Here is a 41,854-nt window from a genome sequence, read left to right as displayed (position 1 = left end):
CCGCCGGTCACGCCGACCCCGACCACTCCTCCGGTCACGCCCACGCCGACCGCAACGCCGACGGCCCCGCCCGCCGGCTCGCCGGTCGTCTCGCGCATCTCGGGCACCGACCGTCAGGGCACCGCGGTCGAGGTGTCCAAGCGCACCTTCCCGGCGAACGTCCCCGTCGTCTACGTCGCCACCGGGCAGAACTTCCCGGACGCGCTCAGCGCCGGACCCGCCGCGGCCAAGGCGGGCGGGCCGCTGCTCCTGGTCGACCGCGACTCGATGAGCCAGGTCGTCCGCACCGAGCTGACGCGTCTCAAGCCCGCGAAGATCGTCGTCGTGGGCTCCGAGCTCAGCGTCGGCAGCCAGGTCTACAGCGACCTGGCCGCGTATGCGCCGAAGGGAAAGACCACACGCATCGGCGGAGTCGACCGCTACGACACCTCGAAGCTGATCCTCCAGGACGCCTTCAGGGGCGGCTCCTCGATGGCCTGGCTGGCCACGGGCGAGAAGTTCCCCGACGCCCTGAGCGCCAGCGCTGCGGCCGGCGCGAATCGCGCTCCGGTGGTGCTGACCAACGGAACCGGCTCCACGGTGGACCCCCTCACCCAGCAGATCATCAGCGGCCTCAAGGTCAGTAGCTTGACGATCGCGGGCTCCTCGCTCTCGGTCAGCGCCGGCATCGAGCGCTCGATCACGGGCCCGATGATCACCCGCATCGGCGGGACCGACCGGTACGACACCTCGGAGAAGCTGAACAAGGCGGCCTTCACCTCGGCGAAGACCGTCTACCTCGCGACCGGTGAGAAGTTCCCCGACGCCCTGGCCGGAGCCACGGCGGCGGGCTACACCGGGAGCCCGCTCTTCGCGGTCCAGCCCACCTGCGTGCCCCGGGCGGTCCTCGACGACATCACCGCGTCCAAGGCGACGCAGGTGATCCTGCTCGGCAGCACGGACACGCTGTCCGAGGCGGTGGAGCGCCTGACGCCCTGCAGCTGATCCGCACCGTCGTCCGCTGACGCGATCCGCCCTCCCCACCGGCCCGGCCGGAGCGGAGGGCGGTCCGCGTTCAGGCGCTCCCTCCGACGCGGACCGGCGAGTTCCCGTTATCCTCGACTGGTGCGGACGGTCCCGCGGCCTGCGCTCCGCGTCGGCCGGGGCCCGGCGTCCCGCCCCGGTCCGAGCCTCCGTCAGCGCCTCCGCGCGGAGCAGGGGACCGGCGGGCGACCCGACTCCGCGCAGACCGACGGACTTGAGGACTGGGCATGGCTGAATACATCTACTCGATGGTGCGCGCGCGGAAGGCGGTCGGCGACAAGCTGATCCTGGACGACGTCACCATGTCGTTCCTGCCGGGAGCGAAGATCGGCGTGGTCGGGCCCAACGGCGCCGGCAAGTCGACGATCCTGAAGATCATGGCGGGGCTCGACACGCCGAGCAACGGCGAGGCGCGGCTCAGCCCGGGCTACACCGTCGGCATCCTGATGCAGGAGCCCGAGCTCGACGAGACCAAGACGGTGCTCGAGAACGTCCAGGAGGGCGTGGGCGAGATCAAGGGCAAGATCGACCGCTTCAACGAGATCTCCCTCGCGATGGCCGACCCGGACGCCGACTTCGACAGTCTCCTCGCCGAGATGGGGACCCTGCAGGAGGCGATCGACGCCGCCGACGCCTGGGACCTGGACTCGCAGCTGGAGCAGGCGATGGACGCGCTGCGCACCCCGCCGGGCGACTCCCTCGTCACCAACCTCTCGGGTGGCGAGAAGCGCCGCGTGGCGCTCACCAAGCTCCTCCTGCAGAAGCCCGACCTGCTGCTGCTCGACGAGCCCACCAACCACCTCGACGCCGAGAGCGTGCTCTGGCTCGAGCAGTTCCTCTCGAAGTACCCCGGCGCCGTGCTCGCCGTCACCCACGACCGGTACTTCCTCGACAACGTCGCGGAGTGGATCGCCGAGGTCGATCGCGGACACCTCTACCCCTACGAGGGCAACTACTCGACGTACCTCGAGAAGAAGAGCGCCCGCCTGGAGGTCCAGGGCAAGAAGGACGCCAAGCTCGCCAAGCGGCTCACCACCGAGCTCGACTGGGTGCGCAGCAACGCCAAGGGCCGTCAGGCCAAGTCGAAGGCGCGCCTGGCGCGCTACGAGGAGATGGCGGCCGAGGCCGAGAAGACGCGCGTGCTCGACTTCGAGGAGATCGTCATCCCGGTGGGCCCCCGTCTGGGCTCCCAGGTCATCGACGCGAAGAAGCTGCACAAGCAGTTCGGCGAGCGCGTCCTCATCGACGACCTCAGCTTCACGCTGCCCCGCAACGGCATCGTCGGCGTCATCGGCCCGAACGGCGTCGGCAAGACCACGCTCTTCAAGACGATCGTCGGCTTCGAGCCGCTCGACTCGGGCGACCTGAAGATCGGCGAGACGGTCGACATCTCCTACGTCGACCAGAGCCGCGGCGGCATCGACCCGCAGAAGAATCTGTGGGAGGTCGTCTCCGACGGGCACGACTACATCACCGTCGGGAAGACCGAGATCCCCTCCCGCGCCTACGTCTCGCAGTTCGGCTTCAAGGGCCCGGACCAGCAGAAGAAGGCCGGCGTCCTCTCCGGTGGCGAGCGGAACCGCCTCAACCTCGCGCTGACGCTCAAGCAGGGCGGCAACCTGCTCCTGCTCGACGAGCCCACCAACGACCTGGACGTCGAGACCCTGGGCAGCCTCGAGAACGCGCTCCTCGAGTTCCCGGGCTGTGCCGTGGTGATCACGCACGACCGGTGGTTCCTCGACCGCATCGCGACCCACATCCTCGCCTACGAGGGCACCGAGGAGGATCCGGCCAACTGGTACTGGTTCGAGGGCAACTTCGAGGCGTACGAGGAGAACAAGATCGAGCGCCTCGGCCCGGACGCGGCGAAGCCGCACCGCTCCGCGTACCGCAAGCTCACCCGCGACTGATGCGCCTGCACGTCGCCATCCCGCTGCGCTGGTCGGACTTCGACGCCTACGCGCACGTGAACAACGCCGAGATGCTGCGCCTGCTCGAGGAGGCGCGCATCCAGGCGTTCTGGAAGCCGGACTCGCCGCAGCCCGGCGGGATGGCGACGGCGGTGCTCGACGCACGGCCGGGCGCCGAGTCGATCAGCCTCATCGCCCGGCAGGAGATCGAGTACCTCGCGCCGATCCCGTACATGCGCGCGCCGATCGACGTGGAGCTGTGGATCGGGCGGATCGGCGGGGCGAGCCTCGAGGTCTGCTACGAGCTCTACTCGCCCGCCGGCGTCGTCCCGCGGGTGCTCTTCACGAAGGCGGCCACCACTCTGGTGCTGGTCACCGCCGCGACGGGCAGGCCCCAGCGCATTCCGGAGGAGCTCCGCGAGGCGTGGGGCCCCTACGTCGAGGAGCCCATCACCTTCTCGAAGCGGGGCTGAGCTCAGCCCAGGGGGACGCGGACCATGCCCTCCTGGGCGACGCTCGCCACGAGCACGCCCTCCTGCGTGTAGATGCGCCCGAGCGAGAGGCCGCGTCCGCCGGACGCGCTCGGCGCCTCCTGCACGTAGAGGAGCCACTGGTCCACGCGCGCGGGGCGGTGCCACCACATCGCGTGGTCGAGGCTCGCGATCCGCAGGCCGGGCGTCGTCCAGGCCGCACCGTGCCGGCGGAGCGTGGATTCGAGGATCGTGTAGTCGCTCGCGTAGGCGAGGGCGGCGCGGTGCAGCATCGGATCGTCCGGCAGCGGTCCGAGCGAGCGCATCCACACGCTCTGGTGCGCGACCCGCTCGGGGTCGGCCCGGAGGTACACCGGCTGCTCGACGTGCCGCACGTCGAAGGGGCGCTGCGTGGCCCAGAAGCTGCCGACCGGGTGGTCGACCCCCGCGAGGATCTCGGCGGTGCTCGGCAGCGACTCCGGGTCGGGGATCCCCTCCGGCATCGGCGCCTGGTGGTCGAGGCCCTCGTCCTCGGTCTGGAACGAGGCGATCATCGAGAGGATGGGGCGTCCGTTCTGGTAGGCCTGCGTCCGCCGCGTGCAGAAGGAGCGGCCGTCGTGGATCCGGTCGACCGAGAACGTGATCGGCAGGGAGACGTCCCCGGGGCGGAGGAAGTACCCGTGCATCGAGTGCACGGAGCGCCCCTCGACGGTGCGACCGGCCGCGATGAGCGACTGCGCGAGGACCTGGCCGCCGAAGACCCGCCCCTCGGGCATCCACTGCGAGGGACCCGTCGAGATGTCCTCGCTGGTGCGGGCGCCGGTGTCCGTCAGGTCGAGCGCGGTGAGGAACGAGGACAGGGGATCGGGCACGGTACCTCCGGGGTGTCGGGCGGTGGGGCGAGCGGCCTCGGGTAAGTTTATCGACGCGATGATTTCGTCCTTCTCCCTGGCGGATCCGCCCAGCCTGTCGGATCTGCGCGTCTTCCTCGGCCGTTCGGCCCGGGTCGAGGACGGTGCGGTCCGGCTCCTCGCCGACGACCACGTGCTGGCCGCCTACACGCCGATCCTCCAGCCCCGCGGTCTGCTCGACCGCTCCGCGACCGTGCTGGGCCTGCGCGTCTTCGCGCTCGACGAGCCCGCCGGCTTCGACCGGGTCGTGCCGATCCGTGCGCTGTCGGACCGCCTCGCCCGCCTGCAGTGGGAGCCGGGCGGAGCGGACGGCAAGCCGGTCGTCCTGCCCGACGGCGACGACGCGACGGCGGGGCCCTGGGCGGGCGTCTCCCCGCCCCGCGGCGGCTGGACCCGGCGCGAGCCCGTGGACCCGGGCTTCCTGGAGCGCGTCGCGCGCGAGGGGATCGACGAGATCGCGGCGGCCGTCGGCTCCGAGACGGGCGAGCAGATCGTCGGCCGCGTGCGGTCGAGCGTCTGGGGCCGCCCGCTCGACGGCCTCGAGGACGTCCCGGCGGGAGCGGCGTTCGCCCTCTTCGCGCTCGGGTTCCTCGGCGCCGACGACCCGGTCGCCCTGCTCGAGAGCGGCGCCTGGCGCCGCCTCACCTCACGGCGCGGACACGTGCTGGTCCGCACCCCGGGCTGAGCGGCTACTCCTCGAAGGTGTTCACCATCGCGTGGGCGGCGCGCTCCAGGTAGTCCCAGAGCAGGGCGTCGTCGGCCGGAGCGAGCCCGAGATCGTCGACGGCCGTCCGCATGTGCTGGAGCCAGTGGTCGCGGGCCTCGGGGTTGATCCGGAACGGCTGGTGCCGCATCCGCAGGCGCGGGTGGCCGCGCTCCTCGCTGTAGGTGCCCGGGCCGCCCCAGTACTGCTCGAGGAAGCCGGTCAGCCGCTGGATCGCGCCCTCGAGGTCGTGCTCGGGGTACATCGGCCAGAGGACCTCGTCCTCGCGGACGCCCTCGTAGAAGCGGCGGACCAGGCGCTCGAACGTCGGCCGGCCGCCGATGTGCTCCCAGAAGCTGCGCAGCGGAGGCGTGCCGCCGATCTGCAGGCCGCTCACGAGCGCGCTCCCGTCGGGCCGGAGGTGCCGCCGCCGTCCTGGGGCGGCGTCCCGCTCCCGCGCCGCAGCGCGCGGGGGAGCCGCACGGGCTTGCCGTGCTCGGTGCTGATCGTGGGGGAGGGCGTGGTCCGCTGCGGTTTGGCGCCTCCGACGCTCGTCGCCCCCTCGAAGCCCTCGAGGACGACGGTGGCCAGCGAGGGGAGCTTCACGTCGAGCGCGTCGAGCGACTTCTTCAGGCGCAGGCGCAGCTCGCGGGCGACGTCGTCCTTGGCGGTGGTGCGGGTCTTGACCACGACCCGGATGACCAGGGCGTCGTCGGCGATGGACTCCAGGCCCCAGAGCTCGGGCTTGTCGATGATCCGGGCCCGCCAGCGGCTGCTCGCCGCCAGCTCGTTCGCGGTCGCGAGGACCGTGGACTGCACCTGCTCGAGGTCCGTCTCATAGGGCACGGCCAGGTCGACGATGACGCGCGACCAGCCCTGCGACATGTTCCCGACCCGGACGATCTCGCCGTTGCGGACGAACCAGAGGGTGCCGTTGACGTCGCGGATCTGCGTCACGCGGACGCCGACCGACTCGACCACGCCCGTCGCCTGCCCGGTGTCGACGACATCGCCGACCCCGAGCTGGTCCTCCGCGACCATGAACAGCCCGTTCAGGACGTCCTTGACGATGTTCTGCGCGCCGAAGCCGAGGCCCGCGCCGAGGGCGGCCGTCAGCAGGGCGAAGGAGCCGATGAGGTCCTTGTCGATCGTCGTCACGATCATGACCAGGGCGATGACGACGATCAGGATCGAGCTCAGGTTGTTGAGAATCGACCCGAGCGTGCGCGTGCGCTGCACCACCCGCACGGCCGCGAGCGGCGACGCGGCGATCGACTGGGTGTCCTCGACGCGCTGGCGGCGCTTCACTCCCGACACGATCTGGTCGACGACGCGGCCGATCACGAAGTGGGCGATGACGCGCACCAGCAGCGCGCCCAGCACGATCCCGAGGATCGCGACCACCTTCCAGAAGGGCTCGGACTCGAAGAAGGAGACGGTGGCGGCGACAGGGTCCGGGGTGGAGGTCTGAAGAAGCAGCATGACCGCTCCAGGCTACGGGACGCCTCCCTCCGAGACGGGTGCACGAGCCCCGAGCGCGTATAGATTCGAGGCGGGTCCGCTCGGACCCGGACACCGCCCTGGGAAGGACGCCCGATGCTCCACTCCACCCGGACTCCCGCCGAGAAGCGCCGCCTCTTCCGCGAGCGCCTCGCCTCGGGCGAGCTGCTGCAGCTGCCCGGCGCGTTCACTCCGCTCTCCGCGCGCCTCATCGAGGCGAAGGGCTTCGACGGGATCTACGTCTCGGGCGCCGTGCTCTCGGCCGAGCTGGGGCTGCCGGACATCGGGCTCACCACGCTCAGCGAGGTGGCCGGCCGCTCGCAGCAGATCGCGCGCCTGACCGACCTGCCCGTCCTCGTCGACGCGGACACCGGCTTCGGCGAGCCGCTGAACGTCGCTCGCACGGTGCAGATGCTCGAGGACGCCGGAGTCGCGGGGCTGCACATCGAGGACCAGGTGAACCCCAAGCGCTGCGGGCACCTCGACGGCAAGGCGGTCGTCGACGAGGCGACCTCGGTGCGGAGGATCGCGGCGGCAGTCGACGCGCGCCGCGACTCCGATCTGGTGATCATGGCCCGCACCGACATCCGCGCCCTCGACGGCCTGCCGGCCGCGATCGACCGCGCCAAGCGCCTCGTCGACGCCGGAGCAGACGCGGTGTTCCCCGAGGCGATGCGCGACCTGTCCGAGTTCGAGGCCGTGCGCGCCGCGATCGACGTGCCGATCCTCGCCAACATGACCGAGTTCGGCAAGAGCGAGCTGTTCACCGCGCAGCAGCTCGCCGACGTCGGCGTGAACGTCGTGATCCACCCGGTCTCGCTGCTCCGGATCGCGATGGGCGCCGCGATGCGGGCACTCGACGCCCTCAAGGCGGAGGGCTCGCTCCGCTCGGAGGTCCCGGCCATGCAGACGCGCGCCGAGCTCTACGAGCTCCTCGACTACGCCTCGTACAGCCGCTTCGACGAGGGCGTTTTCGACTTCTCGCTCGCCGACCACTACGGCGCCTGAGCGCGCCGACCCGCACGAACCGGCGGCGCTCCCCGGCGCCGCCGCCCGCCTCTCGCGAAGGAGCGAAGGATGAGCACGACCGATCAGGACATCCGCAAGGGACTCGTGGGGGTCGTCGTCGACACGACGGCCGTCTCGAAGGTCGACCCGGCGTCGAACTCGCTGCTCTACCGCGGCTACCCCGTGCAGGAGCTCGCGGCGGGGACCTCGTTCGAGGACGTGGCCTGGCTGCTCTGGCACGGCGAGCTCCCCACTCCGGAGGAGGCGGCCGGGCTGGCCGCAGTGGAGCGGGCCCACCGCGCCCTGGCCCCCGAGGTGCGCACCGTGATCGACCTGCTGCCGCTGTCGGCGCACCCGATGGACGTGGTGCGGACGGCGGTGAGCGTCCTGGGCGCGCTCGAGGAGGATCCGGACGCCGACGCTCCCGAGGCCGTGCTGGAGCGCTCCGTGCGGCTCTGGGCGGCACTGCCGGCGATCGTCGCCTACGCTCAGCGCCGCCTGCGCGGCCTCGAGCCGATCGATCCGCGCGACGACCTCGACTACTCCGAGAACTTCCTCTGGACGACCTTCGGCGAGGTGCCGGAGCCGGTCGTCGTCGACGCGTTCCGCGTCTCGCTGGTGCTCTACGCCGAGCACTCCTTCAACGCCTCGACCTTCACGGCCCGCGTCGTGACGTCGACGCTGTCGGACGTCCACTCCGCCGTGACCGCCGCCGTGGGAGCGCTCAAGGGACCGCTCCACGGCGGGGCGAACGAGGCCGTACTGCACGTGCTCGACGAGGTCGGCACCGGACCGGAGGCGGACCGGCGGTCCCGCGAGTGGCTCGCCGAGGCTCTCGGACAGCGCCGGAAGGTCATGGGGTTCGGCCACCGGGTCTACAAGTCGGGCGACTCGCGGGTGCCGACCATGGACGCCGCTCTCCGGCGGCTCGCCGAGCACGAGGGGGCCGGCGAGATGATGGAGCTGTACGACGCTCTGGCCGCGGCGATGGCCGAGCGGACGGGCATCCTGCCGAACCTCGACTACCCGTCCGGCCCCGCCTACCGGCTGATGGGCTTCGACACCGGGATCTTCACTCCGCTGTTCGTCGCCGCGCGGGTGGTGGGCTGGACGGCCCACGTGATCGAGCAGCGGGGCTCGAACGCGCTCATCCGGCCGCTGTCCGCCTATGACGGGCCGGAGCGCCGCTCGGTCCCGCAGCGCTAGGCGCCGGGAGCGGGGAGAGCCACCCGGTCCCGCAGCGCCGAGCGCCGGGGGACCGGGCGGCTCACTGTCAGCCCCGGGTGTCGCGCTCCTGGGCGCGGAGCGCACGCTCCACGCCGGCCAGGTTCTCGATCACGAGTCGGCGCAGCGCCGGGACCTCCGGGTTCGCGTCGAGCCAGGCGCGGGTGGCGTCGACGATCTCCTGCGAGGGCGTGGCGGCCGGGTAGAAGCCGACGACCAGGTACTCGGCGATCTTGTAGCTCTTCGACTCCCAGAGGGTGCGGAGGGCGTCGAAGTAGACCGAGACCATCGCGTCGAGCAGGCGCGGGTCGGCGGCGCGCTGGAAGCCCAGGCCCGTCGAGCGGACGATCGTGTTCGGTGCCGAGTCGTCGGCCGTGACGGAGTCCCACGCCGCGCGCTTCGCCTCCGCGGTCGGCAGTGCGGCACGGGCGTGCGCGGCCGACTGCTGGCCGGTCGCCGTGTTGTCCGAGGCGAGCGCCGCGTCGATGTCGTCCGCACCGGCCCGCCCGCCGGCCACGAGAGCGATCAGCAGCTCCCAGCCGAGGTCGGTGTCGATGTCGAGGCCGCCGAGGGCGGTGGAGCCGTCGAGCAGCGCCTGCACGGCCTCGAGGTGCGCCGGGGTGGACGCGATCGCGGCGAAGAACTTCACGAACTGGAACTGCGCGTCGCTGCCCGGCTCGGCGCTCTGCGCGAGCGTCCACAGCTGATCGCCCGCCTCCTCGACGACCTCGGCCCGGTACTCCGGAGCGACGTACTGGGTGGCGGTGGCGACGAGCTGGTTGAGCACCGTCCGCAGGGTCGTGGACTCGGTCTCGGTCGCGACGTTGCCCAGGACGAGGCGGACGAAGTCGCGCGGCGCCGACTCGGCGTCGCGGGTCGAGTCCCAGACCGAGCCCCAGACCAGCGAGCGGGCCAGGGGGCTGTCGATGCTCGCGAGGTGCTCGACGGCCACGGCGAGCGAGGCGTCGTCGAGGCGGACCTTCGCGTAGGCGAGGTCGTCGTCGTTGAGCAGCACGAGCGCCGGACGGGTGCGGCCGATCAGCTCGGGCACCTCGGTGCGCTCCCCGTCGACGTCCAGCTCGAGGCGGTCGACGCGGACGAGGCGCTCGCCCTCGAAGTCGTACAGGCCGATCGCCAGGCGGTGCGGGCGGATCGTCGGGTACTCCTCGACCGCGGTCTGCAGGATCGCGAAGGACGCGATCGCTCCGCTCTCGTCGACCGCGATCTCGGGGCGGAGCGTGTTCACGCCGGCCGTCTCGAGCCACTGCGCCGACCACTCGGTGAGGTCGCGCCCGCTGGTGGCCTCCAGCTCGACCAGCAGGTCGCGCAGCTCCGTGTTCGAGAAGGCGTGCTTGACGAAGTACTCGTGGACGCCGGCGAGGAACTCCTTCTCGCCGACCCACGCGACGAGCTGCTTGAGCACCGAGGCGCCCTTGGCGTAGGTGATGCCGTCGAAGTTGACCTGGACGTCCTCGAGGTCGTTGATGGTCGCGACGATCGGGTGGGTCGAGGGCAGCTGGTCCTGGCGGTAGGCCCAGCTCTTCTCCATCGCGGCGAAGGTGGTCCACGCCTCGGTCCACTCCGTCGCCTCCGCGGTGGCGAGGGTGGAGGCGTACTCGGCGAACGACTCGTTGAGCCAGAGATCGTTCCACCACTTCATCGTGACCAGGTCGCCGAACCACATGTGGGCGAGCTCGTGGAGGATCGTGACGACCCGGCGCTCCTTGATCGCGTCCGTCACCTTGGAGCGGAACACGTAGGTCTCGGTGAAGGTCACCGCTCCCGCGTTCTCCATCGCGCCGGCGTTGAACTCGGGGACGAACAGCTGGTCGTACTTCGCGAACGGGTACGGGACGCCGAACTTCTCCTCGTAGAAGGCGAAGCCCTGCTTCGTCTTCTCGAACACGTAGTCGGCGTCGAGGAACGGCGCGAGCGAGGCTCGCGCGAAGACCCCCAGCGGGATGGTGCGGCCGTCGGAGGAGACGAGCGAGTCGGTCTCGACCACGTAGGGTCCGGCGACGAGGGCCGTGATGTAGGAGGAGATGCGCGGGGTGGGCTCGAAGCTCCAGGTCGCGATCCCCTCGCCCGCCGGGACCGGCTCGGGAGCGGGCTGGTTCGACACGACCTGCCACTGCGCGGGCGCGGTGACTGTGAAGCGGAACTCGGCCTTGAGGTCCGGCTGCTCGAACACCGCGAAGACGCGGCGGGAGTCGGGCACCTCGAACTGCGAGTACAGGTACACCTCGCCGTCGACGGGGTCGACGAAGCGGTGCAGGCCCTCGCCCGTGTTGGTGTAGAGCATGTCGGCGACGACGGTGAGCTCGTTGTCCGCGGCCAGGGAGTCGAGGCGGATCCGGACGCCGTCGGCGACGTCGGCGGGGTCGAGCTCCACGCCGTTGAGGGTGACGGAGTGGACCGTGCCCGTGACGGCGTCGATGAAGCTCGAGGCGCCCTCGGTGGCGGAGAAGCGCACCGTGGTCGTGCTGAGGAAGGTCTCGGCTCCCCGGGTCAGGTCGAGGGCGATGTCGTAGTCGTGGATCCGGATCAGCGAGGCGCGCTCCTGCGCCTCGCTCCGGGTGAGGTTGTCTCCTGGCACGGGGGTGCTCCATCCGTTCGTCTCGGGCGCTGCCGCGGGCGCCGGGGTGCGGGCGCCGCCGATCCACCCTAGAGCTGCCGGGACCGGCCGTGGAGCCCCGCGGCGCCGATCCTGCGGAGCCGCCGGGGACCGCGGACGCGGCCCCGGCGAGCGGCGTAGCGTGTCCCCATGACCTCTGTGGACTTCTGGTTCGACCCCTCCTGCCCGTGGGCCTGGATGACCTCGCGATTCGTGGACGAGGTGACCCCCGCGCGCGACCTCGACGTGCAGTGGCACATCATGAGCCTCGCCGTCCTCAACGAGGACAAGGACGTGGACGACTCGTACCGCGCCTTCCTCCCGCGCGCGCTGCGCTACACGCGCCTGGTCGCCGCCGTCGCCGAGCGCGAGGGCCGCGAGCACGTGAAGCCGCTCTACGACGCGCTCGGCACCCGGATCCACCCGGGCGGACGCACCGACGTCGACGCGGTGATCGCCGAGTCGCTCGCCGAGCTCGGCCTGCCCGCGGAGCTCGCCGCCCACGCCGACTCGGACGAGTACGACGAGCCGATGCGCGCCTCCCACTTCGACGGGATCGAGCGGGTCGGCCAGGACGTCGGCACCCCGGTCATCGCGATCGGCGACGTCGCTTTCTTCGGCCCCGTCATCTCGCCGATCCCGAGGGGCGAGCAGGCGCTGACCCTCTGGGACGGCATCGTCGCCGCCGCCTCCTTCGACGGCTTCTTCGAGCTCAAGCGCTCGCGGACCCGCGACCCGCAGTTCGACTGAGCCGACCCGCGGTACTCTGGCTCCCGGCCCGGGCACCGCGGGCCCCAGACGGCTCTTCCGGAGGACTTCTCTTGCGCATCCACATCGCCACGGACCACGCAGGGCTGGACTTCAGCCGTCACCTGATCGAGCACCTCGGCGCCGCCGGTCACGACGTGATCGATCACGGCCCCACGTCCTACGACCCGCTGGACGACTACCCGTCCTTCTGCATCAATGCCGCCGCCGCGGTCGTCCGCGATCAGGAGGCGGGGGTCGAGGCCCTCGGCGTCGTCTTCGGCGGCTCGGGCAACGGCGAGCAGATCGCGGCGAACAAGGTCGCGGGCGTGCGCGCGGCGCTCGTGTGGAACCTGAGCACCGCCGTTCTGGCCCGCCAGCACAACGACGCGAACGTCATCTCGATCGGGGCCCGCCAGCACTCCGTCGAGGAGGCCACCGGCTTCATCGACGCGTTCGTCGCCGAGCCCTTCACCTTCGAGGAGCGGCACGTGCGCCGCATCGCGCAGCTCGCCGAGTACGAGGCCACCGGCGACATCGCCGGCCGGGTCGTCGACTCTGCCGCGAAGGAGCGCTGAGTGCCCGAGGGGCACTCCGTCCACCGGATCGCCCTGCAGTTCGAGCGCGACGTCGTCGGGCACCGCGTCGCGACCAGCAGCCCCCAGGGCCGCTTCACCGAGGGAGCCGCGCTCCTCGACGGGCGCGAGGTCCTCGAGTCCACGGCCGTCGGCAAGCACCTGCTGCTGCGCTTCGAGGGCGACCTGACGCTGCACGTCCACCTCGGCCTCTACGGCGCGTGGGACTTCCTCGGGCACGTCTCGCCGCTGTTCCCGGACGGGAAGGCCGGCAGCAGCATCGGCGCTCCCCGGCGCCGCCGCGCCGTGCGCCTCTCCGAGACGGAGCACGAGACCGACTCCGATCTCGACGAGTTCCCGCCGCCGCCCGTGGGCGCGGTGCGCGTGCGCATCATGACGGACGAGACCGTCGCCGACCTGCGCGGCCCCACCGCCTGCGAGGTGATGGACCCCGCCCAGGTGGAGGCCCTCCTCGCCCGCCTCGGTCCGGATCCGGCCGACGACGACTCCGACGAGGCGCGCGACCGCTTCGTGAACCGGCTCCGCAGGACGGCGACGCCGGTCGGGCTGGTGCTGATGGACCAGTCCGTGGTCAGCGGCATCGGCAACATCTACCGCGCGGAGCTGCTCTACCGCGCCGGCCTCGACCCGCACACTCCCGGCAAGCAGGTGCCGCTGGAGCTCGCACAGGAGCTGTGGCGGGACTGGGCGGACCTGCTCGAGGACGGCATCCGGACCGGGATGATGATCACGCGCCGCGGCCTGACGAAGACCGAGCGCTCGAAAGCCGTCCGCAGCCGCGCCGAGCGCAACTACGTCTACAAGCGCGAGGGTCTGCCCTGCCGCGTCTGCGGCACGAACGTGCTGCTCGAGGAGATCGGCGCGCGCAAGCTCTACTGGTGCCCGGTGTGCCAGTCGTGAGCGCCGGTGGAGAGACGCCGGCCCGGTCCCGCGCCCGCCGAGCCGTCCGCCCCGCGCTCCGCGAGGCCGCCCGATGACCGGCGGTCTCCTGCTCCGGGGCGCCCGCCTCCTCGGCTCGTCCCGACCCGGTGCCGTGCTCCTGCGCGACGGCCGCGTGGAAGCGGTCGGACCGGACGCCGCCGCCGCCCCGGGCGACGAGGTGCGCGACCTCGACGGGCGCTGGGTGCTCCCCGGCCTCTGGGACGAGCACGTCCACTTCTCCCAGTGGGCGATGACGGCCCCGCGCCTGGATGTCTCGTCGGCGGACTCGGCCCGCGGAACGGCGGACGCGGTCCGACGTCGCCTGGCGGAGGAGCCCGGTACCGGCACGCTGATCGGCTTCGGCTTCCGCGACGGCCTCTGGCCGGAGCCGCCCACGACCGCGCTCCTGGACGAGGTCTCTCCGGAACGGCCCGTCGTGCTGATCAGCGGCGACCTGCACTGCGCCTGGCTGAACTCCGCCGCGTACCGGCGCTACGCCGTCGCTCCCGAGCCCGAGCTGCTGCGCGAGGACGCCTGCTTCGAGCTCGTCACCGCACTCGGCGCCCTCGGCGACGACGAGCTCGACGCGCTCGCCGACGCGGCGGCCCGGCGGGCTGCGGCCCGCGGGGTGGTCGGCGTCGTCGACCTCGAGATGCGCTGGAACGCGGGGGACTGGCCCCGTCGCGTCGACGGCGGAACCCGCTCCCTCCGCGTCGACACCGGCGTCTACCGCGACCACCTCGAACGCGCCCTCGCGGAGGGACTGCGCACGGGCGACGAGCTCGACGGCGGTGACGGCCTGCTGCGGATGGGCCCGCTGAAGGTCCTGATCGACGGCTCCCTCAACACGAGGACCGCCTACTGCGCCCACCCGTACGCCGACCACGACGGCTACGGCGTCCTCACCGTGGAGCCCGCCGAGCTGGACGAGCTGCTCGCCCGCGCGGCCGCCGGGGGCATCCGCTCCACCGTGCACGCGATCGGAGACGCCGCGGCGACGCTGGCTCTGGACGCGCTCGGCCGGGTCGGCGGGGGCCGGATCGAGCACGCTCAGCTACTCGCGGAGACCGACCTTCCGCGGTTCGCCGCGCTCGGCGTGGAGGCCGGAGTGCAGCCCGCGCACGCGCTCGACGACCGCGAGGTGGCGGAGCGGTACTGGCCGGGACGCACCGGCCGGGCGTTCCCGCTGCGCTCGCTGCTCGACTCCGGGGCCCGCGTGGTGCTCGGCTCGGACGCTCCGGTCGCTCCGCTCGACCCGTGGGTCGCGATCTCGGCCGCGGTCGCGCGGGCGCTGCCCGGCGACGAGCCCTGGCATCCGGAGCAGCGGGTGAGCGTCGAGGAGGCGATCGTCGCCTCGACCCGGGTGCGCCGGCTCACGCCCGCGGCCGGCGATCCCGCCGATCTGGTGGTGGTCGACCGCGATCCGCTCGCCGCCGACGCGGGAGCCCTCCGATCCATGCCGGTCGCCGCGACCCTCCTGGCGGGCCGCTTCACGCACGGCGGCTGACCCGCGCCCGTCGCGACTCCGGCTGCTCCGGATCGCGCGGACGGGCCGGGGAACGACGACGGCCCGCGGGATCCGAGGATCCGCGGGCCGGTCGAGGCGTGGTGCTCAGCTCTCGCTGACGTGGGCGAAGAGGAACCAGCGGTCCTTCTCGAGGCCGCGGCCGATCTCGATCGCGACGTCCTGGCTGCTCGCGTCGATCTCGGCGAGCTCGGCGATCGCCGTGTTGACGGTCGCGATGGCGACGTCCATCTGGCGGATGATCTCGACGATCGCGTTCTCGGAGCGCTGGAAGCCGGGGGTGAGGGGTTCGGACCGCGTCGCCGAGGCGACGGTCTGGATGCGGGCGTCGACCGGGAGGCCGAGGGCGACGACGCGCTCCGCGGCGAGGTCGGCCCACTCGATGGCGCGGCCGACGATCGCGTCGAGCAGCTCGTGGACGCCGATGAAGTTGGCGCCGCGGACGTGCCAGTGCGCCTGCTTGCCGTTGACGGCGAGCGCGGTCATCTCGACGACGACGGGGCTGAGGAACTGGGCGACTCCGGATGCGACATCCGGGTTCGACGAGGTGAGCGACGTGACGGACGTGGTGGACATCGTCTGGTCCTTTCAAGAGGGGGTGACTGATCGTCAACAGTACGCAGATCCCTCGGCGCCGCAAGGAAGCGCAGGCTCGGCTCAGTCCGGTGAAGGACAGGCTCACCTCGGTCGCGGAGGGGCGTCACGGGGGCTTCCCCCCGGGTGCCCGGAGCCGTGCCGCCGGTACGCTCGACCGGGTCGCGGCGGCGGCGGGAGCGGACAGGAGGCGCGGATGAGCGGAGCATCGACGGCCCTCGGCGAGGCCTCGCGCGCCTACCTCCGGCTCTGGCGCGGACTGCCCCGGGAGGTGCTCGCGCTGGTGGCCGCGATCCCGGTCGCGCTCCTCGGCGCCTTCTGCGCCGGCGTCGCGCTGGCCGTCGCGCTCGGGCTCGTCGGAGTCCTGATCGGCCTGGTGTTCCTGCCTGCCGCCCTCTACACGGCGCGCTTCTTCTCGCGGGCCGCCGTCGGCCTCGACGTGCTGGCCGGACGGCCCGCCGTCCCCCGGCCGCAGTGGCGGCGACCGCCCTCCTCCGTCACTCCGTCGACCTTCGCCCTCTACGGTCCGGTGATCGACGGGCACTACTGGCTCGCTCTCCTGCACACGCTCGTCGTGGCTCCGGTGCTCGCGCTGCTGTCAGGACTGCTCCTGGCGCTGTGGACCTGGGCGGGCCCGGGCACGGTGGCCGCCGCGCTCACGGGGGCCCCCGGTCCGGCCCGCCTGCTGGCCGAGAGCGGAGCAGCTCTGCTGGGCGCCCCGCAGCCTCCGGCGGGACTGGTCGCCGCGGCGACGGTCGCCACGACCGTCCTCTTCGTCTCGACCCTGCCGTTCGCCACCCGCGGTCTCTCCCTCCTGCACTGGCTGGTCGACCGTCTCCTGCTCGGCCCGTGGGAGTCGGAGGCGCTCCAGCGCGAGGTCGCCGAGCTGAGCGCCTCCCGCGGCGCAGCCGTCGCCGCCGAGGACCGCGCGCTGCGCCGGCTCGAGCGCGACATCCACGACGGCCCGCAGCAGCGCCTGATCCGGGTCCAGATGGACCTGGCCTCGGCACGCAATCGACTCGCCGCCGACCCGGAGTCCGCCGCCCGCCTGGTCGACGAGGCTCGCGAGCACGTGCGCGCCGCGCTCGACGAGCTGCGCGCCCTCTCCCGCGGCGTGGCGCCGCCGATCCTGCAGGACCGGGGCTTCGAGGCGGCGGTGCACTCGCTCGCCGAGCTCAGCCCGGTGCCGGTCGAGGTCCTCACCGAGCACCCCGTGGCGGACGTGCCGCCCGAGGTCGAGCGCAGCGTCTACTTCGTCGTCGCCGAGCTGCTCGCCAACGTCTCCAAGCACTCCGGTGCCCGATCGGTGCGGGTGCATCTCGACACCCGCGACTCCGGCACTCCGGGGGAGCGCTGGCTCGACGCCTGGGTGGTCGACGACGGAGTCGGCGGGGCGTCGCCGGTCGCCGGTCACGGTCTCGAGGGGGTCGGCGGGCGCGTCCGGGGCCTGCGCGGGATCCTGAGCGTGGAGTCGCCGGTCGGCGGGCCGACCACGGTCGGGGTGCACGTCCCCTACCGCCCGGCCGCCCTATCCTGAGGGCGTGCCCGTGATCCGCGTCGCCATCGCCGAGGACTCGGTCCTCCTGCGCGAGGGCCTGGTCCGCCTCTTCGAGGACGCGGGGTTCGCCTCCGTCGGCGCCTTCGGGGACGCGGACGCCCTGCTCGCCGATCTGGCGCGGGACCCGGCCGGCGTCGACGTCGCCGTGCTCGACGTCCGGATGCCGCCGACCTTCCGCGACGAGGGCGTCCGCGGGGCGCTGGAGATCCGCCGGCGCTACCCGCAGGTGTCGGTCCTGCTGCTCAGCCAGTACGTCGAGGTCACCTACGCGCAGGAGCTGCTCGGCTCCGGCGACGGCGGACTCGGCTACCTCCTGAAGGACCGGGTCGCCTCCGTGGAGGAGCTGCGCGACGCCGTCGAGCGCGTCGCGGCGGGCGGAACCGTCCTCGACCCGCAGGTCGTCGCCTCGCTCCTGCAGCGCAACCGCGACCCGCTCGCCTCGCTGACCCCGCGGGAGCGGGAGGTGCTGGAGCAGATGGCCCAGGGGCGCACGAACGCGGGCATCGCCTCCGCTCTCTTCGTCGGCGTGGGCGCCGTGGAGAAGAACGTGACCGCGATCTTCCAGAAGCTCGGGCTCGAGGACTCGGGCTCCGACCACCGGCGGGTGCTGGCGGTCCTCGCCTTCCTGCGCGCCGGGCGATGACCACCGGAGAAGAGGAGAACCCGATGCCGTCGAGTCCTGCGGAGGGCGCCCGCGTCCTCGCCCTGACCGGGGGACGCGCCCCGGAGATCGCCGACACCGCGTGGGTCGCTCCGGGCGCCACCGTGATCGGCTCCGTGCGCCTGGGGGAGCGGGCGAGCGTCTGGTACGGCGCCGTCCTGCGCGCCGAGCACGCGCGGATCGAGCTCGGCGCCGGCAGCAACCTCCAGGACGGCGTCGTCGTCCACGTCGACGCCGACTACGACGCGGTCATCGGCGCCGGAGTCTCGGTCGGGCACAACGCGGTGCTGCACGGCTGCACCCTCGAGGACGACGTGCTGGTCGGCATGAGCGCGACCGTCCTGAACGGGGCCGTCGTCGGCACCGGCTCGCTGATCGCCGCAGGCGCCGTCGTCCTCGAGGGGACGGTCGTCCCGCCGGGCTCGCTGGTGGCGGGCGTCCCCGGGAGGGTCCGGCGGGAGCTGACGGAGGAGGAGCGCGAGGGCATCCGCCGGAACGCCGCCTCGTACCTCGCCCTGACGGAGGACCACCGCGGCGCGGTCGGCTGAGCACGCCCGGAACGCCTCGGAACGACGAAGAGCCCCGGACGTCCGGGGCTCTTCGAGAGGAGAGGGGCTGACGAGAATCGAACTCGCATCATCTGTTTGGAAGACAGAGGCTTTACCACTAAGCTACAGCCCCGAATCGCTGGTCTGACGACCGCGAACCGGTGCGACCGGGTCTCTCGACCGGGCACCAGGACAGCGTAGTACATCGCGCGAGCACCGTGGACACCCCGGTCGTCCTCCGCCGCGCGGTTCCGGTCGCCGCTGCCGGGGTGCAGTACACTTGCGAAGGCCATTTCGGCGTGTCGCGCAAGCGCACGTGCGGGGACGGCTCGACGAGAGTCTCACGCACGGTGCCCAGGCCCGCGCATCCGGGGCGTAGCTCAGCTTGGCTAGAGCGCCCGCTTTGGGAGCGGGAGGTCGCAGGTTCGAATCCTGTCGCCCCGACCACGAGTACTCATCGTGACGACATCGACCCGTGACGACCGTCATCCGGCGCCGACACCAACCAGCACAGGAGATCCCCTCACGTGAAGACCACGGTAGAACAGCTGAGCCCGACCCGCGTGAAGCTCGCGATTTCGGTCACCCCGGACGAGCTCGGCCCCAGCATCACGCACGCCTACGGCCACATCGCCGAGCAGATCAACGTCCCCGGCTTCCGCAAGGGCAAGGTCCCGCCCGCCATCGTCGACCAGCGCGTCGGCAAGGCCGCGGTGCTCGAGCACGCGGTCAACGAGGGCCTCGACGGCTTCTACCGCGAGGCCGTCCGCGAGACCGAGGTCCGCCCCCTGGGCCGCCCGCAGGCCGACATCGTCGCCTGGCCGAGCGACAAGGACTTCACCGGCGACCTCGAGCTCGCCATCGAGGTCGACGTGCGCCCCGAGATCACCGTCCCGGACTACGACGGCATCGAGCTCACCGTCGAGGCGGCCGAGGTCACCGACGCCGACGTCGACGCCGAGCTGGACAAGCTCCGCAGCCGCTTCGGCACCCTGGTCACCGTGGACCGCCCGGCGAAGACCGGCGACTTCGCGCAGATCGACCTGGTCGCCTCCATCGACGGCGTCGAGGTCGACACCGCCAACGCCATCTCGTACGAGCTCGGCTCGGGCGAGCTGATCGAGGGCATCGACGAGGCGCTCGACTCGCTCACCGCGGGCGAGAGCACCACGTTCACCGCTCCGCTGCTCGGCGGCGACCACGCCGGCGAGCAGGCCGAGATCGCCGTCGCGCTCACCGCCGTCAAGGAGCGCGAGCTCCCCGAGGCCGACGACGACTTCGCGCAGATCGCCAGCGAGTTCGACACCATCGCTGAGCTGCGCGAGTCGCTCAAGGAGCAGGCCGCTCAGCAGAAGACCTTCGGCCAGGGCGGCGAGGCCCGCGAGAAGCTCGTCGAGGCGCTGCTCGCCCTCGTCGAGGTGCCCGTGCCCGCCGGTCTCGTCGAGGACGAGGTGCACCGCCACCTCGAGGGCGAGAACCGCCTCGAGGACGACGAGCACCGCGCCGAGGTCAAGGAGGCCAGCGAGAAGACCTTCAAGACGCAGATCCTCCTCGACCACGTCGTCGAGCAGGAGAAGGTCCAGGTCAGCCAGGACGAGCTCACGCAGTACCTCATCCAGGGTGCGGCGCAGTACGGCATGGAGCCGAACGAGTTCATCAAGATCCTGTCCGAGAACAACCAGATCGGCCAGATGGTCGGCGAGGTCGCCCGCAACAAGGCGCTCGCGATCGTCCTCGGCAAGGCGAAGGTCACCGACACCGAGGGCAACGCCGTCGACCTGACCGCGTTCACCGCGGTCCCCGGTGACGACGAGGCCGTCGAGGCCTCCGACGAGGCCGTCGCCTCGGACGAGACCGAGGTCGTGGAGGAGGCTCAGGCCGCCGCCGACGCCGAGGTCCCCGCGGAGCCCGTCGCCGAGGAGCCCGCCGCCGAGGAGGAGCCCGCCCCGGCCCCCAAGAAGAAGCGCGCGCCGGCCAAGAAGAAGGCCGCCGCTCCCGCCGAGGAGACCCCGGCCGCGGAGTAGTCCCCGCGAGCACGTCAGGAGCCGCCCCCCGATCCGTCGGAGGGCGGCTCCTCTCGTTGCGGGGCTCCGGTCCGCCCCGGGCGAACACGGGCGACTCCCGCTCCGCCCCGGGCGAACACGGCCGGATCGGCCTGGCGGCGTCCGATAGATTCGCCTCCGAAGCGACAACTGAAACGGAGCAATACATGGCCGACATGGTTATGCCCAACAGTGTTTTCGACCGCCTGCTCAAGGACCGGATCATCTGGCTCGGTTCCGAGGTGCGCGACGAGAACGCGAACGAGATCGCCGCGAAGCTCCTGCTCCTGGCAGCCGAGGACTCCGAGCGGGACATCTACCTCTACATCAACTCGCCCGGCGGCTCCATCACCGCGGGCATGGCGATCTACGACACGATGCAGTTCGTCCCGAACGACATCGTGACCGTGGGCATCGGGATGGCGGCCTCCATGGGCCAGCTGCTCCTCACCGCCGGAACCCAGGGCAAGCGCTACATCACCCCGAACGCGCGAGTGCTCCTCCACCAGCCGCACGGCGGCTTCGGCGGCACGGCCTCCGACATCCAGACCCAGGCGCAGCTCATCCTCGACATGAAGAAGCGCCTCGCCGAGATCACCGCCAAGGCGACCGGCAAGACCGTCGAGCAGGTCAACGAGGACGGCGACCGCGACCGCTGGTTCAGCGCCGAGGAGGCCCTCGCCTACGGCTTCGTCGACCACATCCGCTCGTCGGCGACCGACGTGGCCGGCGGTGGCGGAACCGCCATCGACGAGTAGTCCAGCGAACGCGCCGAGAGATCAGGAACAGACAATGACCACACCCACCTTCGGCGGAACGGCGTTCGGCTCCGGAGCCGCACCGTCCTCGCGCTACATCCTCCCCACGTTCGAGGAGCGCACGGCCTACGGCTACAAGCGCCAGGACCCGTACGCCAAGCTCTTCGAGGACCGCATCATCTTCCTCGGCGTCCAGGTCGACGACGCCTCCGCGGACGACATCATGGCCCAGCTCCTCGTGCTCGAGAGCCAGGACCCGGACCGCGACATCGTCATGTACATCAACTCGCCCGGTGGATCCTTCACCGCGATGACGGCGATCTACGACACGATGCAGTACATCCGCCCGCACATCCAGACGGTCGTGCTCGGCCAGGCCGCCTCGGCCGCCGCCGTGCTCACCGCCGCGGGAACGCCGGGCAAGCGCCTCGCGCTGCCGAACGCGCGCATCCTCATCCACCAGCCCGCCGTGCAGCAGGGCGGGGGCCAGGCCTCGGACATCGAGATCCAGGCCGCCGAGATCATGCGCATGCGCGAGTGGCTCGAGGAGACGCTGTCGCACCACTCGAACCGCTCGATCGAGCAGGTCAAGAAGGACATCGACCGCGACAAGATCCTCGGCGCGAGCGACGCGCTCGAGTACGGGCTGATCGACCAGGTGCTCACCAGCCGCAAGAGCCTCCCGGCTCTCACGGCGTAGGGCGTCCAGGAGGGGCCGGGTGGCGGAGCGATCCGCCGCCCGGCCCCTCTCTGCGTCCTCCGTCGCCGTAGCAAAGCGCCACACGAGGCGCAAGGCACGGCGAATCCGGCCCGCCTGCCGAGCCCTCGCGGCTCAGCGGCTAGGCTCGGAGCAGTGTCAGGGGGCTCGTCCCGCTCGCACCGGCCGGAGCTCCGGGCTCCGTTGCACGACCGACCGACGCACGACAGACGCACGACAAGGAAGTGGGGCATCCCCGTGGCACGTATTGGCGAAAGCGCCGACCTGCTGAAGTGCTCCTTCTGCGGCAAGAGCCAGAAGCAGGTCCAGCAGCTCATCGCGGGACCGGGCGTCTACATCTGCGACGAGTGCGTCGAGCTCTGCAACGAGATCATCGAGGAGCGCCTCTCCGAGTCGAGCGAGGAGACGAGCCACGAGTTCGACCTCCCGAAGCCGAAGGAGATCTTCGGCTTCCTCGAGGAGTACGTGATCGGGCAGGAGCAGGCCAAGAAGGCCCTCGCCGTCGCCGTGTACAACCACTACAAGCGCGTGCGCGCCCGCAACACCATCACCGCCGCCGACGCGATCCACGACGAGGTCGAGATCGCCAAGAGCAACATCCTGCTCATCGGCCCCACGGGCTGCGGGAAGACCTACCTCGCCCAGACCCTCGCGAAGCGCCTCAACGTGCCTTTCGCCGTCGCGGACGCCACGGCCCTCACCGAGGCGGGCTACGTCGGCGAGGACGTCGAGAACATCCTCCTCAAGCTCATCCAGGCCGCCGATTACGACGTCAAGCGTGCCGAGACCGGCATCATCTACATCGACGAGGTCGACAAGATCGCGCGGAAGGCCGAGAACCCCTCGATCACGCGCGACGTCTCGGGCGAGGGAGTGCAGCAGGCGCTGCTCAAGATCCTCGAGGGCACCGTCGCCTCCGTGCCCCCGCAGGGCGGGCGGAAGCACCCGCACCAGGAGTTCATCCAGATCGACACGACGAACGTCCTCTTCATCGTCGCCGGCGCCTTCGCCGGACTCGAGGACATCATCTCGTCGCGGGCGGGTAAGCGCGGCATCGGCTTCGGCGCCCCGCTGCACAACAAGGAAGACGAGATCAACATCTTCAGCGAGGTCCTCCCGGAGGACCTGCACAAGTTCGGGCTGATCCCCGAGTTCATCGGGCGCCTCCCCGTCGTCACGACGGTCACGCAGCTGGACCAGGTCGCGCTCATGCAGATCCTCACCGAGCCGCGCAACGCGCTCGTGAAGCAGTACCAGCGGATGTTCGAGATCGACGGCGTCGAGCTCGAGTTCGACCGGGGCGCTCTCGAGGCCATCGCTGACCTGGCGGTCCTCCGCCAGACCGGCGCCCGCGGACTGCGCGCGATCCTCGAGGAGGTGCTCGGCCCGATCATGTTCGAGGTGCCCTCCTCGGACGAGGTGGCTCGGGTCGTCGTCACCCGCGCCGCGGTGCTCGACAACGCGGCCCCGACGATCGTCCCCCACGCTCCCCGCCGTCAGGAGAAGAGCGCCTAGTCGCTCCCCGCCCCGCTCTGCCAGTTCACCGCGATTGGCCCGGCGGATCGTCGGGCGAGGCGCTGCCGCTTCCCTAACCTGGCGGAGCGTGCCGACGGCGCGTCCGGTCGCCTCGGTGCCGGTCGATCCCCCGGGAGGCTCCGCCATCGTCCAGCCGCTGCTCGCCGGGATCGTCGCCGCCCTGACCGGCTTCTCGAGCTCATTCGCGATCGTGCTCGCCGGGGTGGTCGCGGTGGGCGCGACCGACGCACAGGCAGCCTCGGGCCTCCTCGCCGTCTGCGTGCTGCAGGGAGTCCTCTGCATCGCGCTGAGCATCCGCTACCGCGTGCCGATGACCTTCGCCTGGAGCACGCCGGGCGCCGCCCTGCTGGCCGCGACCGCGACGCTCCCCGGTGGCTTCGACCGCGCGGTCGGAGCGTTCCTGGTCGCCTCCGCTCTGCTGGTGGTCACCGGGCTGTGGCCGGCGCTCGGGAGGCTCGTCGCGCGCATCCCGCGGCCGCTCGCGAACGCCATGCTCGCGGGCATCCTGTTCCCGCTCGTCCTGGCGCCGGTGCGCGCGGCGGTCGAGATCCCCTTACTCGCCCTGCCGGTGATCCTGCTCTGGCTGCTGCTCCTGCGGCTCCTGCCCCGCTGGGCGGTGCCGGCCGCGATCACTCTGGCGATCGTGCTGCTGGTCGTGACGGACGGCGCGGCACTCGCCGGTGCACCGCTGCTCCCCGTGCCGCAGTTCGTCGCGCCGGTGTTCGAGATCGGAGCGATGGTCGGGATCGGCCTGCCGCTCTACGTGGTCACCATGGCGGGGCAGAACATCCCGGGCATCGCGGTGCTGTCGAGCTTCGGCTTCGCGGCCCACTCGCGTCCCGGGATCGTCTCGACGGGCGCTCTCTCCGGGGTCTCGGCGGTCTTCGGCGGAGTGCCGATCAACTACGCCGCGCTCAGCGCCGCGCTGACCGCGGGTCCCGAGGCCTCGCCCCGGCCGGAGCAGCGCTGGGTCGCCTCGGTCTCGGCGGGCGCCTCCTACCTCGTGCTGGGCGTGTTCGCCGGAGCGGCCGCCGCGCTGGTGTCCTCCGCGAGCCCGCTGCTGATCGAGGCGGTCGCCGGTCTGGCGCTGCTGGGCGTGTTCGTGTCGGCGGTGCAGGCCGCCGTGGAGGACGCGCGGCTGCGGCTGCCGGCGGCGGCGACGCTCCTGGTCACCGCCTCCGGCACGACCATCGCGGGGATCGGCTCGGCCTTCTGGGGCCTGGTCGTGGGACTCGTCCTCCTCGCCTGGCTCGTCCCCCGGCGCCGCTAGAGGAGGCCGCGGCGCGCGAGCAGCGGCTCGGTCCGCGCATCCCGCCCGCGGAAAGCGCGGTACGCGTCGAGCGGATCGCGGGAGCCGCCGAGCTCGAGCACCCCGCGGCGGAAGCGCTCGCCCGCCGAGCGGTCGAGGCCGCCGTTCTCCTCGAACCACTCGACCGTGTCCGCGTCGAGGATCTCGCTCCAGATGTAGGAGTAGTAGCCCGCGGAGTAGCCGCCGGAGAAGACGTGCGCGAAGTACGTGCTGCGGTAGCGGGGCGGCACGGCGGGAAGGAGGAGGCCCGCGCCGTCGAGCACGTCGCGCTCGAAGGCGGCCGCGTCGCGCGGCTCGACCGGGGCCGGCAGGGAGTGCCAGGCGAGGTCGAGCAGGGCGGACGCCAGGTACTCGCTCGTCGCGAAGCCCTCGCCCCACAGCGCGGACGCCTCGAGGCGCTCGACGGTCCCCGCGGGCAGGGCCTCGCCGGTCTCGACGTGGCGGGCGTACTCGGCGAGGAGCCCGGGGCGGCGCACCCACGTCTCGTTCACCTGGCTCGGGAACTCGACGAAGTCCCGGAACACCGCGGTACCGGCGAAGCGCGGGTACCGCGTGCTCGCGAACAGGCCGTGCAGGGCGTGCCCGAACTCGTGGAAGAGCGTCTCCACCTCGTCGAGGCTGAGAAGGGCGGGCTCACCCGGGCCCGGAGCCGACAGGTTCAGGTTGTTCACGACGACGGCGGAGTCGCCGAGCAGCGAGGTGCGGCTGGAGAGGGAGTTCATCCACGCCCCGCCGCGCTTCGAGTCGCGGGTGAAGGGATCGAGCAGGAACAGGCCCAGCGGCGTCCCGTCCTCCTCGTGCACCTCGAACACGCGGACGTGCTCGCTGTAGCCGGCCAGGTCGCTCCGCTCCGAGAAGCGGACGCCGTAGAGACCGGTGGCGGCGGCGAACACGCCGTGCCGGAGCACCCGCTCCAGCTCGAAGAAGGGACGCAGTGCGCTGGAGTCGACGGAGTAGCTCTCCGACCGCACGCGCTCCTCGTAGTAGGCGCGGTCCCACGCCTCGATCGTGAAGCGCGGCGCTTCGGCGGCGTCGTGCTCGGCGTCGGCGGAGGCCTGCATCCGCTCGAGCTCGATCCTCGCGTTCCGGGCGGCGGGAGCGGCGAGCTCGCGCAGCAGCGACAGGACGCGCTCCGGCGAGCCCGCGGTCTGGCCCGAGATCACGAACTCGGCATGCGAGGCCGCGCCCAGCAGAGCTGCGCGCTCGGCCCGCAGCGCGACGATCTGCTGCAGGGTCGCGGTGGTGTCGTGCGGCCCGCCTTCCGCACCGCGGCCGACAGAGGCGCGCAGGACGCGCTCGCGGACGCCGCGGTCGCGCAGACGCGCGAGCCAGGGGTGGCCGGAGTAGAGGGGCAGGGTGATCAGCCAGCCGTCGACGCCGCGGTCGGCGGCGGCGCGCGCGGCGACCGAGACGTCGGACTCGTCGAGCCCGTCGAGGCCGGCGACGTCCTCGAGGAGGACCGCCCGGTCGTTCGACTCGGCGAGCAGATCCTTCTCGAAGCGCGTGGTCAGGGTCGACAGCTGCTCGTTCAGCTCGCCGAGCCGTGCCTTCCCCGCGTCGTCGAGGAGCGCACCGGAGCGCTCGAACCCGGTGATCCTCCGCTCGAGGAGGTAGGCCGTCTCGGCGTCGAGGTCGAGCTCCGTCGACTGCTCGGCGAGAGCGCGGAGCCGGGCGAACAGGCGCGGGTCGAGGCTGATCGCATCGCTGTGGGCCGAGAGCAGCGGAGCGAGCTCGGCCTCCAGAGCGTCGGTGAGCGGAGTGCGGTCGGAGGCGGCGACGGTGAAGAAGACGGCGCTCACCCGGCGCAGCTCGCGGCCCGCCCGCTCGAGGGCGACGAGGGTGTTCTCGACGGTCGGCGGCTCGGAGGCGCCGGTGATCGCGTCGATCTCGGCGCGGTGCCGGCGGAGGGCCTCGAGGAACGCCGGGCGGTAGGCCTCGGGGTCGACGGCGGCGAAGTCGGGGAGCCCGTGGGGGAGTCCGCTCGGCTCGAGCAGGACGGCGACGGGATCGGGAGCGCTCATCCTGCGAGCCTAGAGCTCGAGCGGGGGAGAGGGCTCCGGCTCAGGATCGCAGGACGCGCGCGCTCACCGGGCTCGGCGACCGCGCCGCGAAGGGGCGTCAGCCCCAGTCGTCGTCGTCCTCGCCCTCCACGCGGCCCTGCGGCTGCGTGATGTAGGCAGCGTCCTCGTCGGGACGGTAGGTGATCGTCGTGCCGTCGTCGAGTTCGAGGACGGGCCTGCCCTCGAGCCAGGTGAGCGTCCAGCGCCAGTCGGCGGTCGCCGTGCCGGCCGCGGCGAGCTCGCCCTCGACGTCGCCGACGGCGGTGACGACGATCTCGGGGAGGGTCTGCGGCGGCACCTGGCCGACCGACCAGCGGGTTCCGAGCTGCATGGGAGGGGTCCTCTCGACGGTGGGGAGGGAGACGGGACGGTTCCCGCCTCCCGGGAGCGGCGCTACGCCTCGGTCTCGAGCTCGATGCCGACCGCGAGGGCGTCGCCCTCGGCGAAGTCGAGCGCCGCGATCCTGCCGACGGCCGCGAGGTCTCCCGCGGCGAGCCGGAGGGACGCGACGAGCTCGGCGGGCGCCGTCACCAGGGCGGAGCGGGCCGGCGTCTTCTGCGAGGCCTTCGCATCGGTCTTCGCGCGCCGGATGGCCGTGAGGACCGAGCTCGCCGCGGCCAGGACGGCGGGGTCGCCGCCCAGGCCCTCGACGGCCGGCCAGGGGCGCAGGTGCACCGAGTCGTCGTGCGACCACGACCAGGTCTCCTCCGTCGCGAACGGCAGGAACGGCGCGAACAGGCGCTGGAGGACGTCGAGCGCCCGGTGCAGGGCGGCCGCGGCGGACGCGCCGTCCTCGCTGTACGCGCGCTCCTTCACCAGCTCCAGGTAGTCGTCGCAGAACGTCCAGAAGAACGCCTCCGTCGTCTCGAGGGCGCGGGCGTGGTCGTAGTTCTCGAGCGCCGTCGTCGCGTCGGCGACCACAGTGTCGAGGGTGGCCAGCATGCTGAGGTCGAGAGGGTCGGTGACCTCGGCGCCCTCGGCGAGAGGGAACCCGTGGATGAACTTCGCCGCGTTGAGGATCTTGATCGCCAGTCGGCGGCCGATCTTGATCTGCGTCGGGTTCTGCGGATCGAAGGCCGCGTCGGTGCCCAGGCGCGAGGAGGCGGCCCAGTAGCGGACCGCGTCCGAGCCGTGCTGCTCGAGCATCGCGGCGGGAGTGACCACGTTGCCCTTCGACTTCGACATCTTCTTGCGGTCGGGGTCGACGATGAAGCCGGACACGGTCGCCGTGCTCCACGGGGCGCGGCCGTCCTCGAGCTGCGAGCGCAGGAGGGTAGAGAAGAGCCAGGTGCGGATGATGTCCTGGCCCTGCGGGCGCAGGTCGTAGGGAGCGACCAGCTGCCAGAGCTCGTCGTCGCGCTCCCAGCCGCCCGCGAGCTGCGGGGTCAGCGAGGAGGTCGCCCAGGTGTCCATCACGTCGAGCTCGCCCTGGAAGCCGCCCGCCGCTCCGCGCTGGTCCTCCGAGTAGCCGGGGGCCGGGTCGCTGGAGGGATCCACCGGCAGCGCCGCCTCGTCCGGCACGATCGGGGAGTCGAAGACGGGGTTGCCGTCGCCGTCGAGCGGGTACCACACCGGGATCGGCACGCCGAAGAAGCGCTGGCGCGAGATCAGCCAGTCGCCGGAGAGGCCGTTCACCCAGTTCTCGTAGCGGACGCGCATGAACTCCGGCACGAAGCGCACGTCGCGGCCGAGCTCCAGCAGGCGCTCCTTGAGCACCGCGTCGCGAGCGCCGTTGCCGATGTACCACTGGCGGGTCGACACGATCTCGAGCGGCTTGTCGCCCTTCTCGAAGAACTTGACCTGGTGCGTGATGGGGCGCGGGTCGCCGACCATCTCGCCGGACTCCTTCAGCAGCGCCACGACGGCCTGCTTCGCGGAGAAGACGGTCTTGCCGGCGAGCTGCTCGTAGGCGGCGCGGCCCGCGTCGCTCGTGATCGCGGCGGGAGCCTCCGAGATCAGGCGGCCGTCGAAGCCGATGATCGCGCGGTTGGGCAGGTCGAGCTCGCGCCACCAGACCACGTCCGTGACGTCGCCGAAGGTGCAGATCATCGCGATGCCCGAGCCCTTGTCCTTCTGCGCGAGGTGGTGCGCGAGCACCGGGACCTCGACGTCGAAGAGCGGCGTGCGGACGGTGGTGCCGAACAGCGCCTGGTAGCGCTCGTCGTCGGGGTGCGCGACGAGGGCGACGCAGGCGGGCAGCAGCTCGGGACGGGTCGTCTCGATGAAGACGTCCTCACCGCCGTCGCGGTGGAAGCCGAGGCGGTGGTAGGCGCCGGGCTGGTCCTTGTCCTCGAGCTCCGCCTGGGCGACGGCGGTCCGGAAGGTGATGTCCCAGAGCGTCGGGGCCTGCGCCTGGTAGGCCTCGCCGCGGGCGAGGTTGCGGAGGAAGGCGCGCTGCGAGGCGGCCTGCGACTCGTCGCCGATGGTCCGGTAGCTCTGCGACCAGTCGACGGACAGGCCGAGGGCGCGCCAGACGTCCTCGAACTGCTTCTCGTCCTCGACGGTGAGGCGCTCGCACAGCTCGACGAAGTTGCGGCGCGAGATCGGCTTCTGGTCGGCGGCCTTGCTGCTCTTGTTGTCGCCGCCCTCGAACGGAGGCGTGAAGCCGGGCTCGTAGGGGAGCGTCGGGTCGCAGCGCACACCGTAGTAGTTCTGCACGCGGCGCTCGGTGGGCAGGCCGTTGTCGTCCCAGCCCATCGGGTAGAAGACGCTCTTGCCGCGCATCCGCTGGAACCGCGCGACGACGTCGGTGTGCGTGTAGGAGAAGACGTGCCCGATGTGCAGCGACCCGGAGGCGGTGGGCGGCGGGGTGTCGATCGAGTAGACGTCGGCGCGGGTGAGGCCGGTGCGGTCGAACCGGTAGGTCCCGTCGGTCTGCCAGCGGAGGCCCCACGTGCCCTCCAGGCCCTCGAGGGCGGGCTTCGCGAGGAGGCGGTCGGCGAGGGTCATGATGCTCCGGTTCGCTATGGGCGGCACCGCGTCGGTGGTGATGGTGCCTGGATGGGGCTCCGGGGCGAGTCGCCCGCCGGCCGCGACGATTCTACCGGAGCGGCGGGAGCCGGGTCAGTCGACGACGGGGGCGAAGCCGGCGCGGACGGGCGCGAGCGCCTCGTCGAGATAGGGCACGAGCTCGCCGCGGGTGGGGCCCGCCGCGGCCCAGGCCTGCACGGCCGCCACCGCGGCTCCGACGCTCGTGTAGGCGATGGCGCGCGAGAGGTGCGAGGGCAGCGGGCGCGCGCTCCGCTCCTCCACGAAGCGGGCGATCACGGCCGCCTGCCGCGCGAGGCGGCCGAGGGCCGACGCCTGCAGCTCGTGGACGCTGCCGATCATGTCGGACTGGGTGAGCACCCACGGCACCGTCGCGGGTCCGAAGCCGGAGCCGATCGCGAGCAGCGCGTCGCCGAGCGCGTCCATCACCGGCGCCTCTGCCGCAGTCTCGGCCAGCGCCTCCGGGAGCTCGGCCAGCCGGTCGTCGACCAGCACCCAGAAGACGTCGCTCTTGGACTCGAAGTAGTTGAAGAAGGTGTTGCGCGAGACGCCCGCGCGCTGGGCGATCTGCTCGATCGTCGTGCCCGCGTAGCTCTGCTCGACGAAGAGGTCCAGTGCGGCGTCCTCGAGCATGGAGCGCGACGACGCGCGGGGCCGTCCGCGCTGCACTCCTCGCACCATGACCCGCTCCTGCTCCGCTTCCCCCGACGCGCTAGGATAGCGCCGGACGACTTCGACCCGGCCATCACCGGTGAGTCTCCGGAAGAACGGTGCCGGCTCCGGCCTGCGCCCAGTAGACCCGGACGGGTGCGGCCCGTGACAGCCGATCGAGTGGGAACGCGTCAGCGGGCACTCCTCCGGGAGCGACCGGCCGACCGGTCCAAGCGAGGTGGTACCGCGACCCGGCCCGGGGTCTGAGATCCGGGCGGGCCGTCCTCGTGCAGACCAGCAGCACTGCCAGGAGACCGCACGTGACCTACCCCCTGACCCCGCCCACCCCGCACGGAGCCGAGCCCGCCGAGGGCTCCGCGTTCGGCCGGGGCGTGTCCCCGTCGCCGCGCTTCCCCGAGATCGAGGAGCGCGTGCTCGCGTACTGGAAGGCGGACGACACCTTCCAGGAGTCGATCCGGCAGCGCGAGGGAGCGCCGGAGTGGGTCTTCTACGACGGCCCGCCGTTCGCCAACGGCCTGCCGCACTACGGGCACCTCCTCACCGGCTACGCCAAGGACGTCTTCCCCCGCTTCGAGACGATGCGCGGACGGCAGGTGCACCGCCGCTTCGGCTGGGACACCCACGGCCTGCCCGCCGAGCTCGAGGCGGAGCGGCAGCTCGGCATCACCGACAAGTCCCAGATCGAGGAGATGGGCGTCGCGGCCTTCAACGCCGCCGCGAAGGAGTCGGTGCTGCGCTACACCGGGGAGTGGCAGGACTACGTCACCCGCCAGGCGCGCTGGGTCGACTTCGACGACGACTACAAGACGCTCGACCCCACCTTCATGGAGTCGGTGATCTGGGCGTTCAAGCAGCTCTACGACAAGGGCCTCGCCTACGAGGGCCACCGCGTGCTGCCGTACTGCTGGCGCGACCAGACGCCGCTCTCGAACCACGAGCTGCGGATGGACGACGACGTCTACAAGATGCGGCAGGACCAGACGGTCACCGTCACCTTCCCGCTGGTCGGCGAGACGGCGGAGGCGCTCCAGCTGACGGCGGTCCGCGCTCTCGCGTGGACGACGACGCCGTGGACGCTGCCGACGAACCTCGCGCTCGCCGTCGGGCCCGACATCGAGTACGCGGTCGTCCCCGCCGGCCCGAACGGCGCGGCCGACGGCAGGGGCGAGCCCGAGGAGCGCGAGCTCTCGGCCGAGTACCTGCTCGCCATCGACCAGGTCGGCGCCTACGCGAAGGACCTCGGCTATCCGGACGCGGAGTCGGCCGTGGCCGCCGTCTCGCGCACCCACCGCGGCTCCGAGCTCGAGGGGATCAGCTACGACCGCCTCTGGGACCACTACGCGGACACCGAGGCCTGGGGCACGCAGAACGCGTGGCGCATCCTCGTCGCCGACTACGTGACCACCAGCGAGGGCACCGGCATCGTGCACCAGGCGCCCGCCTACGGCGAGGACGACCAGAAGGTCTGCGAGGCGGCGGGCATCCCCGTCATCATCTCGGTCGACGACGGCGGCCGCTTCCTGCCGCAGATCAGCGAGGTCGCCGGCCTCCAGGTCTTCGACGCGAACAAGCCCCTCACGCAGCTCCTGCGCGCGGGCCACCGGCTGCTCCGCCAGGCGAGCTACGAGCACTCGTACCCGCACTGCTGGCGCTGCCGCAACCCGCTGATCTACAAGGCGGTCTCGAGCTGGTTCGTCCGGGTCACCGCGATCCGCGACCGCATGGAGGAGCTCAACCAGGAGATCACCTGGGTCCCCGAGAACGTCAAGGACGGCCAGTTCGGCAAGTGGCTCTCGGGCGCGCGCGACTGGTCCATCAGCCGCAACCGCTACTTCGGCTCGCCGATCCCGGTGTGGAAGAGCGACGACCCGGAGTACCCGCGGATCGACGTCTACGGCTCGCTGGACGAGCTGGAGCGCGACTTCGGCGTGCGCCCGGACGACCTGCACCGGCCGTTCATCGACGAGCTGACCCGCCCGAACCCCGACGACCCGACCGGGCGCTCGACGATGCGCCGGATCAGCGACGTCCTCGACGTCTGGTTCGACTCCGGATCGATGCCCTTCGCCCAGGTGCACTACCCGTTCGAGAACGCGGACTGGTTCGACACCCACAACCCGGCGGACTTCATCGTCGAGTACATCGGGCAGACGCGCGGCTGGTTCTACACGCTGCACGTGCTCTCCACCGCGCTCTTCGACCGCCCGGCGTTCCGCAACGTGGTCAGCCACGGCATCGTGCTGGGCAACGACGGGCAGAAGATGTCCAAGTCGCTGCGCAACTACCCGGACGTGGCCGAGGTCTTCGACCGCGACGGCTCCGACGCCATGCGCTGGTTCCTGATGTCGAGCCCGGTCCTCCGGGGCGGCAACCTCGTCGTGACGGAGGAGGGCATCCGCGAGGGCGTCCGCCAGGTGCTGCTGCCGCTGTGGAGCACCTGGTACTTCTTCTCCCTCTACGCCAACGCCTCGGCGGGCGGCGGCTACGAGGCGACCAGGCGCACCGGCTCCGAGGACGTCCTCGACCGCTACCTGCTGGCCAAGACCCGCGATCTGGTCGAGACCGTGACCGGCCGGCTCGAGGCGCTGGACTCCACGCTCGCGGCCGCCGCGCTCCGCGACTTCAGCGACGTGCTGACGAACTGGTACGTGCGCCGCTCCCGCGACCGCTTCTGGCAGGGCGTCGACGAGGACGGCCGCGGATCGGAGGCGTTCGACACGCTCTACACGGTCCTCGAGACCGTGTGCCGCGTCGCCGCCCCGCTCCTGCCTCTCGTCACGGAGCAGATCTGGCAGGGCCTGACCGGCGGCCGCAGCGTCCACCTCACCGACTGGCCGGAGGCGGACGAGTTCCCCGCCGACCCTGCGCTCGTGCACGCGATGGACGCTGTCCGCGGCATCTCGTCCACCGCGCTCTCCCTCCGCAAGCAGGCCGGGCTCCGCGTTCGCCTGCCGCTCGCGCGCCTGACCGTGGTGGTCGCGGACGCCGCCGAGCTCGCGCCGTTCGAGGCGATCCTCCGCGACGAGCTGAACGTGAAGGAGGTGTCGCTGGTGCCGCTGGTCGACTCCAGCGCCGCCGACTACGGCGTCACCTCCCGTCTCGCGGTCAACGCGCGCGCCGCCGGGCCCCGGCTCGGCAAGGGCGTGCAGACCGTGATCAGGGCCGCCAAGGCCGGCGACTGGAGCGAGACGGACGGCGTCGTCACCGCCGGCGGCGTCGAGCTGGTCGAGGGCGAGTACGAGCTCACGCTCGAGGTCGGCGGCTCGGCCGGCGACGACCGCGCCATCGCCCTGCTCCCGCGCGGGGGCTTCGTGCTCCTCGACACGGCGACCACCCCCGAGCTCGAAGCGGAGGGGCTCGCCCGCGACCTCATCCGCGCGGTGCAGGACGCCCGCAAGGCGGCCGGGTTCGAGGTCAGCGACCGGATCGTCCTGGAGGTCGTGCTCGACGAGCCGAGCCTGCAGGCGCTCGAGCCGCACGCGCTCTGGATCGCGGAGGAGACCCTCGCGACCGGATGCGCGTTCACTCCGCTCACCACGGCTCTCGAGGGCGGCGAGGGCGCGATCGCCGTCGGCCCCGCGGGCACCGCCATCATCCGCGTCGAGAAGGTCGAGGCCGCCGATGTCTGATCCGTTCGAGCCGGACGACGCCGACCGCGCAGCCGCCGACGCCGTCTACGCCGCGCTGCTGGAGCGCCTGGGCGAGGCGAGCGTCCGCCCGCGCCTCGCTCCGACCCGGCGCGCCGTCGAGATCCTCGGCGACCCGCAGCGCGCCTACCCGGTGATCCAGATCGCCGGAACCAACGGCAAGACCTCGACCAGCCGGATGATCGAGAGCCTGCTGCGCGCCCACGGGCTGCGGGTGGGCCTGTTCACCAGTCCGCACCTCGAGCGCTTCAACGAGCGCATCGTCATCGACGGAGAGCCGATCTCGGACCGGAGCCTCGCCGACAACTGGCAGGACGTCGAGCCGTACCTGCGGATGACCGACGCCGAGCTGGCCGAGCAGGGCGAGGCGCCGCTGTCCTTCTTCGAGGCGATCACCGTCCTGGCCTACGCGGCCTTCGCCGACGCGCCGGTCGATGTGGCCGTCGTCGAGGTGGGGATGGGCGGCGAGTGGGACTCGACGAACGTCGCCGACGCGCAGGTCGCCGTCTTCACGCCGATCGCCCTCGACCACACCGACCGCCTCGGCTCGACGATCGAGGAGATCGCGCGCACCAAGTCGGGCATCGTCAAGCCGCTCGCCTCGGTGGTCTCCGCGAGGCAGGTCCCGGAGGCGGAGGCGGTGCTGCGGCACGCGGCCGAGGCCACCGAGTCGACGATCGTCGTCGAGGGGGCGGAGTTCGACGTCGAGTCGACGACCGTCGCCGTCGGCGGCCAGGTCGTCACCGTCCGGGGACTCGTCACCACGTACGAGCAGCTGCTGCTGCCGTTCTTCGGCGACCACCAGGCCGAGAACGCCGCCGTGGCCGTCGTCGCGGTCGAGACCTTCCTGGGAGGCGGGACGCAGGAGCTCACCGGCGACGTCCTCGACGAGGGCTTCGCCGCCGCGACCTCCCCGGGCCGCCTGCAGCTCGTCGGACTGGCTCCGCGCACCGTCGTCGACGCGGCGCACAACCCGCACGGGGCCGCGTCCCTCGCCGCCGCTCTCGGGCGCTACTTCGACTTCGACCGCGTGACGGCCGTCCTCGGCGTGCTGGCCGAGAAGGACGCCGAGGGGATCCTCCGGGAGCTCCGCCCCGTGGTGGACGAGCTGATCGTGACCACGGCGCCGAGCGATCGGGCGATGCCCGCCGAGGAGCTCGCCGCGCTCGCCCGCACCGTGTTCCCGGAGGAGGCGGTCCGCGTCGCCGACGACCCGCTGGGTGCTCTCACGGCCGGCCGCGTCCTCGCGGCGCGCACCGACAAGGGCGCTCTGCTGGTCACGGGCTCGATCACCCTCGTCGGCCGCACGATCACTGCGGCCCGCGACGAGAACTGGATGGGCGCGTGAGGGCCGGGCGCCCGCGGCGCTCGCGGACCGTCCGGGAGAGCCTCGGCTCGATCGTGCTCGGCTTCGAGGCGGTCATCGTCTTCCTCGCCACCCTGGTGGCCTTCGGGCTGAAGGCGGCCGACCCCGTGGTCGTGCTGGTCGGGGGAGCGGTGGTCTGCCTCGCGCTCGTCGCCACTCTGGGCCTGCTGAACCGGCCGGTCGGCTTCCGCATCGGCTGGGTGCTGCAGTTCGTTATCGTGGCCTCGGGCCTGCTGGTCCCGATCATGTACGTGATCGGCGCCGCCTTCGTGGCGCTGTGGACGTACTGCATGGTGACCGGCACCCGCCTCGACGCTCAGACGCGCCGGGCGGCGGAGCCCACCGCCCCCACCGAAGGAGACCGCTGAACCATGGCCACTCAGGAGACCCTCGTCCTCGTCAAGCCCGACGGCGTCGCCCGCAACCTCACCGGCGAGATCCTCCGCCGCATCGAGGCGAAGGGCTACTCCCTCGTCGACGTGAAGCTCGTCGAGGCCGACCGCAAGCTGCTCGCCGCCCACTACGCCGAGCACGAGGGCAAGCCCTTCTACGAGCCGCTCGTCGAGTTCATGGAGAGCGGCCCGATCGTCGCCCTGCGCATCGCGGGCGACCGTGTGATCGAGGGCTTCCGCGCCCTCGCCGGCACCACCGACCCGACCACGGCCGCTCCCGGCACCATCCGCGGCGACCTCGGCCGCGACTGGGGCCTCAAGGTCCAGCAGAACCTCGTGCACGGGTCCGACTCCGAGGAGTCGGCCGCGCGCGAGCTCGGTCTCTGGTTCGCCTGAGCCGCTCGGCCGCCTGCCTCTGACGACGTCCGTCAGAGGTAGGCGAGCACGTTCAGCCTCACCTGCGCGATCACCGCGATCAGCAGGTAGCAGAGCAGCGTGATGAACGGGACCCAGCCGTAGGCGGCACCGGCGAAGCGGCGCACCCCGGCGGGGACGGGGAACACGCCCTCACGGAGGTTGCGGAGCGTCACCAGCCAGAAGCCCGGGATGACGACGGCCCAGGTGAGCATGCACCAGGGGCAGAGGGTTCCGAGCGCGAAGACGCTCGTCGCGATGAGCCAGCCCACGAACACCAGGGCCAGCAGGAAGCCGACGTTGAAGGCCGCCCAGAACCACCGGTCGAACCGGGCGCCCGCGAGCAGGCCCAGCCCCACCACGATCGGCGCGATCCAGGCCGCCAGGCCGATGAGAGGGTTCGGGAAGCCGAAGACCGCGCCCTGCGCCGAGTTCAGGTTCGCACTGCACTGCACCAGCAGGCTGAAGTCGCAGCCGAGGCCCGCATCGGGGTTCTCGAGAGCGGCGAACTTGTCGTTCGTGAGAGCGAAGGCGGCGGTCCAGCCGATCACGCCGAGGACGATCAGCAGGACGGCGAAGAGGACGGGGCGCTGCTGGGTGGGGGCGTCGCGCACCCCGGGATCGCTGGACACCGGGGGATTATGGCACGCGCCGGATCGGCGCCTCTGGGAATGCGTGCGATAATCGGAGCCGTCGGTCCGGGGGACCCCGCATCGACGCGAAGAAGGTTTACCGGGCGAGTACCGGGCCACAGGAGATCGACAGCGTTCCGCGAATGGACGCGCCGGATCTCCGCTCCGCCGGGAGTCGACCGCAGGTCGCACCGCGGGGGAGCGCGTGTCGGATAGTCAGTTCCGAGTGTGCAGCTGCAACCGGAGTCCCGCGCCACGAGCGCGACGGGACCGGGGGAGCGGAAGGATTCGCGGCGGGCCGAGGCCCCTCGCACGAGAGAAGCATCCGGGAAGACGACGCGGCGGACGACCCGGCCGAGGAGTGCACCAGGAATGGTGGAAGACAACAGTACGAGCGGATCCGATCCGGACCGCGACGAGCCCCGCAGCGGGGCCAGGAAGATCAGCCGCCTCTTCGGTGGCCGCCGGGCGACCCGGCGGACCGAGTCGAGCGCGCCAGCGACAGGGGAGACGATCATCGACAGCAACGAGACCGACCAGACCGGAGCCGAGGGCACCGAGCTGCCCGAGACCGGGAGCGCCGCGGAGGCGGCCGAGCCGTCGACGTCGACGGGCGCGGTGTTCTTCAACGCCCTCCCGCAGACCCCGGGCGCCGAGCAGGAGGAGCCGCGACGGCCCGCACTGCCGAGCCCGTCGCTGCTGTTCCAGGCGCCGGTCCTGCCCGACTACGTCGAGCTGGCTCCGCTGCCTCCCCGCGGTGCGCCGCTGGGCGTCCAGGAGGAGCGCGAGAGCCCGGCCGAGGAGCAGGGCTCCGTCCGCCGCCGCTCGCGCCGCCGCAGCGGCGAGAGCGAGAGGTCCGGCTCCGACGACCCCGAGAACACCGTCGTCCGGGTCCGCCAGCCGCGCGAGCAGCGCGAGGCCCGCGAGCCCGAGCTCATCACCGAGCCGCAGCGCATCAAGGGCTCGACCCGCCTCGAGGCCAAGAAGCAGCGCCGCCGCGACGGCCGCGACGCCGGCCGGCGCCGCACGGTCGTCACCGAGTCGGAGTTCCTCGCCCGCCGGGAGGCCGTCGACCGCGTCATGGTCGTCCGCTCCAAGGAGGACAGCATCCGCATCGGAGTGCTCGAGGACGGCGTCCTCGCCGAGCACTACGTCGCCCGCTCGCAGGAGGCGTCGCTCATCGGCAACGTCTACCTCGGCCGCGTGCAGAACGTCCTCCCGAGCATGGAGGCCGCCTTCGTCGACATCGGACGCGGGCGCAACGCCGTGCTCTACTCCGGCGAGGTCGACTGGGACGCCGCGAACAACGCCGGCGGCCCCCGCCGGATCGAGCTCGCGCTCAAGCCCGGCGACCGGGTCCTCGTCCAGGTCACGAAGGACCCCGTCGGCCACAAGGGCGCCCGTCTCACGAGCCAGATCTCGCTCCCCGGCCGCTACCTCGTCTACGTGCCCAACGGCTCGATGAACGGCATCTCGCGGAAGCTCCCGGACACCGAGCGCGCCCGCCTGAAGAAGATCCTCAAGGAGGTGCTGCCCGAGAACGTGGGCGTCATCGTCCGGACCGCGGCCGAGGGCGCCACGGAGGAGCAGCTGACCGTCGACGTCGAGCGCCTGACCGCGCAGTGGACGGCGCTCAGCGCGAAGGCCGCGAGCGGGCAGGCTCCCGCTCTCCTGCACAGCGAGCCGGACCTGCTGATCAAGATCGTCCGCGACGTCTTCAACGAGGACTTCGAGAAGATGGTCATCGCCGGCGACGACGCCCGCGAGACCATCGAGCTCTACCTCAGCCAGGTCGCACCCGATCTGCTCGAGCGCGTCGAGGTCTACACGGGTGACAAGGACGCGTTCGACGAGTTCCGCATCACGGAGCAGATCGAGAAGGCGCTGGAGCGCAAGGTGTGGCTGCCCAGCGGCGGCTCGCTCGTGATCGACCGCACCGAGGCGATGACGGTGGTCGACGTCAACACCGGCAAGTTCGTCGGCTCGGGCGGGAACCTCGAGGAGACTGTCACGAAGAACAACCTCGAGGCGGCCGAGGAGATCGTCCGCCAGCTGCGCCTGCGCGACATCGGCGGCATCATCGTCGTCGACTTCATCGACATGGTGCTCGAGTCCAACCGCGACCTCGTGCTCCGCCGCCTGGTCGAGTGCCTGAGCCGCGACCGGACGAAGCACCAGGTCGCCGAGGTCACCTCGCTCGGCCTCGTGCAGATGACCCGCAAGAAGCTGGGCCTGGGCCTGCTCGAGACCTTCAGCGAGAACTGCGAGATCTGCGCCGGGCGCGGCGTCATCGTCCACCACGACCCCGTGCTCAAGCACCGGTCGACCGCCGCTCCGCAGCAGGAGCAGCGCCGCCGGGGCAAGGGCGGCGAGCAGCAGCCCGCCGCCTCCGGGCGCTCGAACGGCGGGCAGAACGGGCAGGGCGCGCCGGCCACCAAGCCGGTCAGCACCCACGCCATCACGGACGACGCGAAGAACGCGCTCGCGCAGATCGCCGCCAGCACCATCCACCCCCAGGCCGTGCGCCAGGCGGCGGAGGAGGCGGCCGCGCTGGTCGAGGACGCCGCCGAGACCGTCGAGGCCATGGCGCCGGAGGAGTCCGCCACGGCACCCGAGGAGCAGCCGTCCGAGCCGAGCCGTCGCGGCGAGCGTCCCGCCCGGGGTGAGCGCCGTCGTCGCAGCCGCGACCGCGAGCCGCGCCAGGAGGCCGCCGAGACGGCGGCCGTCGAGTCGGCTCCCGTCGAGACCCCGGTCGAGAAGGAGATCGAGCCGGCCGCTGCCGCGCCGATCCTCGACATCCCGATCGCGCCGGTCACGCCTCCGCGCCGCGTCCGCAGCGAGGTCGCCGAGCACCTGCTCGACTCCGTGCTCGACGCTCTGCCGGCCCCGAAGCAGCCCGGCCAGGGCCGTGCGAAGAGCCGGCGCGTCACGACGGCCGCGCTCACCGGAGTCGCGGTCATCCCCGAGCAGACCCCGCGCCGCGCCGACCAGTAGCGCGACCCGGTGTCAGGAGGGCCCGGTGCCCGGCGAGAGCCGGCGCCGGGCCCTCTCGGCGTCCCGGTCGCGCCCGCGGACGCGGAGCCCGCTCCGCCTCAGCCGCTCGACCAGCTCCCGCGCGCCGACGGGGACCGCGCCCGCGGCGACGAGCTCGTCGATCCGCTCGTCGGGCACGTCGTAGTGGTCCAGGTCGAAGCCGCGCTCGGGCACGCCGAGACGGCGCGCGAAGTCGTGGAGCTCCTCGAGCGAGACGTCGCTCACGAGGTGCGCCCACAGCCGGCCGTGCGCCGGCCAGCGCGCGGCGTCGACGAGGATGGCCATTCCCCGATCGTAGGCGGCGCGCCGTCCGTCCACGTGCCTCCTCCTCGACTATCGTGACGGGGTCGCCGGTCGGGTGGACACGGCTTCGCAGTCGTGTGCGTTTGACCGTGGAGCGCGGATCCCGTACTCTTGACCGTTGGTGTGGCGCGATCCATGTGCTCACGCAGATTTCCGTTGTCGCTCCGCCCCTCACGGGGCGCGGGCCGCGGTGCCGGTTCCCTCGTGTCGTGAGGAGACGGGTACGAACCGGAAGACCGGGGCTCAGCCCCGTCCCTACAAGCCCCGGACGAGGCCTCCGCTCCGTCCAGACGAGAAACAGGTACGAGAAGTGGTTTACGCAGTTGTGCGCGCCGGCGGTCGGCAGGAGAAGGTCGAGGTCGGCACCATCGTGACGATGGACCGCGTCAAGGCCGACGAGAACGGCACCGTGCAGCTTCCTGCCGTGCTGCTCGTCGACGGTGAGTCGATCACCTCGGACGCGGCGACCCTCGCGGGCGTCACCGTCACCGCCGAGGTGCTCGAGGACCTCCGTGGTCCGAAGATCATCATCCAGAAGTTCAAGAACAAGACCGGTTACAAGAAGCGCCAGGGGCACCGTCAGGACCTCACGCGCGTCAAGGTCACTGGCATCAAGTAGTCCTGCAAAGGAATTGAGCTGACCTGCGGAGCGAGCCATCGCCCTGCAGGGCAACAGCACGGGGCTGCGGCCCCCCGGTCTCGAGGAGATGAGAAATGGCACACAAGAAGGGCGCGAGCTCCACTCGCAACGGTCGCGACTCGAACGCGCAGCGTCTCGGCGTCAAGCGCTTCGGCGGCCAGGTCGTGAACGCGGGCGAGATCATCGTCCGCCAGCGCGGCACCCACTTCCACCCCGGCGCGAACGTCGGACGCGGTGGCGACGACACCCTGTTCGCCCTCTCGGCGGGCGCTGTCGAGTTCGGCAGCAAGGGCGGCCGCAAGGTCGTCAACATCGTGGCGGCCGCCCAGTAGGGTCGACCTCCTCGGCCGCACAGGCACAGGACGCAAGGGGCGGGCTTCGGCTCGCCCCTTGCGCGTTTACCGGGGCACAGCCCCCCGGCGCCGGCATCCCGGCGCCGCACGCACTCACGGACGGATTCACACCATGGTCACCTTCGTCGACAACGTCACGCTGCATCTGCGTGCCGGCCACGGCGGCAACGGCTGCGTCTCCGTCCGTCGCGAGAAGTTCAAGCCGCTCGCCGGCCCCGACGGCGGCAACGGCGGGCACGGGGGCGACATCGTCCTCGTCGCCGACCCGCAGACGACGACGCTGCTCGCCTACCACCGCCACCCGCACCGCAGCTCCGAGAACGGCGGTCCCGGCATGGGCGACCACCGCGCGGGCGGGAACGGCGAGCTCATGGAGCTCCCCGTCCCGGTCGGCACGGTCGTCAAGTCGCCGGACGGCGACCAGCTGATCGACATGGACGAGCCCGGCCTCCGGTTCGTCATCGCTCCGGGCGGGCAG

General features: G+C 71.9%; 36 protein-coding genes, 2 tRNA genes and 1 pseudogene. 27 read left to right on the top strand and 12 right to left on the bottom strand.

Going from position 1 to position 41,854, the window contains the following annotated elements; all coding sequences use genetic code 11:
- The 3 genes from C5B92_RS14280 to C5B92_RS14270 all read left to right on the top strand — a co-directional run.
- Nucleotides 1-984 (top strand): cell wall-binding repeat-containing protein (locus C5B92_RS14280; protein WP_146079332.1); only part of this gene is annotated, 984 nt, incomplete at its 5' end.
- Nucleotides 985-1,250: 266 nt separating this feature from the next.
- Nucleotides 1,251-2,933 carry an energy-dependent translational throttle protein EttA gene (ettA, locus tag C5B92_RS14275; protein ID WP_104223708.1) on the top strand — a complete coding sequence of 561 codons (1,683 nt, stop codon included), beginning with the start codon at nt 1,251-1,253 and terminating at the stop codon, nt 2,931-2,933.
- On the top strand, nt 2,933-3,406 hold the full coding sequence (locus C5B92_RS14270) for a thioesterase family protein (RefSeq protein ID WP_104223707.1): 474 nt from the start codon (nt 2,933-2,935) through the stop codon (nt 3,404-3,406). Before ettA ends, C5B92_RS14270 begins: the two co-directional genes overlap by 1 nt.
- Nucleotides 3,407-3,408: 2 nt before the next feature.
- On the opposite strand, the gene C5B92_RS14265 is transcribed toward C5B92_RS14270, so the two are convergent.
- The gene (locus tag C5B92_RS14265; protein WP_244230637.1) at nt 3,409-4,275 is read right to left on the bottom strand and encodes an acyl-CoA thioesterase II; all 867 of its coding nucleotides are present in this window, start codon (nt 4,273-4,275) and stop codon (nt 3,409-3,411) included.
- 58 nt (nt 4,276-4,333) lie between these two features.
- Between C5B92_RS14265 and C5B92_RS14260 the strand changes: the two genes are divergently transcribed.
- Nucleotides 4,334-4,999: a hypothetical protein gene (locus tag C5B92_RS14260; RefSeq protein WP_104254931.1), complete on the top strand. Its 666-nt coding sequence runs from the start codon at nt 4,334-4,336 to the stop codon at nt 4,997-4,999.
- Nucleotides 5,000-5,003: 4 nt separating this feature from the next.
- On the opposite strand, the gene C5B92_RS14255 is transcribed toward C5B92_RS14260, so the two are convergent.
- On the bottom strand, nt 5,004-5,414 hold the full coding sequence (locus C5B92_RS14255) for a globin (protein WP_308471149.1): 411 nt from the start codon (nt 5,412-5,414) through the stop codon (nt 5,004-5,006).
- Entirely contained in the window at nt 5,411-6,499 is a 1,089-nt protein-coding gene (locus C5B92_RS14250; RefSeq protein ID WP_104254930.1) for a mechanosensitive ion channel family protein, read from the bottom strand. Before C5B92_RS14250 ends, C5B92_RS14255 begins: the two co-directional genes overlap by 4 nt.
- 114 nt (nt 6,500-6,613) lie before the next feature.
- On the opposite strand from C5B92_RS14250, the gene prpB reads away from it, so the two are divergent.
- The gene (gene prpB, locus C5B92_RS14245) at nt 6,614-7,525 is read left to right on the top strand and encodes a methylisocitrate lyase (protein ID WP_104254929.1); all 912 of its coding nucleotides are present in this window, start codon (nt 6,614-6,616) and stop codon (nt 7,523-7,525) included.
- A gap of 69 nt (nt 7,526-7,594) precedes the next feature.
- Entirely contained in the window at nt 7,595-8,731 is a 1,137-nt protein-coding gene (locus tag C5B92_RS14240; protein WP_104254928.1) for a bifunctional 2-methylcitrate synthase/citrate synthase, read from the top strand.
- A 67-nt stretch (nt 8,732-8,798) separates the two neighbouring features.
- Here C5B92_RS14240 and pepN read toward each other — a convergent pair whose 3' ends face one another.
- Nucleotides 8,799-11,345, bottom strand: a complete 2,547-nt coding sequence (pepN, locus tag C5B92_RS14235) for an aminopeptidase N (protein ID WP_104254927.1) — start codon at nt 11,343-11,345, stop codon at nt 8,799-8,801.
- A 168-nt stretch (nt 11,346-11,513) separates the two neighbouring features.
- Between pepN and C5B92_RS14230 the strand changes: the two genes are divergently transcribed.
- From C5B92_RS14230 to C5B92_RS14215, 4 genes are all read left to right on the top strand, one after another.
- Nucleotides 11,514-12,113: a DsbA family protein gene (locus C5B92_RS14230; protein ID WP_104223701.1), complete on the top strand. Its 600-nt coding sequence runs from the start codon at nt 11,514-11,516 to the stop codon at nt 12,111-12,113.
- Nucleotides 12,114-12,184: 71 nt separating this feature from the next.
- Complete coding sequence (locus tag C5B92_RS14225; protein ID WP_104223700.1) at nt 12,185-12,688, top strand: ribose-5-phosphate isomerase; 504 nt, start codon at nt 12,185-12,187, stop codon at nt 12,686-12,688.
- Nucleotides 12,689-13,606, top strand: a complete 918-nt coding sequence (locus C5B92_RS14220) for an Fpg/Nei family DNA glycosylase (RefSeq protein ID WP_104254926.1) — start codon at nt 12,689-12,691, stop codon at nt 13,604-13,606. It abuts the gene before it with no gap.
- A 73-nt stretch (nt 13,607-13,679) separates the two neighbouring features.
- Nucleotides 13,680-15,134: an amidohydrolase gene (locus tag C5B92_RS14215; RefSeq protein ID WP_104254925.1), complete on the top strand. Its 1,455-nt coding sequence runs from the start codon at nt 13,680-13,682 to the stop codon at nt 15,132-15,134.
- A gap of 105 nt (nt 15,135-15,239) precedes the next feature.
- On the opposite strand, the gene C5B92_RS14210 is transcribed toward C5B92_RS14215, so the two are convergent.
- On the bottom strand, nt 15,240-15,728 hold the full coding sequence (locus C5B92_RS14210) for a Dps family protein (protein ID WP_104232536.1): 489 nt from the start codon (nt 15,726-15,728) through the stop codon (nt 15,240-15,242).
- A gap of 214 nt (nt 15,729-15,942) precedes the next feature.
- Here C5B92_RS14210 and C5B92_RS14205 point away from each other — a divergent pair, with 214 nt between their 5' ends.
- From C5B92_RS14205 to C5B92_RS14195, 3 genes are read left to right on the top strand one after another with little or no spacing between them, the layout of a single operon-like run.
- Nucleotides 15,943-17,283 (top strand): histidine kinase, encoded by a 1,341-nt coding sequence (locus C5B92_RS14205; RefSeq protein WP_104254924.1) that lies wholly within the window; start codon nt 15,943-15,945, stop codon nt 17,281-17,283.
- Between the two features lie 4 nt (nt 17,284-17,287).
- Complete coding sequence (locus C5B92_RS14200) at nt 17,288-17,947, top strand: response regulator transcription factor (RefSeq protein WP_104223696.1); 660 nt, start codon at nt 17,288-17,290, stop codon at nt 17,945-17,947.
- Between the two features lie 23 nt (nt 17,948-17,970).
- A complete protein-coding gene (locus C5B92_RS14195) occupies nt 17,971-18,513 on the top strand; it encodes a gamma carbonic anhydrase family protein (protein WP_104254923.1) in 543 nt (180 codons plus the stop codon).
- Nucleotides 18,514-18,575: 62 nt separating this feature from the next.
- Here the strand turns inward: C5B92_RS14195 and C5B92_RS14190 are convergent.
- A tRNA-Gly gene (locus tag C5B92_RS14190) sits at nt 18,576-18,646 on the bottom strand.
- Between the two features lie 236 nt (nt 18,647-18,882).
- Between C5B92_RS14190 and C5B92_RS14185 the strand changes: the two genes are divergently transcribed.
- The 6 genes from C5B92_RS14185 to C5B92_RS14160 all read left to right on the top strand — a co-directional run bounded on the left by C5B92_RS14185 (nt 18,883) and on the right by C5B92_RS14160 (nt 24,837).
- A tRNA-Pro gene (locus tag C5B92_RS14185) sits at nt 18,883-18,960 on the top strand.
- Between the two features lie 80 nt (nt 18,961-19,040).
- Entirely contained in the window at nt 19,041-20,537 is a 1,497-nt protein-coding gene (gene tig / locus C5B92_RS14180) for a trigger factor (protein WP_104232539.1), read from the top strand.
- A gap of 185 nt (nt 20,538-20,722) precedes the next feature.
- Nucleotides 20,723-21,313, top strand: a complete 591-nt coding sequence (locus C5B92_RS14175; RefSeq protein WP_097165884.1) for an ATP-dependent Clp protease proteolytic subunit — start codon at nt 20,723-20,725, stop codon at nt 21,311-21,313.
- 34 nt (nt 21,314-21,347) lie between these two features.
- The gene (locus C5B92_RS14170; protein ID WP_068253282.1) at nt 21,348-22,013 is read left to right on the top strand and encodes an ATP-dependent Clp protease proteolytic subunit; all 666 of its coding nucleotides are present in this window, start codon (nt 21,348-21,350) and stop codon (nt 22,011-22,013) included.
- Nucleotides 22,014-22,268: 255 nt separating this feature from the next.
- Nucleotides 22,269-23,546: an ATP-dependent Clp protease ATP-binding subunit ClpX gene (gene clpX, locus C5B92_RS14165; RefSeq protein WP_104223693.1), complete on the top strand. Its 1,278-nt coding sequence runs from the start codon at nt 22,269-22,271 to the stop codon at nt 23,544-23,546.
- Nucleotides 23,547-23,634: 88 nt separating this feature from the next.
- Complete coding sequence (locus C5B92_RS14160; RefSeq protein ID WP_258061496.1) at nt 23,635-24,837, top strand: benzoate/H(+) symporter BenE family transporter; 1,203 nt, start codon at nt 23,635-23,637, stop codon at nt 24,835-24,837.
- On the opposite strand, the gene C5B92_RS14155 is transcribed toward C5B92_RS14160, so the two are convergent.
- The 4 genes from C5B92_RS14155 to C5B92_RS14140 form a co-directional block, all read right to left on the bottom strand.
- On the bottom strand, nt 24,834-26,897 hold the full coding sequence (locus C5B92_RS14155; RefSeq protein WP_104350521.1) for a M3 family metallopeptidase: 2,064 nt from the start codon (nt 26,895-26,897) through the stop codon (nt 24,834-24,836). The two genes, C5B92_RS14160 and C5B92_RS14155, sit on opposite strands and share 4 nt — an antisense overlap.
- Nucleotides 26,898-26,994: 97 nt before the next feature.
- Nucleotides 26,995-27,267 carry a hypothetical protein gene (locus C5B92_RS14150; protein WP_104328453.1) on the bottom strand — a complete coding sequence of 91 codons (273 nt, stop codon included), beginning with the start codon at nt 27,265-27,267 and terminating at the stop codon, nt 26,995-26,997.
- A 62-nt stretch (nt 27,268-27,329) separates the two neighbouring features.
- On the bottom strand, nt 27,330-29,885 hold the full coding sequence (valS, locus tag C5B92_RS14145; RefSeq protein ID WP_104350520.1) for a valine--tRNA ligase: 2,556 nt from the start codon (nt 29,883-29,885) through the stop codon (nt 27,330-27,332).
- A gap of 114 nt (nt 29,886-29,999) precedes the next feature.
- Complete coding sequence (locus C5B92_RS14140; RefSeq protein WP_104350519.1) at nt 30,000-30,605, bottom strand: TetR/AcrR family transcriptional regulator; 606 nt, start codon at nt 30,603-30,605, stop codon at nt 30,000-30,002.
- Between the two features lie 290 nt (nt 30,606-30,895).
- Between C5B92_RS14140 and ileS the strand changes: the two genes are divergently transcribed.
- Genes ileS through ndk form a run of 4 tightly spaced genes read left to right on the top strand, consistent with a single transcriptional unit; the run spans nt 30,896 to nt 36,397 of the window.
- Complete coding sequence (gene ileS / locus C5B92_RS14135) at nt 30,896-34,225, top strand: isoleucine--tRNA ligase (RefSeq protein WP_374952940.1); 3,330 nt, start codon at nt 30,896-30,898, stop codon at nt 34,223-34,225.
- The gene (locus C5B92_RS14130) at nt 34,218-35,591 is read left to right on the top strand and encodes a folylpolyglutamate synthase/dihydrofolate synthase family protein (RefSeq protein WP_104254918.1); all 1,374 of its coding nucleotides are present in this window, start codon (nt 34,218-34,220) and stop codon (nt 35,589-35,591) included. Before ileS ends, C5B92_RS14130 begins: the two co-directional genes overlap by 8 nt.
- Entirely contained in the window at nt 35,588-35,977 is a 390-nt protein-coding gene (locus C5B92_RS14125) for a DUF4233 domain-containing protein (protein WP_258061495.1), read from the top strand. Before C5B92_RS14130 ends, C5B92_RS14125 begins: the two co-directional genes overlap by 4 nt.
- A gap of 3 nt (nt 35,978-35,980) precedes the next feature.
- Entirely contained in the window at nt 35,981-36,397 is a 417-nt protein-coding gene (ndk, locus tag C5B92_RS14120; RefSeq protein WP_104254917.1) for a nucleoside-diphosphate kinase, read from the top strand.
- 32 nt (nt 36,398-36,429) lie between these two features.
- Here the strand turns inward: ndk and C5B92_RS14115 are convergent, their stop codons facing one another.
- Complete coding sequence (locus C5B92_RS14115) at nt 36,430-37,047, bottom strand: vitamin K epoxide reductase family protein (protein WP_244230638.1); 618 nt, start codon at nt 37,045-37,047, stop codon at nt 36,430-36,432.
- A 372-nt stretch (nt 37,048-37,419) separates the two neighbouring features.
- On the opposite strand from C5B92_RS14115, the gene C5B92_RS14110 reads away from it, so the two are divergent.
- Complete coding sequence (locus tag C5B92_RS14110; protein ID WP_104254916.1) at nt 37,420-40,041, top strand: Rne/Rng family ribonuclease; 2,622 nt, start codon at nt 37,420-37,422, stop codon at nt 40,039-40,041.
- A gap of 12 nt (nt 40,042-40,053) precedes the next feature.
- Here the strand turns inward: C5B92_RS14110 and C5B92_RS14105 are convergent, their stop codons facing one another.
- The gene (locus tag C5B92_RS14105) at nt 40,054-40,365 is read right to left on the bottom strand and encodes a DUF4031 domain-containing protein (protein ID WP_104254915.1); all 312 of its coding nucleotides are present in this window, start codon (nt 40,363-40,365) and stop codon (nt 40,054-40,056) included.
- Nucleotides 40,366-40,693: 328 nt separating this feature from the next.
- On the opposite strand from C5B92_RS14105, the gene rplU reads away from it, so the two are divergent.
- The 3 genes and pseudogenes from rplU to obgE form a co-directional block, all read left to right on the top strand.
- Nucleotides 40,694-41,002: a 50S ribosomal protein L21 gene (rplU, locus tag C5B92_RS14100; RefSeq protein WP_104223682.1), complete on the top strand. Its 309-nt coding sequence runs from the start codon at nt 40,694-40,696 to the stop codon at nt 41,000-41,002.
- Between the two features lie 95 nt (nt 41,003-41,097).
- The gene (gene rpmA / locus C5B92_RS14095) at nt 41,098-41,355 is read left to right on the top strand and encodes a 50S ribosomal protein L27 (protein WP_068209107.1); all 258 of its coding nucleotides are present in this window, start codon (nt 41,098-41,100) and stop codon (nt 41,353-41,355) included.
- Nucleotides 41,356-41,488: 133 nt separating this feature from the next.
- A pseudogene (obgE, locus tag C5B92_RS14090) lies at nt 41,489-41,854 on the top strand (GTPase ObgE); the annotation flags it as partial.

Origin of the sequence: Rathayibacter sp. AY1A4 (assembly GCF_002930955.1) — a bacterium.
GTDB lineage: Bacteria > Actinomycetota > Actinomycetes > Actinomycetales > Microbacteriaceae > Rathayibacter.
This window is presented reverse-complemented; position numbering and strand designations above follow the sequence as displayed.

Coding starts and splice junctions, on each gene's coding strand:
- ettA (WP_104223708.1), top strand. CDS start 1,251: ATGGCTGAATACATCTACTCGATGGTGCGCGCGCGGAAGGCGGTCGGC.
- C5B92_RS14270 (WP_104223707.1), top strand. CDS start 2,933: ATGCGCCTGCACGTCGCCATCCCGCTGCGCTGGTCGGACTTCGACGCC.
- C5B92_RS14260 (WP_104254931.1), top strand. CDS start 4,334: ATGATTTCGTCCTTCTCCCTGGCGGATCCGCCCAGCCTGTCGGATCTG.
- C5B92_RS14250 (WP_104254930.1), bottom strand. CDS start 6,499: ATGCTGCTTCTTCAGACCTCCACCCCGGACCCTGTCGCCGCCACCGTC.
- prpB (WP_104254929.1), top strand. CDS start 6,614: ATGCTCCACTCCACCCGGACTCCCGCCGAGAAGCGCCGCCTCTTCCGC.
- C5B92_RS14240 (WP_104254928.1), top strand. CDS start 7,595: ATGAGCACGACCGATCAGGACATCCGCAAGGGACTCGTGGGGGTCGTC.
- C5B92_RS14230 (WP_104223701.1), top strand. CDS start 11,514: ATGACCTCTGTGGACTTCTGGTTCGACCCCTCCTGCCCGTGGGCCTGG.
- C5B92_RS14215 (WP_104254925.1), top strand. CDS start 13,680: ATGACCGGCGGTCTCCTGCTCCGGGGCGCCCGCCTCCTCGGCTCGTCC.
- C5B92_RS14210 (WP_104232536.1), bottom strand. CDS start 15,728: ATGTCCACCACGTCCGTCACGTCGCTCACCTCGTCGAACCCGGATGTC.
- C5B92_RS14205 (WP_104254924.1), top strand. CDS start 15,943: ATGAGCGGAGCATCGACGGCCCTCGGCGAGGCCTCGCGCGCCTACCTC.
- C5B92_RS14195 (WP_104254923.1), top strand. CDS start 17,971: ATGCCGTCGAGTCCTGCGGAGGGCGCCCGCGTCCTCGCCCTGACCGGG.
- C5B92_RS14175 (WP_097165884.1), top strand. CDS start 20,723: ATGGCCGACATGGTTATGCCCAACAGTGTTTTCGACCGCCTGCTCAAG.
- C5B92_RS14170 (WP_068253282.1), top strand. CDS start 21,348: ATGACCACACCCACCTTCGGCGGAACGGCGTTCGGCTCCGGAGCCGCA.
- C5B92_RS14155 (WP_104350521.1), bottom strand. CDS start 26,897: ATGAGCGCTCCCGATCCCGTCGCCGTCCTGCTCGAGCCGAGCGGACTC.
- C5B92_RS14150 (WP_104328453.1), bottom strand. CDS start 27,267: ATGCAGCTCGGAACCCGCTGGTCGGTCGGCCAGGTGCCGCCGCAGACC.
- valS (WP_104350520.1), bottom strand. CDS start 29,885: ATGACCCTCGCCGACCGCCTCCTCGCGAAGCCCGCCCTCGAGGGCCTG.
- C5B92_RS14140 (WP_104350519.1), bottom strand. CDS start 30,605: ATGGTGCGAGGAGTGCAGCGCGGACGGCCCCGCGCGTCGTCGCGCTCC.
- C5B92_RS14130 (WP_104254918.1), top strand. CDS start 34,218: ATGTCTGATCCGTTCGAGCCGGACGACGCCGACCGCGCAGCCGCCGAC.
- ndk (WP_104254917.1), top strand. CDS start 35,981: ATGGCCACTCAGGAGACCCTCGTCCTCGTCAAGCCCGACGGCGTCGCC.
- C5B92_RS14110 (WP_104254916.1), top strand. CDS start 37,420: ATGGTGGAAGACAACAGTACGAGCGGATCCGATCCGGACCGCGACGAG.
- C5B92_RS14105 (WP_104254915.1), bottom strand. CDS start 40,365: ATGGCCATCCTCGTCGACGCCGCGCGCTGGCCGGCGCACGGCCGGCTG.
- rpmA (WP_068209107.1), top strand. CDS start 41,098: ATGGCACACAAGAAGGGCGCGAGCTCCACTCGCAACGGTCGCGACTCG.